The sequence below is a fragment of the Microbacterium sp. LWO12-1.2 genome (assembly GCF_040675875.1).
In the GTDB taxonomy this organism is placed as follows: domain Bacteria; phylum Actinomycetota; class Actinomycetes; order Actinomycetales; family Microbacteriaceae; genus Microbacterium.
Window position 1 is genome coordinate 3,264,678 of record NZ_JBEGII010000001.1, and the last position, 55,765, is coordinate 3,320,442.

55 protein-coding genes and 3 tRNA genes (2 of these 58 only partly in view) are annotated in these 55,765 nt (G+C 67.3%); 36 read left to right on the forward strand and 22 right to left on the reverse strand.

Going from position 1 to position 55,765, the window contains the following annotated elements; translation table 11 throughout:
- Together rnpA and rpmH are read right to left on the reverse strand one after the other, a co-directional pair.
- Positions 1-40, reverse strand: the 5' end (the start) of a protein-coding gene (gene rnpA, locus MRBLWO12_RS15615; RefSeq protein WP_363557080.1) for a ribonuclease P protein component. It extends 317 nt beyond the left edge of the window; the window shows 40 of its 357 coding nt (coding positions 1-40); the start codon lies at positions 38-40; its stop codon lies beyond the left edge, outside the window.
- A gap of 6 nt (positions 41-46) precedes the next feature.
- Entirely contained in the window at positions 47-184 is a 138-nt protein-coding gene (rpmH, locus tag MRBLWO12_RS15620; RefSeq protein ID WP_045278552.1) for a 50S ribosomal protein L34, read from the reverse strand.
- Positions 185-503: 319 nt separating this feature from the next.
- On the opposite strand from rpmH, the gene dnaA reads away from it, so the two are divergent.
- The 7 genes from dnaA (at position 504) to MRBLWO12_RS15655 (ending at position 10,624) form a co-directional block, all read left to right on the forward strand.
- Positions 504-1,916 (forward strand): chromosomal replication initiator protein DnaA, encoded by a 1,413-nt coding sequence (gene dnaA, locus MRBLWO12_RS15625; protein ID WP_363557082.1) that lies wholly within the window; start codon positions 504-506, stop codon positions 1,914-1,916.
- Between the two features lie 494 nt (positions 1,917-2,410).
- Positions 2,411-3,553 (forward strand): DNA polymerase III subunit beta, encoded by a 1,143-nt coding sequence (dnaN, locus tag MRBLWO12_RS15630; protein WP_363557084.1) that lies wholly within the window; start codon positions 2,411-2,413, stop codon positions 3,551-3,553.
- A 72-nt stretch (positions 3,554-3,625) separates the two neighbouring features.
- Positions 3,626-4,849 carry a DNA replication/repair protein RecF gene (recF, locus tag MRBLWO12_RS15635; protein WP_363557086.1) on the forward strand — a complete coding sequence of 408 codons (1,224 nt, stop codon included), beginning with the start codon at positions 3,626-3,628 and terminating at the stop codon, positions 4,847-4,849.
- Positions 4,842-5,354: a DUF721 domain-containing protein gene (locus MRBLWO12_RS15640; RefSeq protein ID WP_363557088.1), complete on the forward strand. Its 513-nt coding sequence runs from the start codon at positions 4,842-4,844 to the stop codon at positions 5,352-5,354. Before recF ends, MRBLWO12_RS15640 begins: the two co-directional genes overlap by 8 nt.
- A gap of 118 nt (positions 5,355-5,472) precedes the next feature.
- Positions 5,473-7,587, forward strand: a complete 2,115-nt coding sequence (gene gyrB, locus MRBLWO12_RS15645) for a DNA topoisomerase (ATP-hydrolyzing) subunit B (RefSeq protein WP_363557090.1) — start codon at positions 5,473-5,475, stop codon at positions 7,585-7,587.
- 74 nt (positions 7,588-7,661) lie between these two features.
- A complete protein-coding gene (gyrA, locus tag MRBLWO12_RS15650) occupies positions 7,662-10,223 on the forward strand; it encodes a DNA gyrase subunit A (RefSeq protein ID WP_363557092.1) in 2,562 nt (853 codons plus the stop codon).
- Complete coding sequence (locus MRBLWO12_RS15655) at positions 10,220-10,624, forward strand: DUF3566 domain-containing protein (RefSeq protein ID WP_247628477.1); 405 nt, start codon at positions 10,220-10,222, stop codon at positions 10,622-10,624. Before gyrA ends, MRBLWO12_RS15655 begins: the two co-directional genes overlap by 4 nt.
- Before the next feature lie 66 nt (positions 10,625-10,690).
- On the opposite strand, the gene MRBLWO12_RS15660 is transcribed toward MRBLWO12_RS15655, so the two are convergent.
- Positions 10,691-11,401 (reverse strand): VIT1/CCC1 transporter family protein, encoded by a 711-nt coding sequence (locus MRBLWO12_RS15660; RefSeq protein WP_363557095.1) that lies wholly within the window; start codon positions 11,399-11,401, stop codon positions 10,691-10,693.
- A 118-nt stretch (positions 11,402-11,519) separates the two neighbouring features.
- On the opposite strand from MRBLWO12_RS15660, the gene MRBLWO12_RS15665 reads away from it, so the two are divergent.
- The 5 genes from MRBLWO12_RS15665 (at position 11,520) to MRBLWO12_RS15685 (ending at position 14,652) form a co-directional block, all read left to right on the forward strand.
- Positions 11,520-12,788, forward strand: a complete 1,269-nt coding sequence (locus MRBLWO12_RS15665; protein WP_363557097.1) for a sensor histidine kinase — start codon at positions 11,520-11,522, stop codon at positions 12,786-12,788.
- The gene (locus MRBLWO12_RS15670; protein ID WP_363557099.1) at positions 12,776-13,465 is read left to right on the forward strand and encodes a response regulator transcription factor; all 690 of its coding nucleotides are present in this window, start codon (positions 12,776-12,778) and stop codon (positions 13,463-13,465) included. The genes MRBLWO12_RS15665 and MRBLWO12_RS15670 overlap by 13 nt, the downstream gene beginning before the upstream one ends.
- The gene (locus tag MRBLWO12_RS15675) at positions 13,462-14,394 is read left to right on the forward strand and encodes a hypothetical protein (protein ID WP_363557101.1); all 933 of its coding nucleotides are present in this window, start codon (positions 13,462-13,464) and stop codon (positions 14,392-14,394) included. Before MRBLWO12_RS15670 ends, MRBLWO12_RS15675 begins: the two co-directional genes overlap by 4 nt.
- Positions 14,395-14,480: 86 nt before the next feature.
- Positions 14,481-14,554 (forward strand) — tRNA-Ile (locus MRBLWO12_RS15680).
- 25 nt (positions 14,555-14,579) lie between these two features.
- Positions 14,580-14,652, forward strand: a tRNA-Ala gene (locus MRBLWO12_RS15685).
- 165 nt (positions 14,653-14,817) lie between these two features.
- On the opposite strand, the gene MRBLWO12_RS15690 is transcribed toward MRBLWO12_RS15685, so the two are convergent.
- Positions 14,818-15,114 carry a hypothetical protein gene (locus tag MRBLWO12_RS15690; RefSeq protein WP_363557103.1) on the reverse strand — a complete coding sequence of 99 codons (297 nt, stop codon included), beginning with the start codon at positions 15,112-15,114 and terminating at the stop codon, positions 14,818-14,820.
- A 62-nt stretch (positions 15,115-15,176) separates the two neighbouring features.
- Here MRBLWO12_RS15690 and MRBLWO12_RS15695 point away from each other — a divergent pair, with 62 nt between their 5' ends.
- Positions 15,177-15,782 carry a hypothetical protein gene (locus MRBLWO12_RS15695; RefSeq protein ID WP_363557105.1) on the forward strand — a complete coding sequence of 202 codons (606 nt, stop codon included), beginning with the start codon at positions 15,177-15,179 and terminating at the stop codon, positions 15,780-15,782.
- Here MRBLWO12_RS15695 and MRBLWO12_RS15700 read toward each other — a convergent pair.
- Positions 15,770-16,408, reverse strand: coding sequence for a hypothetical protein (locus MRBLWO12_RS15700; RefSeq protein WP_363557107.1), 639 nt, complete (start codon positions 16,406-16,408; stop codon positions 15,770-15,772). The two genes, MRBLWO12_RS15695 and MRBLWO12_RS15700, sit on opposite strands and share 13 nt — an antisense overlap.
- 38 nt (positions 16,409-16,446) lie before the next feature.
- Positions 16,447-17,274: a helix-turn-helix transcriptional regulator gene (locus tag MRBLWO12_RS15705; protein ID WP_363557109.1), complete on the reverse strand. Its 828-nt coding sequence runs from the start codon at positions 17,272-17,274 to the stop codon at positions 16,447-16,449.
- Between the two features lie 77 nt (positions 17,275-17,351).
- Between MRBLWO12_RS15705 and ilvD the strand changes: the two genes are divergently transcribed.
- Positions 17,352-19,256 (forward strand): dihydroxy-acid dehydratase, encoded by a 1,905-nt coding sequence (ilvD, locus tag MRBLWO12_RS15710; protein WP_363557111.1) that lies wholly within the window; start codon positions 17,352-17,354, stop codon positions 19,254-19,256.
- 79 nt (positions 19,257-19,335) lie between these two features.
- Here ilvD and MRBLWO12_RS15715 read toward each other — a convergent pair whose 3' ends face one another.
- Positions 19,336-19,923 carry a helix-turn-helix domain-containing protein gene (locus MRBLWO12_RS15715; protein ID WP_363557113.1) on the reverse strand — a complete coding sequence of 196 codons (588 nt, stop codon included), beginning with the start codon at positions 19,921-19,923 and terminating at the stop codon, positions 19,336-19,338.
- A 128-nt stretch (positions 19,924-20,051) separates the two neighbouring features.
- Between MRBLWO12_RS15715 and MRBLWO12_RS15720 the strand changes: the two genes are divergently transcribed.
- Positions 20,052-20,951 carry a hypothetical protein gene (locus MRBLWO12_RS15720; protein ID WP_363557115.1) on the forward strand — a complete coding sequence of 300 codons (900 nt, stop codon included), beginning with the start codon at positions 20,052-20,054 and terminating at the stop codon, positions 20,949-20,951.
- 87 nt (positions 20,952-21,038) lie between these two features.
- Here MRBLWO12_RS15720 and MRBLWO12_RS15725 read toward each other — a convergent pair whose 3' ends face one another.
- A complete protein-coding gene (locus MRBLWO12_RS15725) occupies positions 21,039-22,079 on the reverse strand; it encodes a LacI family DNA-binding transcriptional regulator (RefSeq protein WP_363557117.1) in 1,041 nt (346 codons plus the stop codon).
- Positions 22,080-22,270: 191 nt separating this feature from the next.
- On the opposite strand from MRBLWO12_RS15725, the gene MRBLWO12_RS15730 reads away from it, so the two are divergent.
- The gene (locus MRBLWO12_RS15730; RefSeq protein WP_363557120.1) at positions 22,271-28,294 is read left to right on the forward strand and encodes a GH92 family glycosyl hydrolase; all 6,024 of its coding nucleotides are present in this window, start codon (positions 22,271-22,273) and stop codon (positions 28,292-28,294) included.
- Between the two features lie 152 nt (positions 28,295-28,446).
- Here the strand turns inward: MRBLWO12_RS15730 and MRBLWO12_RS15735 are convergent, their stop codons facing one another.
- On the reverse strand, positions 28,447-29,562 hold the full coding sequence (locus MRBLWO12_RS15735; RefSeq protein ID WP_363557122.1) for a M24 family metallopeptidase: 1,116 nt from the start codon (positions 29,560-29,562) through the stop codon (positions 28,447-28,449).
- Positions 29,563-29,624: 62 nt separating this feature from the next.
- A complete protein-coding gene (locus MRBLWO12_RS15740; protein WP_363557124.1) occupies positions 29,625-30,074 on the reverse strand; it encodes a hypothetical protein in 450 nt (149 codons plus the stop codon).
- A 113-nt stretch (positions 30,075-30,187) separates the two neighbouring features.
- Between MRBLWO12_RS15740 and MRBLWO12_RS15745 the strand changes: the two genes are divergently transcribed.
- Both MRBLWO12_RS15745 and MRBLWO12_RS15750 read left to right on the forward strand, forming a co-directional pair.
- Entirely contained in the window at positions 30,188-31,780 is a 1,593-nt protein-coding gene (locus tag MRBLWO12_RS15745) for an amidohydrolase (protein ID WP_363557126.1), read from the forward strand.
- A 44-nt stretch (positions 31,781-31,824) separates the two neighbouring features.
- Complete coding sequence (locus MRBLWO12_RS15750) at positions 31,825-32,247, forward strand: NUDIX hydrolase (protein WP_141873616.1); 423 nt, start codon at positions 31,825-31,827, stop codon at positions 32,245-32,247.
- Between the two features lie 4 nt (positions 32,248-32,251).
- Here MRBLWO12_RS15750 and MRBLWO12_RS15755 read toward each other — a convergent pair whose 3' ends face one another.
- The gene (locus MRBLWO12_RS15755) at positions 32,252-32,773 is read right to left on the reverse strand and encodes an aminoacyl-tRNA deacylase (protein ID WP_414685488.1); all 522 of its coding nucleotides are present in this window, start codon (positions 32,771-32,773) and stop codon (positions 32,252-32,254) included.
- On the reverse strand, positions 32,770-33,270 hold the full coding sequence (locus tag MRBLWO12_RS15760; protein ID WP_363557128.1) for a DNA helicase: 501 nt from the start codon (positions 33,268-33,270) through the stop codon (positions 32,770-32,772). The genes MRBLWO12_RS15755 and MRBLWO12_RS15760 overlap by 4 nt, the downstream gene beginning before the upstream one ends.
- A gap of 173 nt (positions 33,271-33,443) precedes the next feature.
- Here MRBLWO12_RS15760 and MRBLWO12_RS15765 point away from each other — a divergent pair, with 173 nt between their 5' ends.
- Together MRBLWO12_RS15765 and MRBLWO12_RS15770 are read left to right on the forward strand one after the other, a co-directional pair.
- Positions 33,444-34,001: a peptidylprolyl isomerase gene (locus MRBLWO12_RS15765; RefSeq protein WP_141873620.1), complete on the forward strand. Its 558-nt coding sequence runs from the start codon at positions 33,444-33,446 to the stop codon at positions 33,999-34,001.
- A 21-nt stretch (positions 34,002-34,022) separates the two neighbouring features.
- Complete coding sequence (locus tag MRBLWO12_RS15770; protein ID WP_363557130.1) at positions 34,023-34,910, forward strand: rhomboid family intramembrane serine protease; 888 nt, start codon at positions 34,023-34,025, stop codon at positions 34,908-34,910.
- Between the two features lie 173 nt (positions 34,911-35,083).
- Here the strand turns inward: MRBLWO12_RS15770 and MRBLWO12_RS15775 are convergent, their stop codons facing one another.
- A complete protein-coding gene (locus MRBLWO12_RS15775) occupies positions 35,084-35,323 on the reverse strand; it encodes a cell division protein CrgA (RefSeq protein ID WP_363557132.1) in 240 nt (79 codons plus the stop codon).
- A 92-nt stretch (positions 35,324-35,415) separates the two neighbouring features.
- Here MRBLWO12_RS15775 and MRBLWO12_RS15780 point away from each other — a divergent pair, with 92 nt between their 5' ends.
- From MRBLWO12_RS15780 to MRBLWO12_RS15790, 3 genes are read left to right on the forward strand one after another with little or no spacing between them, the layout of a single operon-like run.
- On the forward strand, positions 35,416-36,210 hold the full coding sequence (locus tag MRBLWO12_RS15780) for a class E sortase (RefSeq protein ID WP_363557134.1): 795 nt from the start codon (positions 35,416-35,418) through the stop codon (positions 36,208-36,210).
- A gap of 29 nt (positions 36,211-36,239) precedes the next feature.
- Positions 36,240-36,395 (forward strand): hypothetical protein, encoded by a 156-nt coding sequence (locus MRBLWO12_RS15785; RefSeq protein ID WP_363557136.1) that lies wholly within the window; start codon positions 36,240-36,242, stop codon positions 36,393-36,395.
- Positions 36,392-37,024, forward strand: coding sequence for an anthranilate synthase component II (locus tag MRBLWO12_RS15790; RefSeq protein ID WP_363557138.1), 633 nt, complete (start codon positions 36,392-36,394; stop codon positions 37,022-37,024). The genes MRBLWO12_RS15785 and MRBLWO12_RS15790 overlap by 4 nt, the downstream gene beginning before the upstream one ends.
- Positions 37,025-37,027: 3 nt before the next feature.
- Here the strand turns inward: MRBLWO12_RS15790 and pknB are convergent, their stop codons facing one another.
- From pknB to MRBLWO12_RS15825, 7 genes are read right to left on the reverse strand one after another with little or no spacing between them, the layout of a single operon-like run.
- On the reverse strand, positions 37,028-38,719 hold the full coding sequence (gene pknB / locus MRBLWO12_RS15795) for a Stk1 family PASTA domain-containing Ser/Thr kinase (protein WP_363557140.1): 1,692 nt from the start codon (positions 38,717-38,719) through the stop codon (positions 37,028-37,030).
- Between the two features lie 41 nt (positions 38,720-38,760).
- Positions 38,761-40,506 carry a protein kinase domain-containing protein gene (locus tag MRBLWO12_RS15800; RefSeq protein WP_363557142.1) on the reverse strand — a complete coding sequence of 582 codons (1,746 nt, stop codon included), beginning with the start codon at positions 40,504-40,506 and terminating at the stop codon, positions 38,761-38,763.
- Positions 40,503-41,957: a peptidoglycan D,D-transpeptidase FtsI family protein gene (locus tag MRBLWO12_RS15805; RefSeq protein WP_363557144.1), complete on the reverse strand. Its 1,455-nt coding sequence runs from the start codon at positions 41,955-41,957 to the stop codon at positions 40,503-40,505. Before MRBLWO12_RS15805 ends, MRBLWO12_RS15800 begins: the two co-directional genes overlap by 4 nt.
- A complete protein-coding gene (locus MRBLWO12_RS15810; RefSeq protein WP_363557146.1) occupies positions 41,954-43,339 on the reverse strand; it encodes an FtsW/RodA/SpoVE family cell cycle protein in 1,386 nt (461 codons plus the stop codon). The genes MRBLWO12_RS15805 and MRBLWO12_RS15810 overlap by 4 nt, the downstream gene beginning before the upstream one ends.
- Positions 43,336-44,655 carry a PP2C family protein-serine/threonine phosphatase gene (locus tag MRBLWO12_RS15815; RefSeq protein WP_363557148.1) on the reverse strand — a complete coding sequence of 440 codons (1,320 nt, stop codon included), beginning with the start codon at positions 44,653-44,655 and terminating at the stop codon, positions 43,336-43,338. The genes MRBLWO12_RS15810 and MRBLWO12_RS15815 overlap by 4 nt, the downstream gene beginning before the upstream one ends.
- A gap of 7 nt (positions 44,656-44,662) precedes the next feature.
- Positions 44,663-45,187 (reverse strand): FHA domain-containing protein FhaB/FipA, encoded by a 525-nt coding sequence (locus MRBLWO12_RS15820; protein ID WP_363557150.1) that lies wholly within the window; start codon positions 45,185-45,187, stop codon positions 44,663-44,665.
- Positions 45,184-45,900 carry a DUF3662 and FHA domain-containing protein gene (locus MRBLWO12_RS15825; RefSeq protein WP_363557152.1) on the reverse strand — a complete coding sequence of 239 codons (717 nt, stop codon included), beginning with the start codon at positions 45,898-45,900 and terminating at the stop codon, positions 45,184-45,186. The genes MRBLWO12_RS15820 and MRBLWO12_RS15825 overlap by 4 nt, the downstream gene beginning before the upstream one ends.
- 190 nt (positions 45,901-46,090) lie before the next feature.
- On the opposite strand from MRBLWO12_RS15825, the gene MRBLWO12_RS15830 reads away from it, so the two are divergent.
- Positions 46,091-46,173 (forward strand) — tRNA-Leu (locus tag MRBLWO12_RS15830).
- 73 nt (positions 46,174-46,246) lie between these two features.
- On the opposite strand, the gene MRBLWO12_RS15835 is transcribed toward MRBLWO12_RS15830, so the two are convergent.
- Positions 46,247-46,894: a response regulator transcription factor gene (locus MRBLWO12_RS15835; RefSeq protein ID WP_363557154.1), complete on the reverse strand. Its 648-nt coding sequence runs from the start codon at positions 46,892-46,894 to the stop codon at positions 46,247-46,249.
- Positions 46,895-47,077: 183 nt separating this feature from the next.
- On the opposite strand from MRBLWO12_RS15835, the gene MRBLWO12_RS15840 reads away from it, so the two are divergent.
- The 7 genes from MRBLWO12_RS15840 (at position 47,078) to MRBLWO12_RS15870 (ending at position 51,101) form a co-directional block, all read left to right on the forward strand.
- Positions 47,078-48,238, forward strand: a complete 1,161-nt coding sequence (locus MRBLWO12_RS15840) for a sensor histidine kinase (RefSeq protein ID WP_363557156.1) — start codon at positions 47,078-47,080, stop codon at positions 48,236-48,238.
- A 135-nt stretch (positions 48,239-48,373) separates the two neighbouring features.
- On the forward strand, positions 48,374-48,658 hold the full coding sequence (locus MRBLWO12_RS15845) for a hypothetical protein (protein ID WP_363557158.1): 285 nt from the start codon (positions 48,374-48,376) through the stop codon (positions 48,656-48,658).
- Between the two features lie 160 nt (positions 48,659-48,818).
- Complete coding sequence (locus MRBLWO12_RS15850) at positions 48,819-49,127, forward strand: hypothetical protein (RefSeq protein WP_363557160.1); 309 nt, start codon at positions 48,819-48,821, stop codon at positions 49,125-49,127.
- Positions 49,128-49,329: 202 nt separating this feature from the next.
- Positions 49,330-49,920 (forward strand): hypothetical protein, encoded by a 591-nt coding sequence (locus tag MRBLWO12_RS15855; RefSeq protein WP_363557162.1) that lies wholly within the window; start codon positions 49,330-49,332, stop codon positions 49,918-49,920.
- Entirely contained in the window at positions 49,911-50,441 is a 531-nt protein-coding gene (locus MRBLWO12_RS15860) for an RNA polymerase sigma factor (protein ID WP_363557164.1), read from the forward strand. Before MRBLWO12_RS15855 ends, MRBLWO12_RS15860 begins: the two co-directional genes overlap by 10 nt.
- 17 nt (positions 50,442-50,458) lie before the next feature.
- Complete coding sequence (locus tag MRBLWO12_RS15865; RefSeq protein WP_363557166.1) at positions 50,459-50,581, forward strand: hypothetical protein; 123 nt, start codon at positions 50,459-50,461, stop codon at positions 50,579-50,581.
- A 127-nt stretch (positions 50,582-50,708) separates the two neighbouring features.
- Positions 50,709-51,101, forward strand: coding sequence for a GreA/GreB family elongation factor (locus MRBLWO12_RS15870; RefSeq protein ID WP_363557168.1), 393 nt, complete (start codon positions 50,709-50,711; stop codon positions 51,099-51,101).
- A 29-nt stretch (positions 51,102-51,130) separates the two neighbouring features.
- On the opposite strand, the gene MRBLWO12_RS15875 is transcribed toward MRBLWO12_RS15870, so the two are convergent.
- Positions 51,131-51,412: a DUF3892 domain-containing protein gene (locus tag MRBLWO12_RS15875; RefSeq protein WP_363557170.1), complete on the reverse strand. Its 282-nt coding sequence runs from the start codon at positions 51,410-51,412 to the stop codon at positions 51,131-51,133.
- Positions 51,413-51,633: 221 nt separating this feature from the next.
- Between MRBLWO12_RS15875 and MRBLWO12_RS15880 the strand changes: the two genes are divergently transcribed.
- From MRBLWO12_RS15880 to MRBLWO12_RS15900, 5 genes are all read left to right on the forward strand, one after another.
- Entirely contained in the window at positions 51,634-52,569 is a 936-nt protein-coding gene (locus MRBLWO12_RS15880) for an ABC transporter substrate-binding protein (RefSeq protein WP_363557172.1), read from the forward strand.
- A gap of 74 nt (positions 52,570-52,643) precedes the next feature.
- Positions 52,644-53,609 carry an iron chelate uptake ABC transporter family permease subunit gene (locus MRBLWO12_RS15885; protein ID WP_363557174.1) on the forward strand — a complete coding sequence of 322 codons (966 nt, stop codon included), beginning with the start codon at positions 52,644-52,646 and terminating at the stop codon, positions 53,607-53,609.
- The gene (locus MRBLWO12_RS15890) at positions 53,606-54,667 is read left to right on the forward strand and encodes a FecCD family ABC transporter permease (protein ID WP_363557176.1); all 1,062 of its coding nucleotides are present in this window, start codon (positions 53,606-53,608) and stop codon (positions 54,665-54,667) included. The genes MRBLWO12_RS15885 and MRBLWO12_RS15890 overlap by 4 nt, the downstream gene beginning before the upstream one ends.
- Positions 54,660-55,487: an ABC transporter ATP-binding protein gene (locus tag MRBLWO12_RS15895; protein WP_363557178.1), complete on the forward strand. Its 828-nt coding sequence runs from the start codon at positions 54,660-54,662 to the stop codon at positions 55,485-55,487. The genes MRBLWO12_RS15890 and MRBLWO12_RS15895 overlap by 8 nt, the downstream gene beginning before the upstream one ends.
- A protein-coding gene (locus MRBLWO12_RS15900; protein WP_363557180.1) for a siderophore-interacting protein crosses the window boundary here: on the forward strand, positions 55,484-55,765 show its beginning. 570 nt of this gene lie beyond the right edge of the window; only the first 282 of its 852 coding nucleotides appear in the window; it begins with the start codon at positions 55,484-55,486; its stop codon lies beyond the right edge, outside the window. The genes MRBLWO12_RS15895 and MRBLWO12_RS15900 overlap by 4 nt, the downstream gene beginning before the upstream one ends.

The following is a 55,765-nucleotide window of genomic DNA, read 5'->3' on the forward strand; positions in this document are numbered from 1 at the left end:
AGTCGCTCCCGCGGGTCAGCCGATACGGGCGGGCGAGCACAGCGGACTACGCGGAGAGCTCGGTGCGGCCCTTCGCGCGACGAGCGGCGAGGATGCCGCGGCCGGCGCGGGTGCGCATGCGAGCACGGAAGCCGTGCTTCTTGGCACGACGACGGTTGTTGGGCTGGAAGGTGCGCTTAGTCATGGAATCACTCCGGGAATGCTGCCACCGGGTTCACTGCGACCGGAGACATGGGGTACTGCCAAAAATGGCATAAGTCAACCAAGTAAGGGTACGTCTTGGCGGCGCGCAGAGCAAATCTGCGCGCTGAGGCATACGGCGTCCAGAGTGAACCGCACAGCCATTATCCACAACCCACGCTCTCTCCACGGGTACAACACGCTCGCGTGTTTCCAAGGGCAGGTTGCCGTTCACAGCCGGGATGACTACCGTGGCAGAGCAAGTTATCCACAGGGGACCGCGGCATCGGGGAACCCTCATCGAAACCCCCGCGCGGAGCGTCATGTCCACACCAGCCCAGCCCGACGTTCCGATCTGGACCACGGTGCAGGAGCTGCTGGAGTCCGACGATCGCGTCACTCCTCAGTTGCAGGGATTCCTCAGCCTCGCCGTCCCCGCCGGCGTCATGGCCGCGACGCTGTACCTCGAAGTGCCCAACGACCTCACCGCGGCGCAGATCAACAAGAGACTCCGTCTTCCGATCATGGAGGCACTGACGCACCTCGGCGACGAAGTCACCGCCTTCCGCGTCGTCGTGAACCATGAGCTCGCCGAGCAGCCGACCGCGCCGATCGCCGTGTCCGAGTTCGGACGACAGGACGGCGACTTCGCGCGGCAGGACCATGTGCGGGTCGAGTCCCCCATGGAACAGCCGACACCGATGCGGCACGAGTCCCGGCTCAACCCGAAGTACACCTTCGACAACTTCGTGATCGGTCAGTCCAACCGATTCGCCCACGCCGCAGCGGTCGCGGTCGCCGAGGCACCGGCCAAGGCGTACAACCCCCTCTTCATCTATGGAGACTCCGGACTCGGCAAGACGCACCTCCTTCACGCGATCGGCGACTACGCACAGTCGCTCTATCCGGGCGTCAAGGTGCGATACGTCTCAAGCGAGGAGTTCACGAACGACTTCATCAACTCGATCGCGAACAACCGGGGCGCGGCTTTCCAGGCGCGCTACCGCGAGGTCGACATCCTCCTGATCGATGACATCCAGTTCCTGCAGGGACGAGCGGAGACGCAGGAAGCGTTCTTCCATACCTTCAACACGCTGCACGATCACAACAAGCAGGTGGTCATCACCAGCGATGTCGCACCGAAGCACCTCACCGGCTTCGAGGATCGGATGCGCAGCCGGTTCGAGTGGGGTCTGATCACCGACGTGCAGGCCCCCGACCTCGAGACGCGTATCGCGATCCTCCGCAAGAAGGCCCAGAGCGAGGCGCTCCACATCCCCGACGAGGTGCTGGAGTACATCGCAACCGTGGTCTCGTCGAACATCCGAGAGCTCGAGGGTGCCTTGATCCGAGTCTCCGCGTTCGCGAGCCTCAACCGGTCGGCGCTCGACATCTCTCTCGCTCAGACCGTGCTGCGCGACATCATCGATACGGCCGAGGACAACATCATCTCGCCGACCGACATCATCACGGCGACAGCGCAGTACTTCAAGCTCACGGTCGACGACCTCTACGGATCGAGCAGATCACAGCAGATCGCGACCTCGCGCCAGATCGCGATGTATCTGTGCCGTGAGCGCACGAGTCTCTCTCTTCCGAAGATCGGACAGCTCTTCGGAAACCGCGACCACACGACCGTGATGTACGCCTATAAGAAGATCAGCGAGCTCATGAAGGAACGGCGCTCGATCTACAACCAGGTCACCGAGATCACCACGCAACTCGGTCGCCGCTGACCACGTAACGCCTGTGTGAAGGGGGACACCGCATCCGTTCTGGTGCCGTGTCCCCCTTTTCTGTTGATCTGACACGCCGTCCGCGCTACGGATAGATGCCTCTATGCACATGTGGATAACTTGTGGATGACTGTTGAACTGCGACGCATGAATGTGGGTCGATCAGTCAAACCTGTGGATAACTCCGGGGAAGCTCAGAACGACTCCCTGGCCCCACGCCCCCGGTTTCCTCAGGGATTCCACAAGTGACAACTGTGTAGTTCCTTACTCCCGACAGCTATCCACCGAGTTATCCACAGAATCCACAGCTGTTAACACTGTTAAGGAGTTAAACCAGTTAAGGCGCGATCCGATCACCAGAGAGTGTGAAAACCGGGATCCGAATGACAAATCCCTCGGGCGTAGGGATACGTGTGACTCTGGGGCTAGCATGGGAAGCCCTGCACAGGGAAAGACGACGACACGCGTCGCAGAACGACGACAAGGGAGCACCAGTGAGGTTTCAGGTCAACCGCGATGTCTTCAGCGAGGCAGTCTCGTTCGTCGTCAAACTTCTGCCGCAGCGCAATCCGCAGCCGATCCTCGCCGGAGTTCTGATCGAGGCGGATGGCTCCGGGCTCACGCTCTCGGCCTTCGACTACGAAGCATCCGCGCGCACGACGATCGAAGCAACGGTCGACACTCCTGGCACGATCCTCGTGCACGGTCGCCTGCTGTCGGACATCGCGAGCCGCCTTCCGAACGCGCCGATCGAGATCGCCGTCGAGGAGGACGGGGGAATCACCGTCACCTGCGGTTCCGCACGATTCACCCTCGCTGCCATGCCTGTCGAGGAATATCCCTCGATCCCTGAGGTCTCCGGCTCGTCCGGCGTCGTTCCCGCCGATGACTTCGCCACCGCGATCTCCCAGGTCGGTTTCGCTGCATCCCGCGATGACGTGACCCCGGTCCTCACCGGTGTGCAGCTCGAGGTGTCGGGTCACAACCTCAGCCTCGTCGCCACCGACCGTTACCGGGTCTCCCTGCGCGATGTGCCCTGGGACGGAGAGTCCGTCGAGACGACGGCACTCGTTCCGGCTCGCACCCTGCTCGAGGTCGGGAAGACCTTCGGCCACGCCGGCACGATCCAGATCGCCTTCTCGGGTGCCGGCGACCGCGAGATCATCGCGTTCACCTCGGGCAACAAGACAGTGACTTCTCTCCTGATCAAGGGCAATTTCCCGCCCGTGCGCCGACTGTTCCCCGAGCAGACGGAACACTACGCGGTCGTCAACACGGCGGATCTGGTCGAGGCCGTTCGTCGTGTCGCACTGGTGCTCGACCGCGCCGCTCCGTTGCGCTTCACGTTCTCGAGCGACAGCGTGACGATGGACGCATCCGGTAGCGAGCACGCACGAGCATCGGAGTCGGTCGATGCGATCCTCAACGGTGGTGACGAGGTGACCCTCGGACTGAACCCGCAGTACCTGATCGAAGCGCTCGGTGCTGTGAAGAGCGAGTTCGTCCGGGTGACGTTCACGTCGAGCGACAACGCCAACAAGCTGAGCCCGGTTCTCATCACGAGCCAGACCTCGGTCGACCAGGCCGGCCTGGATTCCTTCAAGTACCTGCTGCAGCCGAACCTGCTCCTGCGCTGATCCGGGTTCCCGTTCGGGGCGTCCTCGTCTCGTCGTGTGTCCAGTGTCAGACGCCGAAGGTAGTGTGAAGCCGTGATTGTGGAGCACCTGAGTCTGGTCGATTTCCGCAATTATGCGACCGCTGATCTCGCGCTGCATCCGGGGCCGAACGTCCTCGTCGGCCTCAACGGGCAGGGGAAGACGAATCTGGCAGAAGCGGTCGTGTTCCTTGCGACGCTCGGTTCCCACCGAGTGTCCTCCGACGCGCCGATGGTGCGTGACGGCCAGGATTTCGCGATCATCCGCGCTCGTCTCTCGCATGGTGAGCGCCGGGTGCTGGTCGAGGTGCAGCTGAACCGCCAGGGATCGAACAAGGCGCGCATCAACGGATCCCCGTCGAAGACGAACGAGCTCCCCCGGTACGCGCACGTGGTGCTGTTCGCGCCGGAGGATCTGCAGATCGTGCGGGGAGATCCGTCGTCGCGACGCCGCTTCGTCGATCAACTGCTCGTGCAGCGGACACCCCGTCTTTCCGCGGTTCTCGCCGACTACGACCGCGTACTCAAGCAACGCAACGCCCTGCTCAAGTCCGCGCGTGCCCGCGGGATCAAGGGGGAGGCGCTGAGCACCCTTGATGTCTGGGACGACAAGCTGGTGTCGCTCGGGTCCGAGATCATCGTCGCTCGACAGCGGCTGGCCGCGGATCTGCAGAAGCCGGTGGCCGATGCCTATGCCGCGATCGCCGGTGCTGATCATCAGCCACAACTCGAATGGGCGTTGTCGGTGCGGGGCGCCGATCCGGAAGAGGATGCCGGTCGGGCGGAGGCCGCGGGAGCTGCGGCGGTCGAGACCATGGCAGACATCGCCGAGCTGTTCCGCGCCTCGCTCCTCGCCAAGCGGTCGAGCGAGCTCGACCGCGGTCTGACGCTCACCGGGCCGCATCGCGACGATCTGATCCTGCGGGTGCGTTCCCTTCCGGTGAAGGGATATGCGTCGCACGGAGAATCGTGGTCGGTCGCCCTCGCGCTGCGCCTGGCCTCGGCTGAACTGCTGCGCAGCGAGTCGCCCGCTGGCGATCCGGTGCTGATCCTCGACGATGTGTTCGCCGAACTCGATGCCAACCGTCGCCAACGTCTGGCCGATCTCACCGCGGGGTACGAGCAGGTGGTGGTCACGGCGGCCGTGGAGGAGGATATTCCTGAGGTGCTGCACGCCCACGTGGTGCGGATCACTGCGGGAACCATCAGCGATGATCGTGAGGCTTCGGCCGGCGCGGCGACCGGGAACGACACGGATCAGGAGGCGACACATGACTGACATCTCCATGAACCTCGCCGCGGCGGCATCCGATGCTCCGGAGACGGTCTCGACCTACCTGCGCCTCCGCGGTCTCAAGCCGAGCCCGAACTCGTGGAAGCGGAAGCGTCGCATCCGCGACGACGACGACAATGCTCCGTTCACACCCGGTCGTGACCCGGGAACCTTGGGGGATGTGCTCGACAAGCTCAGTCGCGATTCCGGCTGGCAGACCACGCTCGCCCGTGAAGACCTGGTGCGTCAGTGGGCGGATCTCGCGGGCGCCGACACCGCGAAGCACTCCGAGCCGGTCTCGCTCGAGCGCGGTCTGCTCACCGTGAAGTGCGATTCGACAGCCTGGGCGAAGAACCTCCAGTACATGCGAGCGACCATCGTCACGGAGATCGGGCGACGCTATCCGGATGCCGGCGTGGAGAACCTCCGCTTCATCGGACCGGACGTTCCCTCCTGGAAATGGGGTCCCAGAGCCGTCCCAGGGCGGGGCCCACGCGATACCTACGGGTAGGACACCATCGGCAGGGTCCAGACGGCTCAGAGGGCCACACGCGGCCGTTGAGCGGGATTTCACGACAAAACCCGGCTAGAATGGGAGTTCGTGATATCGATGTGGAGAATGCCCTCTGATGACGCCTGAATCCCCTGCTGACGAGACGGAATCCAACACCGAAGGAACCTCGAACCCGTCTACGGGCTCAGAGACCCACACCCCGACGGACGAGGGGACCCGGTCCACATCGATCTCCCCCAAGGTGAAGCAGCCGGGTGAGTACGGTGCGGACTCGATCCAGATCCTGGAAGGCCTCGAGGCCGTTCGCAAACGTCCTGGCATGTACATCGGATCGACCGGTCCCCGAGGTCTTCACCACCTGGTCTACGAGATCGTCGACAACTCGGTCGATGAGGCGCTGGCCGGGTACGCCGACACCATCCTCGTCACGATGCTCGCCGACGGTGGCGTGCGTGTCGTCGACAACGGCCGCGGCATCCCGGTTGACCCGCACTCTTCGGATCCGACGAAGTCGACGGTCGAGGTCGTCCTCACGATCCTGCACGCGGGTGGGAAGTTCGGCGGCGGCGCCTATGCCGTCTCCGGTGGTCTGCACGGTGTGGGTTCGTCCGTCGTGAACGCGCTCTCGACGCGCTTCGACGTCGAGGTCAAGCAGAAGGGCTTCGTCTGGCGGCACAGCTTCGCCAACGGCGGCACCCCGCAGCAGCAGCTCGAGAAGGGCGAAGCCACCGACGAGACCGGAACGACCATCACGTTCTGGCCTGATGCCGAGATCTTCACCGAGACGATCGAGTTCGACTACGACACGCTGCGCACGCGTTTCCAGCAGATGGCGTTCCTGAACAAGGGACTGCGCATCGATCTGCGCGACGAGCGTCCGCAGTCCGCCTATGAGATCGAGGTCGACGGGCAGACTGTCACGAAGCAGCCGGGCGATGTCTTCTTCTACGAGCGCGGTCTGGTCGACTACGTCGAGTACCTGAACAAGGTGCGTCACGCAGAGGTCGTGAACGAGGAGATCATCGCGTTCGAGTCCGAGGATGTCGCGCGCAAGATCTCGCTCGAGGTCGCGATGCAGTGGACGACCTCGTACACCGAGAACGTCTTCACGTACGCGAACACCATCAACACTCACGAGGGGGGAACGCACGAGGAAGGCTTCCGCGCGGCGCTCACCACGCTCGTGAACAAGTACGCCCGTGCGAACAACATCCTCAAGGAGAAGGACGACAATCTCTCCGGCGACGATGTGCGCGAGGGACTCACCGCGGTGATCTCGATCAAGCTGGGCGAGCCGCAGTTCGAGGGTCAGACCAAGACCAAGCTCGGCAACACCGAGGCGAAGGCGTTCGTGCAGAAGGTCGTGGGCGATCAGCTCGGCGACTGGTTCGACCGCAACCCGACCCAGGCGAAGAACATCATCCGCAAGGCACTCGACGCCGCGACCGCGCGCCTCGCGGCTCGCAAAGCGCGCGAGACCGCCCGTCGCAAGAGCGTGTTCGAGTCGGCGGCGATGCCCGACAAGTTGAAGGACTGCACGAGCAAGGACCCCTCGATCAGCGAGATCTTCCTCGTCGAGGGTGACTCCGCAGGTGGGTCGGCGGTGCAGGGGCGCGACCCGCACACCCAGGCGATCCTGGCGCTGCGAGGCAAGATCCTCAACGTCGAGCGTGCGCGCCTCGACAAGGCGCTGGGCAACAAGGAAGTCCAGGCGATGATCCAGGCCTTCGGCACGGGCATCGGTGAAGAGTTCGACATCGAGAAGGCGCGATACCACAAGATCGTGCTGATGGCCGATGCCGACGTCGACGGTCAGCACATCACGACGCTGCTGCTCACGCTGCTGTTCCGTTACATGCGGGGACTCATCGAGGCGGGCTTCGTCTACCTCGCGATGCCGCCGTTGTACCGCCTGAAGTGGTCGAACTCCGCACACGAGTACGTGTTCAGCGACGCCGAGCGCGACGCCCTGCTCAAGCACGGTCTCGACAACGGCAAGCGCATTCCGAAGGATGCCGGCATCCAGCGCTACAAGGGTCTCGGTGAGATGAACCCGAAGGAGCTGTGGGAGACCACGATGGATCACTCCACTCGTACCCTCCAGCAGATCACGATCGAGGATGCCGCGGCCGCGGACGAGATCTTCAGCGTGCTGATGGGTGAGGACGTCGAGTCCCGACGCAGTTTCATCCAGCGCAACGCCAAGGACGTCCGCTTCCTCGATATCTAGTGGAGACATGGGTCCCTGAGCTCGTCGAGGGGACCCGGATGCTTCGACAAGCTCAGCAACCCAGGAAATGACAAATGACTGACGAAGAACGCACCGAGCCGGCGCACGACCACGGCAAGATCGATCAGGTCGACCTGCAGTCGGAGATGCAGCGCAGCTATCTCGACTACGCGATGGCCGTCATCGTCGGCCGCGCGCTGCCTGATGTCCGTGACGGACTCAAGCCGGTGCACCGCCGCGTGATCTACGGCATGTACGACGGTGGCTTCCGCCCCGACAAGTCGTTCTCGAAGTGCGCGCGTGTGGTCGGCGAGGTCATGGGCCAGTACCACCCGCACGGTGACTCGGCGATCTACGACGCCCTGGTCCGTCTGGTGCAACCATGGTCGCTCCGGTACCCGCTCGCTCAGGGACAGGGAAACTTCGGCTCCCCCGGAAACATGGGTGCTGCGGCCCCGCGTTACACCGAGACGAAGATGGCTCAGCTCGCGCTCGAGATGGTGCGCGACATCGAAGAGGAGACCGTCGACTTCACCGACAACTACGACGGTCAGACCCAGGAGCCGACTGTTCTGCCGGCGCGTTTCCCGAACCTGCTGGTCAATGGTTCGGTCGGCATCGCGGTCGGTATGGCGACCAACATCCCGCCGCACAACCTGCGTGAGGTTGCGGATGCCGCCCTGTGGGCACTCGACAACCCCGGCATCTCTCGTGAAGAGCTGCTCGACGGACTGATCCAGCGCGTACCAGGCCCGGACTTCCCGACCGGTGCACAGATCCTCGGCACCAAGGGCATCCACGAGGCGTATCGCACGGGTCGTGGTTCGATCACGATGCGCGCGGTCGTCAACGTCGAGGAGATCCAGGGACGCACGTGCCTCGTGATCACCGAGCTGCCGTACCAGGTGAACCCCGACAACGTGGCAGTGAAGATCGGTGATCTGGCCCGCGACGGCAAGATCACCGGCATCGCCGACATCCGCGACGAGTCCTCCGACCGTACGGGTCAGCGTCTGGTCGTCGTGCTCAAGCGCGATGCCGTCGCCAAGGTGGTGCTCAACAACCTGTACAAGCACACGCAGCTGCAGGAGAACTTCGGCGCGAACATGCTGGCGATCGTCGACGGCGTTCCGCGCACGCTCGCTATCGACGGCTTCATCACGCACTGGATCACCCACCAGATCGAAGTGATCGTGCGGCGCACGGGCTTCCGGCTGCGCAAGGCCGAGGCCCGCATGCACATCCTGCGCGCCTACCTGAAGGCGCTCGACGCGCTCGACGAGGTCATCGCGCTCATCCGCCGTTCTCCTACGGTCGACGATGCCCGCTCGGGTCTGAAGGCCCTGCTCGACATCGACGACGACCAGGCCGATGCGATTCTCGGAATGCAGCTGCGTCGTCTCGCCGCTCTCGAACGTCAGAAGATCCTCGACGAGGCGAGCGAGCTCGAGGGACAGATCGCCGACTTCAAGGCGATCCTCGCCGATGAGTCCCGTCAGCGCACCATCATCCGCGAAGAGCTCACGGCCATCGTGGAGCGCTTCGGCGACGATCGTCGCACGCACATCCTGCACGGCTTCGACGGCGACGTCTCGATGGAAGACCTCATCGCCGAAGAGGAGATGGTCGTCACCGTCACTCGTGAGGGCTACATCAAGCGCACGCGCAGTGACAACTACCGCTCGCAGCACCGCGGTGGCAAGGGCGTCAAGGGCGCACAGCTGCGTGCGGATGACATCGTCGAGCACTTCTTCGTGACGACGACCCACCACTGGCTGCTGTTCTTCACCGACAAGGGACGCGTCTACCGGGCGAAGACCTACGAGGTGCCCGAGGCTGGCCGCGACGCGAAGGGCACGCACGTCGCGAACCTGCTGGCGTTGCAGCCTGATGAGAGCATCGCGCAGGTGCTCGACATCCGCGACTACCAGGTCGCCGAGTACCTCGTGCTCGCAACGCGAGAGGGTCTGGTCAAGAAGACCCGCCTCGAGGCGTACGACACCAACCGCCAGGGCGGCGTCATCGCCATCCGTCTGAACGACGAGGATGAGCTGGTCAGCGCACTCATGGTGAACAAGGAGGACGACATCCTCCTGATCAGCCGTCGAGGCATGTCGGTCCGGTTCGAGGCGACCGATGAGGCGCTGCGTCCGATGGGTCGCGCGACCGCCGGTGTGCGGGGTATGAAGTTCAAGCTCGACGGCGACTGCCTGCTGTCGGCGTCGGTCGCCGCACTCGGGAAGTTCGTGTTCGTCGTCACCGACGGAGGGTTCGCGAAGCGCACCGCGGTCGAGGAATACCGCGTGCAGGGACGAGGCGGAACGGGCATCAAGGTCGCCAAACTCAACGATGATCGGGGCACTCTCGCGGGTGGTCTGATCGTCGCCGAGGACGACGAGGTCTTGGTGGTTCTGTCCAGCGGCAAGGTGGTACGCTCTGCCGTGGCCGAGGTGCCCGCCAAGGGCCGAGACACCATGGGAGTGGTGTTCGCACGGACGACGGAAGCCGACCGTATCCTCGCCATCGCCCGCAACAGTGAGCGGGGCCTCGCAAGCGACGAGGACGCCACAGAGGCGGAGGGGGAATCCGAAGCCCCTGAGACGACACAGAACCCTGAGGAAAGTACGGACGCATGAGCACAGTAGCCGACAAGCTGGCGAAGAAGTCCACACGAAAAACCAGTGGCAAGCAGGTTCGCCTGCGTCTCGTCTACGTCGACTTCTGGTCGGCAGTGAAGCTCTCGTTCCTCGGAGCGGTGGCCCTCGCGGTCGTCACGATGGTGTCGTTCTTCCTGATCTTCCTGGTACTTCAGGCAACCGGCATCATGGCGACCGCCGATGAGTTCATCAACAAGTTCTCGGATGGTGCGATCGCGCTGTCCACGCTCGTGGGACTGCCGCAGGTCATGGCCTTCGCCGCCGTCGTAGCGATCCTGAACCTGATCGTGTTCACGGTGCTCGGTGCCGTGATCGCGGGAATCTACAACCTCGCCGTGAAGGTGACGGGCGGACTGCTCGTCGGCTTCATGTCGAACTGACGTCGCCGAGGCCCACAGGCCTGACGATCGAAGGGCGGATGCTGCGGCATCCGCCCTTCGTCGTTCCTAGACGACACCCGTCGTTCCGAGGAGAGTACCGATCAGCCAGGTCGCGAGCAGCGCAAGCGCACCGCCTGCCACCAATCGCAGAGAGGCCCGGCCAGGAGACGACCCTCCGATCCGCGCCGCGACAGCACCGGTGAGTGCGAGGGCGAGAAGCACGGCGACGAAGGTCACCGGCACTCGCCATCCGGGTGGGGGGAGCAGTATCGCGAGGAGAGGGAGCAGTGCGCCCAGAGTGAAGGCCATCGCCGACGACAGAGCGGCATGCCAGGGGTTCACGAGGTCGTCCTGATCGATCCCCAACTCGACCTCGAGATGGGCCGAGAGAGCATCGTGCGCGGTGAGTTCCTCGGCGACACGACGCGCGGTCTCCACTGTGAGTCCGCGCTCGCGGTACAGCGCCGTGAGTTCGTCGAGCTCTTCCTGCGGCATGGTGCGCAGCTCCTCGCTCTCCTTGGCGATGAGGGCTCGTTCGCTGTCTCGCTGGCTGCTCACCGAGACGTACTCCCCCAACGCCATCGAGATCGCACCGCCGACCAGTCCGGCGATGCCGGCGGTGAGCAGGGCGGCGTTGTCGGTGGTGGCGCCTGCCACACCGACCAGCAGCGAGGCGACCGACACGATGCCGTCGTTGGCTCCGAGCACACCGGCTCGGAGCCAGTTCAGCCTCTGACCGAGGTTCGGCGTGTGCTGCTCTCCTTCATGCACTGTCATGGGCTCAGTGAATCAGATCGGCTCGACGGCGGACAGAGCCGCAGAGTAGGGAAAACCCGAACGCAGGAGTCCGGATGACTCGGTGTCGGCGCGAACGGGGCGCCCGTACCTTGGAAGCATGACCACTCAGACTGCGACTCCGCCGCCGGCGACGGCCGCGAAACCGCCGCTGCGCATCTTCACGACGATCCTGCATCTGGCAGGTGTGGGCGTGATCGGCGGCATCATGTTCTCCACTCTCGGCGGGCTGCTCGGCACCGGCCTCGGGTTGCTCTTCGTCGCCGGCATCGGTGCCGTTCTCCTCGTGGGGCTGGTCTACGCGCTGTTCGGGGTGGGCTGGTTCGAGGTCGCCCGTGTCGGTGCGCTCTACCGCACCCCGATCGCGCCGCTGGGTCTGCGGCGCCGTGACCGTCCCGGATTCGGCGGATGGCTCCGCTCGCTCGGCCGACAGGCCATCGACGGACGCATGTGGCGTGCGATCGCCAACTTCGCCATCGCGGCGATCCTCGGCTTCATCGTGCTCCGGCTCGCGTGGACGCTGGTGTGGTCGATCATCATCTCCTTCGCTCCGTTGACCTCGGCGGATTCTGTGATGGGCCCGTTCGGCGGCGGTGGCATTCCCGTGGCCTGGGCGCCGCTGGTCGGCATCCTGGGGATCGCCGCGTCCATCGTCGGCATGATCGGGCTCGCACTGCTGCACCGCACCTTGTCGCTCGCGATCGTGATCCGCAGCCGAGAGACCGAACTGACCGAGAAGGTGCGCACGTCGACGGCGCAGCGCGAGGGTGCCGTCCGTGCCGCCGACCTCGAGCGCACCCGCATCGAGCGGGATCTGCATGACGGCGTCCAGCCGCGACTGGTGTCGGTCGGCATGACGCTCGGTCTGGCACAGCAGAAGATCGACAACGACCCCGACACGGCGAAGGAGCTGATCGCCGAGGCGCACACCTCCACCAAGGCCGCGATCACCGAGCTGCGGCAGCTCGCCCGAGGCATCCATGCGTCGGTTCTCGACGATCGTGGTCTGGATGCGGCGCTGTCGGCGCTGGCCGGACGCTCGCACATCCCCGTGCATCTGGATGTGCGGATGGATGGGCGGTGCAGTCGGGATGCCGAGGCCGCCGTGTACTTCTCCATCGCCGAATCACTCACCAACGCCGCGAAGCACTCGCGGGCGAGTGAGGCACGCGTCACCGTGCGGATCCGCGAGGGCAACACGCTCTGGGCACGCGTCGAGGACAACGGCATGGGTGGCGCGCAGGTGCAGCCCGGTGGCGGACTCGACGGCATCGCCAACCGTGTGCTCGCCGCCGGCGGGACTTTCCGACTCGACAGCCCGCAGGGCGGCCCGACCAGCCTGGAGGTGAACGTGCCATGCGCATCCTGATCTGTGAGGACTCCGTCCTGCTGCGCGAAGGTCTCGTCCGTCTCCTCGAGGATGCCGGTCATGAGGTCGTCGCCGCTCTCCCCGACACCAGTGGTCTCGTCGAGACGGTCACCGGCACCGACCCGGAGCTCTGCATCCTGGATGTGCGGCTTCCCCCGACCTTCACCGACGAGGGCATCCGGGCGGCTCTGGGACTGCGGTCCACGCACCCTCAGCTGGCGATCCTGGTGCTCTCGCAGTACGTCGAAGAGCGGTACGCGTCGGATCTGATCGCGGCGCAGGGTGGGCCACTCGGCTACCTGCTCAAGGACAGGGTCGCTGACGTGTCGGAGTTCCTCGCCTCGGTGCAGCGCATCGCTGAAGGAGCGACCGTGCTCGACCCCGAGGTCGTCGCCCAGTTGCTCACCCGCCGCAATCGCGATGACCGGATGCTGCGCCTCACCGAGCGCGAGCGCACCGTGCTGGCGCTCATCGCCGAGGGCAAGTCCAACCAGGCGATCGCCGCACTGCTCTTCCTCTCGGAGGCGAGTGTCGAGAAGAACATCACCGCCATCTTCCAGAAGCTGGGCTTCGAGCAGGACGAGTCGGGAAACCGCCGCGTGCTCGCCGCCCTCGCTCACATCGAGAACACCGGAGGCCCGACGCCTCCGACCGGCCAGACAGGAGTGGCACGATGACCACTGAGCAGAACGACTTCCAGGGTGGTCACACGCCGCTCACTCCCCCGCCGGTATCCGGTCCGGCGCAGCCCGTTCCACCGGCACCCGTGCCGCAGACGCAGCCAGCACCTCCGGCAGGAGGGCGCTCCTCCGGTGCCACCGCGGTCATGGTCGTGACGGCTGTGGTCGGGGGCATCGCGCTGCTGGGCTCCGGTGGCGCCGCAGCGGCCGCTGCTGCCGGGAGCATCATGTCGTCGAGCGCTCCTGACTCCGTGCAGACCGTGTCGACCGACGGCATCACCGGTATCGACATCAGTGCGGATGCCAGCAGCATGCGCGTGGAGTATGGCAAGGTCGACGAGGCCGAGCTGGCGATCACGAACGGCCGCGGCGCGGCATGGACCTTCGAGCGCGATGGCGACGAGCTCGTCGTGCGCAGCCCTCAGGGTGTGTGGGGCTGGTGGTTCGGAAGCTGGTTCGGAGACGAGGAAGTGGCCGTTCTGACGCTGCCTGAGAGCCTGCAGGGCACGGAACTCGATGGAGACCTCACCCTCAACGCCGGAAGCCTCGACGTGATCGGTGACTTCGGAGCTCTCGACATCGACGTGAACGCCGGGGCGCTCGACGTGCAGGGTGCGGCGACCACCTTCGAGGTGAACATGAGCGCCGGGCGCGCCGACATCCTGCTCGATGGCGTGGACGAGGCCGACCTCGGCGTCTCGGCCGGAGATCTCACCGTCGAGTTGACGGGCACGGCACCCAGCCGGACCTCGGTCGAGGTGAGCGCAGGGTCCTTGGATCTGACGGTCCCCGATGTCGAGTACAACATCACGCAGGATGTGAGTGCCGGCTCGCTCGACGCGAAGGTCGAGCAGTCATCCAACGCCCGCCGCGCGATCGATGTCTCGCTCGAAGCGGGCAGGGTGACCATCCGTCCGGGCCGCTGATCTCCATCGAGGGCGAGGTCTCCGCAGGGGTCCTCGCCCTCGATTCGGATTTTCCGTGAAACTCGGGTAAAGTTTCGGAGGTTGACGGGGCTATAGCTCAGGTGGTTAGAGCGCTTCACTGATAATGAAGAGGTCCCAGGTTCAAGTCCTGGTAGCCCCACACTTTCAATTCAATATTCCCTCACGGGGCCTTAGCTCAGTTGGTAGAGCGCCTGCTTTGCAAGCAGGATGTCAGGAGTTCGAATCTCCTAGGCTCCACACTGTGTTGAGACAGTTTGATCAAGGCTCCGAGCATCGCTCGGGGCCTTTTTCTTCTGTCCAGTGCGCTTCAGGCTGTGGCGTCATCCACAGGTGTTAACAACTCTGTTAACAACTCCGAGGTCGGTGGAGAGGGCGAGAATCCTCACTCTCCGAGTCCGAGGATTAGCGCGCCGGCCGGCGGACTCTCGCGTTATGGAGCACGATCGCGACGATCGCGACAACCGGGCCCGCCAGCACGACGATGAGCGCCCACCAGCCGGCGCTCTGCGCGATGAGTGCGGCACCGAAGATCGTCAGACCCGCCCCGAGCGCGCGCATGGGCAGCGAGTGGCGACCCTCGCTCGCGGGACGCGTCCAGTACGGAATCGGCGCGTCGTGGTTCGCACGGATGGTGGCGAGCAGAGCTGCCAGGAACAGGATCACTCCGGCGAGAGCGATCGCGATGCCGAACATGTTCATGCGTTCGACCGTATCAACCCGCACTCTTGCGTGCCGCGAAGCGGGCGTGATCTGCTGGAGGAATGACGTTCTTCCCGCCGGACCCCGAGATCGCCGAACCCGAGGAGAGCGAGATCCCGCAACCGCGGTGGTGGAGCAGCCCTCAGGGCGAGCTGCCCGCGCTGCTGCCGATCTCGGAGATTCTGGCGGTGACCGACCATCTCGCGATCGCACTGGTCGCCGTGGCGGTGTACAGCGACGGCGTGGAGTTCCGGGTGGATCGCCGCCTTCGCCGTAACGGACTGCCGATGACGGAATGGAACGAGCTGTGCTCGACGTTCATGGAATACATGCCGTTCGGCGGCCCCTCGGGGCAGACCGGCCGACTCCGGTACGGCATGGTGCTCGGCAACGGCGAGAAGGTGTTGGCCGACTCGCCGTACTCCGGTGCGGGTGACCCGATGTCAGAGCCGCACGGGCACGTGCTGAGCAACCAGGGGCAGGGTGGCGGCGGCGGAGGCAGCACCTACTCCGGCGGGGACCAGCTCTGGCTCTGGCCCGCGCCCCCGGCGGGTCCGATCGAACTCGTGGTGCAGTGGCCGGCACTCGGCGTCGAGGAGACCCGTGTGGTGCTCGACGGTACGGCGATGCGCGAGCTCACCGACCGAGCGAAGCCCTACTGGCCGTGAGTGCGGCGGGGAGGCAGCGATGAAGGCTGCGCCGTAGCGTCGAGCTCCTTCGCATCGAAGTACCGGTCTCCGTCCACGCGGAACGGTTCGGCATCGATCCAGACCGCATCGCCGTCGACGCGGAGCACGCCGACGTACATGATCCGGTCCTCTTCCGATGCCCAGATCGTGAGGAGACGCTCATCAGCTCTGGCCTTCTGCATCGCCGAGAGGCCGGCGACGATCGTGTCGCCCTCACTCCGACCCGCGCGGATCGCATCCAGCACCGGCTCGAGCGGGAAGGCTGCGCTGACGCCGTGGATGACCGGATTCGTGAGCACCCCGCCGCCTTTGATCCGCCAGCGGCGGGCACCGACGAAGATCATCACGATGCTCACCACGAACACGACGGGCGGGAGAGCGAAAGCACCGCCGATCGCCAGGCCGCTCCTGACCCGGCCACCGAGGAGGTCGACGGTCGCTTCGGGGTTCAGATAGATCAGCAGCGCGAGCACCGCCATGAGCCCGGCGATGATTCCCCACGTGGTCGTCTTCTTGGGGGATCGCTCCGACTCGAAGAGGTCGCGACGCGTCGCGAACCACGGGTACAGACTGCGGGACTTGGATCGCAACGGTGTGAACGCCATCCGCTCATCCTTCCTCACCGCGCTGACACTCTCGAGTGTCAGCGCACGCGTCTCCCGAACCGCTCGCGCGTCGCCTCGTCGGGCGTGTACACGACGAGCTGGATCTCGGTCTGATCCGAGGGGCGCAGTTGGTGGTGCTCGAAGACCAGTCGGCCGAGCTCCGGATGCTGGAATACGCGCTCACGGGACTGGAACCCACGGATGTCGTGGCTCTCCCAGCGTTCGCGGAACTCCGGGCTCGCCTCCACCAGGCGCGAGACGAGGTCGCGGTAGCGGGGGTCGCCCAGGCGCGGGCCTGCTTCGGCGCGGAACTCGGCCAGGAACCGGCGGCTGGTGACATCCCAGTCGTCGAGCAGCGAGCGCACATACGGGTCGGTGAAGATCAGCCACAGCAGGTTGCGCTGTTCCGGTGGCGTCTGTGCCACGTTCGGGTACAGGGCCTCGTAGGCCGCATTCCACCCGGCGACGCCCCAGTCGGGTGCCAGCGCATACGCCGGATGCTCCTCAAGCGCATCGAGGAACCGCTGTACATGGGCGGGGGCGGTCTCGACCGCGGCGCCGCCGCTCGGTCGCGCCGGAGCGAAGCCGGCGAGTGTCAGCACGTAGTCGTGCTCGGTCACCGTGAGGTGCAGCGTGGTGGCGATCGCATCCAGCACCTGGCGGGACGGGTTGATGTCGCGCCCCTGTTCGAGCCAGGTGTACCACGTGACACTCACGCCGGAGAGGTACGAGATCTCCTCACGACGGAGGCCGACCGTCCGGCCGCGTCCGGCCGGCGGGAGTCCGAAGGCGGCTCGGTCGAGGTGCTCGCGGCGGGCGCGTAGGAAAGCGCCGAGTTCTCTCCGCTGCTGCTCGTCGCTGGCCATGGGTACAAACCTAGTGCTCTCACTACTAGTGTCAGCGCCGTCTTCCTGCCGGTGTCGGCAGACGCCAGGGTGGAAGAATGCCCACCCCCCTTCGTTCCCGTACCGTCACGCACGGCCGCAACGCCGCAGGAGCCCGTGCTCTGTTCCGCGCCGCCGGCGTCAACCCCGCCGACTTCGGCAAGCCGATGATCGCCGTCGCGAACAGCTTCACCGAGTTCGTCCCCGGTCACACCCACCTGCAGCCCGTCGGGCGTATCGTCTCCGACGCGATCTCCGCCGCCGGCGGCATTCCTCGCGAGTTCAACACGATCGCGGTCGACGACGGTATCGCGATGGGCCACGGCGGGATGTTGTACTCCCTCCCCTCGCGCGACCTGATCGCGGACTCCGTCGAGTACATGGTCAATGCGCACCAGGCCGACGCCCTGGTCTGCATCTCGAACTGCGACAAGATCACCCCCGGCATGCTCATGGCCGCGCTGCGCCTGAACATCCCGACCGTCTTCGTCTCGGGCGGCCCGATGGAGGCCGGACGGGCCACCCTCGTCGACGGCTCCGTGCGCACGCTCGACCTGGTCGATGCGATCTCCGAGGCCGCGAACGACACGGTGTCGGATGCCGACATGAAGCGCATCGAGGAGAACGCCTGCCCGACCTGCGGCTCGTGCTCCGGAATGTTCACCGCGAACTCGATGAACTGCCTCGTCGAGGCGCTCGGCCTCGCGCTGCCCGGCAATGGCTCAGTGCTCGCCACCCACACCGCCCGCCGTGCGCTGTACGAGAAGGCCGGTGAGGTCGCGGTCGAGATCACCCGCCGCTTCTACGAAGAGGATGACACCTCGGTGCTGCCGCGTGAGGTCGCGAGCTTCGCGGCCTTCGAGAACGCCATGGCGCTCGACATCGCGATGGGCGGCTCGACCAACACGATCCTGCACCTGCTCGCCGCCGCGCACGAGGCGGGCATCAGCTTCGGCCTCGACGAGATCGACGCGGTCTCGCGCCGAGTGCCGTGCCTCGCGAAGATCGCGCCGAACCCGGCATACGGCCGCATGTACTACATGGAGGACGTGCACCGCGCCGGCGGCATCCCCGCGGTGCTCGGCGAGTTGCGCCGCGGCAACCTGCTCGACGAGAACGTCAGCACCATCCACTCCACGTCGTTCGCTGCCTGGCTGGATGACTGGGACATCCGCGGCGGCAAGGCGACGGATGCCGCGAAGGACCTCTGGTACGCGGCCCCCGGCGGGGTGCGCTCGTCGAGTGCGTTCTCGCAGTCGGAGCGGTGGGCGGCCCTGGACGAGGATGCCGCGACCGGATGCATCCGCGATGTGGAGCACGCCTACTCGGTCGATGGCGGTCTCGCCGTGCTCCGCGGCAACCTGGCAGTCGACGGCGCCGTGGTGAAGACCGCCGGCGTGGACCCCTCGATCCTGGTGTTCTCCGGCCCGGCCGTGGTGTGCGAGTCGCAGGAGGAGGCGGTCGCGAAGATCCTCGGCAAGAAGGTCCAACCGGGCGACGTGGTCGTCATCCGTTACGAGGGCCCCAAGGGCGGCCCAGGGATGCAGGAGATGCTGCACCCGACGTCGTTCCTCAAGGGCCGCGGCCTCGGCAAGGTATGTGCGCTCATCACGGACGGCCGCTTCTCGGGCGGCACGTCGGGGCTGTCGATCGGCCATGTCTCCCCCGAAGCGGCCGCCGGTGGCGTGATCGCCCTGGTGCAGGACGGCGACATCATCGACATCGACATCCCTTCACGCTCCATGTCGCTGCAGGTGAGCGAGGCCGAGCTCGAGGAGCGGCGTGCACGGCTGCTTGAGGGCCCGGGCTACCAGCCGGTCGATCGTGCCCGGCCGGTGTCGCTGGCGCTGCGCGCGTATGCGGCGATGGCGACCTCCGCCGACCGCGGTGCCGTGCGCGACGTCGAGAAGGTCGAGCGTGCCCTGCGGGCACAGGAGCTGCAGGCCGCCGCCGCCCTCGTCTGACGGGCGAGCGGCTTCACTCACCGGTGAGGGGTCAGAACACGCCGCGAGTGCGCGCGGGCGCACGGCGTGTCTTGACCCCTCACGCGGGTGGGGTCGGGAGCGCGCGGGTGATCGGCCGCTCGCCGTCGGGGACGAAGAGGTGCAGGATCTCGACCGCCAGCTGATCGGCCGGACCGAACCAGTGCGGGGTCGAGGAGTCGAACTCCACCTGCTCCCCTGGTTCGAGCTGGTGCTCCTGACTTCCGAGGATCAGCCGCAGGCGTCCGGCGAGCACGTGGATCCATGCGTGACCGCGGTGGCTCACCAGCACCGGCTCGCGCGGCCCGAGCACGTGCTTGAACGCCTGCACGCGCCCGGGGTACTGCGTGAGCGGCACGGCCACTCCCCCCGTGCTGAGTCGTTGCGGCTCGAGGTTCACCCGCGGATCCCCGGTCTCGGGTGCGGCGATGAGCCGGTCCAGCGAGACGCCGTACGCGCGGGCGAGCGGGATCAGCGCGTCGAGCGTCGGCTGCCGGTGCCCGGTCTCGATGCGCGACAGCGCGCTCACGGACAGGCCGGAGAGAGCGGCGACCTCGGAAAGCGTCAGGGTGCGTGACGCGCGCAGACGTCGCAGTCGCGGGCCGATGGCCTCCAGCACGGCGGCGGTGTCGGCATCCATGCGTGCCATCTTTGCAGAATCTGCAAACACAATGGATGCCGGTGGCCTCGCGGTCCGACGATGGAGTCCGCTCGAGACTCACGCCGGGCGAGAAGGAGCAGCACCATGACCGAACGACCTCCCTCCGTGAACATCCGATGAGGGCGCTGCTGCTGGGTGCCCGCGGCGCCGTCGGCACCGTGATCCGCCGCGAACTCGAACGACTCGATCACACCGTGACCGCGGCCAGTCGGGCCGAGGCGGGTGGGGTCCGCATCGACCTGCGTGGAGACCTCGCGTCCCTGGCCGTCCTCGCCGCGGACCACGACGTCGTGATCAACGCCTCCGGCATCGAGCGCCCTGAGCTCGCAACCGCGGCGGCGGACACGCCGCTGGTCGACATCTCGGCCACGGGGAGCTACCTCGCCGCGCTCCGGGATGCCGCACGTGGACCCGTCGTGCTCGGCGCCGGGCTCGCCCCGGGCCTGACGACGGTGCTCGCCGCCGCACTCGACACGCGTCCGCACGACCAGATCGACGTGCTGGTGATGCTCGGCAGCGGAGAGAAGCACGGACCGGCCGCAGTCGCCTGGACGGCAGGACTCGTCGGCACCGATGTGCACCTGCCGCCCGAGGCCGGGAGGGTGCGCAACTTCCGCACGAGCCTGCGTGTCGAGGGGCCGGACGGTCGCACCCGCCGCTACCTCCGTGCGGACTTCCCCGACCACATCCTGTTGGCGCCGACCGGGGCACCCGCCATCCGCTCGTACCTCACGCTCGGCTCGGCGGCGATGACGGCATCCCTCGATCTGGTGGGACGCCTGCCCGCACTGCGCGGGGTGCTCTCGATCGCCCCGCACGTGGGCAGCGACGACTGGCATGTCGTCGCCCGCAACCGGCGCACGGGCGAGCGTCGGCAGGCCGCCGGCTCCGGTCAGTCCGAGGCGACCGGCAGGCTCACCGCCCTCGCCGCGGCCCGAATCGCCGGCTCGACCCACGGTGCCGTGACGATGGCCGACCTGGTCACGGTCGACGAGGTCAGTGTCCTCCTGGCGTGAGGGGTCAAGACACGCCGCGCCCCGGCATCCGTCCACGGCGTGTCTTGACCCCTCGGGGGCTGGCTCGGGCGAGCGCGGCCGGAAGGCTCAGTCGGTCGAGCCCAGGGACGCGACCGTCGATCGCCGTGCGATGAGCTGCATCGGGATCACGACGCTCTCGTAGGCGCGGGTGCGGTCGCTCAGGCGCGCGACGGCGAGGCGTGCGGCCTGACGCCCCAGTGCCTCGACGTCGCCGGTGACGACGCTGATGCCGAGCACCTGCGCCCACTCCGGTTCGTCGAAGCCGATCACCGCGGGAGACGCCTGCGGGTGATCGGCGATCTCCTCCATCACACCGAGGAGGATGCGGTTGTTCCCCGCGACCACCGCGGTCGGCGGGTTCTCGAGGGCGAGCAGCCCGCGCATGCACTCGCGCGAGGAGGCGACGTCGTGGGCGTCGGTGCGCAGCAGTTCGCGCCAGTCCGCGCCTTCGCCGCGAGGGAGATCGTCGAGCACGTCGCCCATGCCGGCGAGGCGCTGGCGATACGTGGGCAGCCAGGCGTAGTCGCCGATGAAGGCGATGCGGTGGTGGCCGGCGTCGATCAGGTGCCGGGCGGCCAGCCGCCCGCCCTCGCGGTTGTCGAAGACGATCGAGTCCGCGTCGAGGTTCTCGGCGGGGCGGTCCACGAAGACGACGGGGATGCCGCGGGCCTGGAGCTGGGCGTACTCGGAGTGGTCGGTCATGGCGGAGACCGTGATCACGGCCTTGGTCTGTCGGTCGGCGAGGTCGTGGGCCACGCGCTGCTCCTGCTCGGCAGACTCGCGGGAGTTCGCGACCGAGAGGTGCATGCCGCGGGGGCGGATCTCATCTTCGATGGCCTGCGCGAGCGCGGAATAGAAGGGGTTGGTGAAGTCGCCCGTGATGAGTCCGATCGACTCGGCCAGCCGTCCGCTGGCGAGCAGGCTCGCGGCGGCGTTGCGTTGATAGTCGAGCTCGGCGGCTGCGGCCAGCACGCTCGCCAGCGTCTTCGCACTCACATAGGACTCGCCGCCGAGAGCTCGGGACGCCGTCTTCAGACTGACGCCCGCACGGGCGGCGACCTGCGCGAGGGTCGGTCGCGGCGTCGCCTCATCGTCTGTTCGTGTCATGCGTCCCCCTCGTCCGCCGGGGGCGGATAGCTCATTATCGCGGTCGGTCGCTGCGAGATGCACCTTCCCTGCACGGCGAACGCTGTGGTAGCGTCCTCATCATATGACAGCGATGTCATATCGTCACGCGGTCTCATCGGAAGGCCCGCGGCAGACGGACGACACACAGCAGTGGAGTTTGAGGAGCAACCATGAGGGTCCCCAGCCCGAGGAATGCACGACCCGCCCGCCGATCATGGGCGGCGGCCGGCGTCGCGGTGACGGTGAGCCTGGCCATGCTGACGCCGGTTCAGGCGTCCGCTGCGGCCGGTTCGACGTTCGCGTCATCGTTCGAGTCGACTGATGCCGCGCCCGCGCTGACCGGCACCGGCAACGCGATCAACGTCACCGGCAGCCAGTTCGCCCCCGGCAGCGTGCTCGGCGGCGTCACTGCCGTGACGGCATCCGCCCAGAACACTCCGAACGAAGGTGCAGCCTTCCTCGCCGACGGCAACGCCTCCTCGAAGTGGCTCGCCTTCACGAACAAGGCGTGGGTGCAGTATCAGCTCGCGCAGCCGCAGCCCATGGTGCGCTACACCCTCACCTCCGGCAACGACGAGCCCGACCGCGACCCGAAGGACTTCCGGGTGCAGGGCTCGAACAACGGCACCGACTGGGTCACCGTCGACGAGCGCAGCGGCGAGCTGTTCAGCGGCCGCGGCGAGACACGCACCTTCACTCTCGCGGCACCGAGCGCCGAGTACACGTACTACCGGCTCGACGTGCTCGCCACCAAGACCCCCAGCAAGAACATCGTGCAGTTGGCCGGATGGGAGCCCATCGCCGTCGACGGCGCATCGCCAGAGCCCGCCGACCTCAAGCTGCAGATCGGCAACGGCCCCACCAGCTCCGATACGGCGAAGACCGGTGTCGGGTTCACCGGCACGAAGGCGCTGCAGTACACCGGACGCCACCTCGCCGCCGGCCCCGCCTCGTCGACGAGCGTCCTGTACGACGACGTCGACCTCGCGGTCGCGGATGACAGCGAGCTGTCGTACCTCGTCTTCCCCGTGCTCGACGGCGAGCAGACCTACGCCGCCACGTTCGTCGCGGTCGACCTGACCTTCGATGACGGCACCTCGCTCTCCACCAGTGGCGCCGTGGACTCCTACGGCTACGGTGCGAACGCGCGGCAGCAGGGGCAGTCCAACGTGCTGTGGCCCAACCAGTGGAACAAGGTGACGGTCGACCTCGGCCAGTTCGCCGGACGCACGGTCGACGACATCCTCTTCACGTATGACCACCCAGGGACCGACGTCAAGGGCGTCGAGGTGCCCACCGGCGAGACCGCCTTCAGCGGCTGGCTGGACGACGTCGCGATCGGTGCGGCCGAAGAGCTCGACACCACCGACGGACTCGTCTCTTACGTCGACACCCGCCGCGGCACGAACTCGACCGGTGGATTCTCGCGCGGCAACAACCTGCCGGCGACCGCGTGGCCGAACGGCTTCAACTTCATCACGCCGATGACCAACGCCGACAACGTCGGCACGCTCTACCAGTACCAGCGCGCCAACAACGCGCAGAACCTGCCGGCTCTGAACGGCATCGGCTTCTCGCACCAGCCGAGCATCTGGATGGGCGATCGCAACCAGATCGCCGTGCTGCCCGCCGCGAACGCGAACCCCACATCGTCGCTGAACGACCGCAAGCTCACGTTCCGTCACGAGAACGAGACCGCCCGGCCCGACATCTACGGCGTCGAGTTCGACAACGGCATCAACACCGAGGTCACCGCGACCGACCACGGCGCGATCTACCGCTTCGAGTTCACCGGTGACGCCAGCTCCGTGCTGATCGACCAGCTCGTGAACAGCTCGAAGCTCACGATCTCCGGCGACACAGTGAGTGGATGGGTCGATGGCGGATCCGGCTACCCCGGGCGCACCCGCATGTTCGTCTACGGCACGTTCGACCGCGAGCCCACGGCATCCGGCGCGACGACACGTGGCGACCGCAACGGCACGGCGCGCTACGCGGCCTTCGACACCACCACCGACCGCACGGTCGAGCTGCGTCTGTCGTCGTCGTTCATCTCGCAGGACCAGGCGAAGGCCAACCACGGCTTCGAGCTCGAGGGCGTCTCGTTCGACCGCGCTCACAAGGCGGTCCGCGATGCATGGAACGAGCGACTCAGCGTCGTGCACGACGTCAAGGGCGCGAGCGACACCCAGCTGGTGACGCTGTACTCGAGCCTGTACCGCCTGAACCTGTACCCGAACTCGCAGTTCGAGAACACGGGTACGGCCACCAAGCCGGTCTACAAGTACGCCAGCCCGGTCTCCGCGACCAGCGGATCGGCGAGCGACACGCAGACCAACGCCGAGATCGTCGACGGCAAGATCTACGTCAACAATGGATTCTGGGACACGTATCGCACGGCCTGGCCGCTGTACTCGCTGCTCTACCCCGACGTGACCGAAGAACTCGTCGACGGCTTCGTGCAGCAGTACCGCGACGGTGGATGGGTCGCGCGGTGGTCGTCCCCCGGCTACGCCGACCTCATGACCGGGACGAGCTCCGACGTCGCTTTCGCAGATGCCTATCTCGCTGGTGCCCTCAGCACCGACACCGCGCTCGAGGCATACGACGCGGCCGTCAAGAACGCCACCGTGCTCCCGGAATCCAACGCCGTCGGGCGCAAGGGTCTCGGGCAGTCGATCTTCCTCGGCTACACCGAGGCGAGCACCCACGAGAGCGCGTCGTGGGGGCTCGAGGGCTACATCAACGACTTCGGCATCGCCGAGATGGCGAAGGCCCTCTCGGAAGACCCGAAGACGCCGACCGACCGCGTCGCACAGCTGAAGGAGGAGGCGACGTACTTCGAAGCACGGGCCGAGCACTACGTCGAGATGTACAACCCCGAAGCGGGCACGTTCACCTCGCGCAACGCGGACGGCAGCTGGACCTCCGGCGCCGACTTCGACAAGAAGGCCTGGGGTGGCGCGTTCACCGAGGCCAGCGCCTGGACCTTCGGATTCCACGCCCCCCACGACGTCGACGGTCTCGCCGCGCTGTACGGCGGACGACAGGAACTCGTCGACGTCATGCACGACTTCCTCACCACGCGGGAGAAGGCGGACTACTCCGGCATCCACGAGGCACGCGAGGCACGCGATGTGCGCCTGGGCATGCTCGGGATGTCGAACCAGATCGCGCACCACATCCCCTACGTGCTCGCCGAGGCGGGCGACCCCTCAGGGGCGCAGGAGCTGATCCGCGACATCCAGGACCGCCTCTTCGTGGGTTCCGACATCGGCCAGGGCTACGCGGGCGATGAGGACAACGGCGAGTTCTCGGCCTGGTACGTCTTCTCGGCCCTCGGCTTCTACCCGCTCGAGGTGGGATCGGGGAACTACACGATCGGTACGCCGCTGTTCGACAGCGCGACGCTCTCGATCGGCGGCACCGACCTGGTCATCAACGCACCGGGAGCGTCGGCGGGCAAGGACTACGTCGCGGGTGTCAGCATCAACGGCACGGCCGTCGAAGAGACCACGTTCGACGGCGATCTGGTGCGCGAGGGAGGAACGCTCGACTTCACGATGAGCGCTGAGCCCTCGGCCTGGGGCAGCAAGGACCTGGGTGAGGAGCTCGAGGTGCCCACCACCCTGGTGGATGCCACGAAGGTCGGCCGCGGCACGCTCACGGCCACCGACGGGACTCCCGTCGGCTCGCTGATCGACGACAACATGAACTCGAAGGTCACCTTCGCAGGCGATTCGACCGAACTGGTGTGGACCTCGCAGTCCGGACCGGTCTCGATCGGTCAGTACACGCTGACGAGCGCCGCGAAGGCGGATGCTCCGTCGAGCTGGACGCTGCAGGGATCGGTCGACGGCAAGACGTGGACCGAGATCGACAGCCGCGAGGGCGAGACATTCATGTGGGACACCCAGACCCGGCCGTTCACGGCTCAGAACGCGGATGGCTTCACGAGCGTGAAGCTCACGCTGACGTCGAAGAGCGAGACGCTGTCGCTGTCGGAGGTCGAGCTGTTCGCCTCGTCATCCGCCGCCGACGGACTCCAGATCTCGGCCGGCGCCCCGCAGCGGGTGAAGGTCGACACCGAGTTCACCGGTTCGCTCGCGACGATCGTCGGCACCGAGACGGAGGCCTCCGGCTACACCGTCACGGTCGACTACGGTGACGGCGCCGAGATGACCGATGTGAAGCTGGTGCGCGATGATCTGGGTGGCTGGAAGGTGAGCGCACCGCACACCTTCACCGCTCCTGGCACGTACTCGGCTGCCGTCACGGTGCGCGACTCGAGCGGCGCAGTGGCCCAGACCACGGCGACCGTCACGGTCTACCGCGACGAGACGCTGGTCGGCGCGTTCAACAACGTCTGCATCGGCGACCTGGGAGTCACCGCGGCCAACTGCGATTCGCAGGGTCACGGCTACTACCGCGACAAGCTCGTCGCCGACGGGTTCGTGCAGGGCGAGACGCTGACCATCCCCGGCACCGAGTTGACGTACGACCTCCCGGCGATCCCGGCAGGTGCACCCGACAACATCACCGGCGAGGGCCAGACCGTGCGCCTGTCGCTCGGCTCCGGCGCCACGCAGCTCTCGTTTATCGGAACGGCGACCGAGAGCAACCGCGACTCGGAGGCCGTGCTGCACTTCACCGACGGCAGCACGCAGACGGTGACGATCAGCCTCGGCGACTGGGTCGGAGCATCCGGCAACCCCTACAAGCAGAACACCGTGTTGACGATCTCGGAGGGTCGTCTCTCCGGGACGGGTGCGGAATCGGGAGGCGCCAAGAACACGGCGATCTTCGCGACCGCGCCGATCACGCTCGATGTCGATGACAAGGGTGCCCCGAAGGTCGTCGAGTCGCTGACGATGCCGAAGGAGCCGGGTTCGTTGAACGACGGACGCGTGCACATCTTCGCCATCGGTTCCGACGGCGACCGCTCGGCCGCTGCACCGCTGAACGTCGAGGCCGGCACGGTGTCGGGTCAGATCGCCGGTGAGGCATTCGACGCGACGCTCGCCACGGTCACCGGCGGTGCCGGAGACAGCACCGCGATCGTCAACTGGGGTGACGGTTCTCCCGTCGCCGCGGTCGATGTCGAGGACGGCGCCGTCGCCGCCGGTCACACCTACGCCACGGCGGGCACCTTCACGGTGACCGTCACGGCGGACGACGGTGTGCAGTCGGCGGATGCGACGCTGGAGATCGCGGTCGAGGAGCCGGAGCCCGAGTACGCTCCGGAGATCGCGGCACCCGAAGAAGCCCACCCCGGCGACTCGGTCGAGATCACCGGCACCGGCTTCGCCCCCGGCGAGAACGTGTCGATCCGCATCGACGACGAGGAGGCGGTGGTCGTGAAGGCTGATGACGACGGCGCGATCCGCGGCGACATCATCGTGCCGGAGGATGCGGTGGATGGCGATCACCCCGTGGTGGCGCTGGGCGACGTCTCGAACGTCGAAGCCCGGACGTCACTCCGGGTCACCGCCGAGACCTCGGCGCCGCAGAGCACCTCGGTCACCCTGACCGCGGGCACAGACGACGCCGTCGCCGGCGAGTCGGTCGAGCTCACCGCGACGGTCACCCCGGCCGGCGCGGCGGGCAAGGTCGACTTCATCGAGGGTGACACCGTGGTCGGCTCGGCCACCGTCACCGCAGGCACTGCGACGGCCGATGTGCTGATCGCGACCTCGGGTACGCACACCTTCGTGGCGCGGTTCGTGCCGTCGGACCCGGAGGCCTACCGCGGCTCCGAGTCTGCGCCGCTCACGCTCGAGGTCCGAGGCACCCCGGTGCTGGAGGCCGAGCTCGTGATCGGTCAGAAGAGCGTGATGCAGGGCGGCAGCGTCGAGGTGATCGGCCGCGGCTTCGCCTCGGGTGAGAAGGTCACCCTCACACTGCACTCCGACCCGATCCGCCTCGGTGAGGTCACGGCAGACGGCACCGGAGCGTTCCGCGTGCAGCTGACGGTGCCGGCATCCGCTCCGGTGGGCGCCCACACGCTCATCGCGGAAGGCGTCGACTCCGGTCTGAGTGCCGAGGGCGCCCTGCGGGTGACCGCTGCGGCCGGTGGCGGCGACGGACTGGCAGGAACGGGTGGAGCGATCCCTCTGACGCTCATCAGCCTGTTGCTGGTGCTGCTCGCCGCCGGTGGCGTGCTCGTCGTCCGCCGGCGTCGCGTGGAGTCCTGACCCCCAGGGGCTCCGCATACCGAAGCCGCCCATCCCGTTCCCCGGGGTGGGCGGCTTCGTCGTCGTCCCTGCGGCGCTGAGGGGTCAAGACACGCTGCGCCTTCGCATCCGCACACGGCGTGTCTTGACCCCTCACCGGCGGGATGCGGCGGTCAGACCGAGGTGAGTCCGTGCGGCGCGACGTTCAGGCGCTCGCACCCCTCGGCTGTCACCACCACGATGTCTTCGATACGCGCGCCCCACTCGCCGGCGAAGTAGATGCCGGGCTCGATGCTGAACGCCATGCCTTCGCGCAACACGAGGTCGTTGCCGGGTGCGATGTACGGCTCTTCGTGTACCGAGACGCCGATGCCATGGCCGGTGCGGTGCAGGAACGCCTCTCCGAGTCCCGCGGCGGTGAGCACGTCGCGGGCGGCAGCATCGACCTCTTCAGCGGTGGCCCCTGGACGAGCAGCATCGACAGCGGCCTGCTGTGCGCGCACGAGCACGGAGATGCGCTCGGCGGCGGCGGGGTCGGGCTGTCCGACGACATAGGTGCGGGTGCTGTCGGAGTTGTAGCCGCTGGGCACGGCACCGCCGATGTCGACCACCACGATGTCGCCCTCCTGGATCACGCGATCCGAGACCTCGTGATGCGGATCCGCACCGTTCGGCCCCGAGCCCACGATCACGAACTCGACCGTGCGATGTCCCTCCGCCACGATCGCCTCGGCGATGTCCGCCGCGACCTCGCGTTCGGTGCGACCGGCACGCAGCCACTCCGGCACGCGGCGGTGCACGGCGTCGATGGCGTCACCGGCACGGCGCAGTTCCGTGATCTCGGCGTCGTCCTTGACCATGCGGCTTTCGCGCAGCACCGGGGTCGCGAGTTCGAGGGTCACCCCCAGCCGCTCTCCGATCGGAATCACGTGCAGCGCCGGCAGGGCATCCGAGACGCCGACGCGGGTCACGGTGCCCAGCGCCTCGGCGACGAGGTCGTACGGGTTCTCGCCGTCGACCCAGTCCGCCAGGCGCAGGCCGAGCGCACCGACCGCTGTCGAGCGCACCTTCGCCAACTCCATCCGCGGCACCACGACGGTGGGGGCGATATCGGGGCCGAGGACGAGGGCGGTCAGACGCTCGATCGTGTCGCCTTCGACGCCCACCAGATACTGCAGATCCGGACCCGGGCCGACGATGATCGCGTCGAGTCCGGCGTCGGCCGCGAGGGCGGCGGCACGGTCGAGGCGGCTGGCGTAAACAGACGAGGAGAAGGGCAGAGTGCTCACGGCGTCCACGCTACTGCGCGCGATCGCCGGTGTCTCCGCCCTTCTCGCGCAGACCGCTGTCGTCAGCTGATGGCGAGACGAATGCGCTCAGCGAGCAGCTTTCTGTTCGCAGATGTCAACTCGAGCAGGGCGTACGCGGTCGGCCACATGGTGCCGTCGTCGAGGTTCGAGATGGGCTCGAAGCCGAAGGTGCCGTAGCGCACCTTGAACTTGCTGGCCGGCTGGAAGAAGCAGAGAACCTTGCCGTCCTTGCCCCATCCCGGCATCCCGTAATAGGTGCGCGGCATGAGGTCGGGGGCGACCTCGGTCACCAGCTCGTGCAGCGCGGTGGCGAGCTTCTTGTCGCCCTCGTCGGGCAGCTTCTCGATGGCGGCCCTGAGGTCGGCTTCGCCCTCGGCTCGCTGCTCCTCGGGAGTCTTCTTCGCGCGGGACCGCCGAGCCTTGGCCTCCTTGGCAGCTGCCTGCATGGCCTCGCGCTCTTCGGCACTGAAGTTCTTCTCGTTGTCGGCCACGGCCGTTCCTTTCGCGATGCGATCAGTGATGACTTCAGAGTAGGGATGCCGTCGCTCACTGTGCTTCTCGATTCGTGATCGATCGAGAACGGCATCGCTGCCAGACTGGCGCCATGACGACTGTCTTCACCGGCCGCATCCGTCCGCTCTCCCCCACGATCGAGGCGGAGGCGGAGGCGATGGCTGTGGAGGACGGGCGGATCGTGCAGGTCGGGACTGCCGCCGAGCTGGCCGAGCGGTTCCCGGACGCCGACACCATCGCCCTTGACGGATGGGTCATGCCGGGCTTGATCGAACCGCACGGGCATCCCTCGTTCTCGGCGATCGTTTTGTCAGACCTGGTCGTCGACATCCGCCCGGTGATCGTCCCGGATGCCGATGGTGCGCTCGAGACGATCCGGCGGGCCGTGGCGGATGCCGAGGGTGCCGTGTTCGTGAACGGATGGGATGCGCTGCTGCAGCGCGGGCTCCCCGACCCGGACATGCGCTACCTCGACGAGCTCGCCGGATCGGTGCCGCTGGTCGTGATCCACAACTCGGGTCACTCGGCGTACTTCAACGCGGCCGCCGCGAAGACCGCGGGCATCGACGAATCCACGACGGACCCGGTCGGCGCCTCGTTCGGTCGTGCCGACGACGGCGCGCTCACCGGCGTCGCGCTCGAGGCCGCCGCGGTGGAGATGGTCCTCGCTCCCCTGCTCGCCACCGCGCAGCGGCACATGCCGGCGTTGCTCGCCGGTCACCTGCGCGATCTCGCCGCGCGCGGGGTCACCACGGTCTCGGACCTGTCGTGGAACTCCGAGCTCAACCCCCTGATTGCGGCGCTGCGGTCGAGGGGCCAGCTGCCGGTGCGACTGCGCTGGTACGAGATGTCGCGTCCCGGCGGAGTCGCAGCCCCGCGCGGCGACGCCGATCCGGTGTTCCGGCAGACCGGGGTGAAGACCTGGTCGGACGGCTCTCCGTGGATCGGCAACATCGCCACGTCGTTCCCCTACCTCGACACGCAGGCCACGCGGGATCTGGGACTCGAGCCGCACCACATCGGTCACGCGAACTACACGCCCGATGAACTCCGGGCGATCGCCGAGCCCTATGCGGCCGGTGGATGGCAGCTCGCCTGCCACGCGCACGGCGACCGCGCGGTAGACGCGACCCTCGACGTGTACGAGCAGATCATCTCTCGCCACGACCTGCACGACCATCGATTCCGGCTGGAGCACTGCGGGGCCATGACGCCGGCACAGTTCGCACGCGCAGCCGAGCTCGGCGTCACGGTCAGCCTCTTCGTCGACCACATCACCTATTGGGGCGAAGTGCTGGTCGACGACCTGTTCGGCCCGGAGCACGGCGGCGCCTGGGCGGATGCCGGAGCGGCATTCGCTGCGGGGCACCGTGCGACCTTCCACAACGACGGCTGGGTGACCCCGAACGAGCCGTTCCGCAACATGGCCGTCGCCGAGACCCGCACCACCCGCAACGGCTTTCGGATGCCGGGGGGCACGCCGGTCTCGCGCGAGCAGGCGCTCCTCGCGCACACGGCGAACGCGGCATGGCAGCTGTTCAGTGAGCATGAGGTCGGATCGCTGGCCGCGGGTTTGTTCGCCGACTTCCTGGTGGTCGACCGTGATCCCGTCACAGTTCCGGCAGAAGAACTCGCGCAGACCGTCGTGCTGTCGACCTATCTCGCCGGCGAGCGGGTGGTCTGACTCACGGACGGCGAGGGTCCGCGTGCGGGGCTAGGGTGAAAGTCATGGACCTGCGTGTCGCGGCGTACGCGGTCGTCACAGACGACGACGGCCGGCTGCTGCTCGCGCGCTGGACCGAAGGTCGCCGTGTGGCGTGGACCATGCCCGGCGGTGGGCTCGAGCCGGGCGAACCACCGGAAGACGCCGTGCGCCGTGAACTCCGCGAGGAGACGGGCTACAGCGTCAAGGTCGGAGAACTGCTGGGTGTCCACTCCCGCGTGATCCCGGCGACACAGCGGGTACAGAAGGCGGCGGAGCCCTTGCACACCCTGCGCATCGTCTACCGTGCGCAGGTCACGGGCGGCAAGCTGCGGTTCGAGACCGACGGCTCGACCGACATGGCGGAGTGGTTCTCCCGCCGCGCGGTCGCCGATCTGCAGAGGGTCAAGCTGGTCGACATCGCGATGCGGATGGCCGGCATCTACTGACCGGTCAGTCCCGACGTTCCTCCGGAACGGAGATGTCGGCCACTGTCGCGCCGTAGGCGGCGATCAGATCATCCGCGTCGACGAACAGGCTGTAGCCGTGGGCCCCCGCGCCCATGGCTATGCGCTGCCCGACGATCGACTCGTCGGCGTAGATCGGCCAGTCCGTCGTGCTGCCGATGGGGACGATGGTTCCGCGCTCGTATCCGGTGGCCGCCAGGGCGAGCTCCGGTTCGGGCAGCCGCAGCTTGTTGACGCCCACGAGGGCGCGCAGCTTCGGCCACGAGATCGAGCGTCCACCGGGCACCAGGGCGAACAGGTAGGTGTCGTCGGCGCGCTTGACCACGAGGGTCTTCACGATTCCGGATGCCGGAATGCCGAGCAGCTCAGCCGCCTCGAACAGGCTGTTCGCCTGCGGCCGCTCCCTGATGTCGATCGCCAGTCCTCGTGCCGCGGCGGCATCGCGGACCCGGGCATGCTGATCGCCTCCGTCACCCGAAGGTGCGGAGGCGGGATCAGTGGAAGTCACGCGTCGGGAGCAGACAGCGGGTCATCGGCGACCCAGAGCTCGTCGTCGGCACGAAGCGCCTGCCATGCCGCGTACAGCACGCCGACGGCGGCTGCGGCACCCAGGATGATCGCGATGACCGAGCCGAGACCAGGGCCGCTCTTCTGGGGCTTGGTGGCCTTGCGGACCTGCTTCTCGATGCCCAGACGCTTCGCGTTCGCGACATCCCATGCGGTCAGTGCACTGCCGACGACTCCGCCGACGATCGGGACGACCCTGTCGTCGACGACGTGCTTGCCGAAACTGACACCACGGTCCACTACCGGGGCGACCCGGCGGTTGTAGGTGTCCTGGACCACGGGCAGCACCTGCTCGCGACCGAGGCTGCCGAGCTGACGGCTGGCCTCGCGGGCGACATCGGCGGCGTGGCCGACCAGAACCTGCTGCGACTCCCAGAGCTGGGTCGCGTCGTTCTGCAGTCGGCGCAGTTCCTTCTTCCGCTTGCGGCTGAGGCTCACGATGTTCTCCTGTCGATTGGAGGTGCGGGTTCCCCATCTTGCCAGAAGAGGCTGGACGCGAGGCGGGAAAACACCTACCCCTTGCCAACTCGGAGGCCACGATGTACCTTCTCTGCCTCTCTTCGGGCGCGGGAACAAAGCCAACTCATGGGAAGCTCTGCGAGAATGAAGCCATGCCTCACGCCTCTCACGTCGCAACCCTGCACACCAACCACGGTGACATCGTCATCAACCTCTTCGGTGACCACGCCCCGAAGACGGTCAAGAACTTCGTCGGCCTCGCCGACGGTACCCAGGAGTGGACGCACCCCGCCACCGGCAAGCCGGGCGAGGGTCCCCTCTACAAGGACGTCGTCTTCCACCGCATCATCCCGAACTTCATGATCCAGGGCGGAGACCCGCTCGGACAGGGCGTCGGCGGCCCCGGCTACAACTTCGACGACGAGATCAATAACGAGCTGAACTTCAACGCTCCCTACATCCTCGCGATGGCCAACGCCGGCCTGCGTCGCAACGCCATCACGGGCAAGCCCGAGGGCACGAACGGCTCGCAGTTCTTCATCACCACCGACCCGACGCCGTGGCTGCAGGGCAAGCACACGATCTTCGGCGAGGTCGCCGATGACGCCTCCAAGGCTGTCGTCGACGCGATCGGCGCCGTCGCCACCGGTGCGGGCGACCGCCCCATCGAGCCGGTCGTGCTGCAGTCGATCGACATCGTCGCGGCCTGACGACAGCTGCGGCCGATCCGGATGTCGACGCCTGAGTTCACGAGCAATCGCGACAACTTCTGCTACCGGCATCCGGATCGGCAGAGCTTCGTGCTCTGCCAGCGCTGCCTGCGCACCATCTGCCCGGAGTGCCAGACCCCGGCACCCGTCGGGGTGATCTGCCCCGAGTGCATGCAGGAGCAGCGCAAGAATCGCACCCCCGCGCAGAAGCGCGCCGAGCGTCGCTGGGGAGGTCGCGGATCCGTCACCGCTGTACGCAGCGGCAAGCCGATCGTCACCTATGCGCTGCTCGCGATCACTTCTTTCATCGGACTGCTGCAGCTGATCCCGGGGCTCGGCCCTCAGATCACCGATGCGCTGCTCTTCGCAGCGCCCTATCTCTACCCGAGCATCTCGCCCTACCCCTTCGAGCCGTGGCGCCTGCTCACTGCCGTCTTCGTGCACGGCGGGTTCGTGCACCTGGCCCTGAACATGCTCGCGCTGTGGATGCTTGGGCAGAGCCTCGAGCCGATGCTCGGCCGCGCCCGCTACCTCTCGCTGTATCTGATCAGCGGCCTGGGCGGATCCGTGATGGTCGCGGTCCTCGCCCCCACCACCGCAACGGTGGGTGCGTCCGGTGCCGTCTTCGGCCTGATGGCCGCGCTGTTGATCATCGGTCGGCACATCGGGGCGAACGTCACCGGGATCCTCGTGATCCTCGGCATCAACTTCGCCTTCGGGTTCTTCGTCGGCGGCATCGCCTGGCAGGCGCACCTGGGTGGCGCCATCGTCGGCGCCCTGATCGCCTTCATCTACACCCGCACGAAGCGGCGTGAACAGCGCATCTGGCAGATCGTCCTGCTCGCAGTGACCGTCGTCGCGCTGCTCGTCGTCGTGTTCGTCGTTCCCCCGCTGATTCTCTTGTCCTGATCCCGAGTTGTTAACAGGGTTGTTAACCCCTGTGAATAACACCGGTGTAATTCTCCCCAGGCTGTGGAGAGATCTGTGGATAACTTGTTGAGGGCTTGTGGGGTCCTGGGGAGTGGGGAAAGCGAAGGGCCCCTCGCTCTGCGAGAGGCCCTTCGGGAAGTGTGTGGTGCGGGTCAGCGCCAGCGGGTGGTCATCAGGAAGCCGATCAGGGCGATGCCAAGGCCGATCGCCAGGTTCCAGTTGTCGAGCCCCGGAATCGGGAACTGCATCCCAGAGATGTAGAACACGAGGATCCACACCAGACCCAGCAGCATGAAGCCGATCATCACCGGCTTGAACCAGACGGCGTTCGGAGCTGCCTCGCCCTCGGCGCGCTCGACGACGGGTTCTTCACTCTTGCGCTCTCGTGCCATTCCGTCATTGTACCCAAGAGTGCTGTCTCGAATCGATGCGGGTTCTCGGCCTCTTCGGCATCCATTCAGCACCGGGCGATAGCATCGCATCCATGACTGCATCCGTCGCGCCTGGGGGACGACGTTCGCATCGCTCCCGGCCACGATCCAGGGCGACCTTCGCGAGCGTCCTCGGGGAGCTCCTGCTCACCGCCGGTGTTCTCGTGCTGCTGTTCGTCGCCTGGCAGATGTGGATCGGCGACATCATCATCAGCGCCCAGAAGAACGAAGAGGGCGCCGCGGTCTCCGCCCAGCTCGCCCAGGCAGAGGCGCCTGAGCTTCCTCCTCTGGTCGCGGCCGACGACGGCACGACGACCTACGAGCCGGTCATCCCCGCCGCCCCTGCCGACACCGAATGGCTCGGACAGATGCACGTGCCGCGGTTCGGCGCCGACTACAACTTCGGCATCTACGGTGGCACCAGCCGCGCCCGCACGCTCGACGACCTCGGTATCGGCGTCTACACGAACTCGAAGATGCCCGGCGAGGTCGGCAACTTCGCGATGGCCGGACACCGCACCACGTGGGGCAAGCCCTTCAACCAGCTCGACAAGCTGCAGTTGAACGACGCGATCGTGGTCGAGACTCCCGACGGCTGGTTCACCTATCGCTTCCGCACGCTGGAGTACGTCAAGCCGACGCAGACGGATGTGCTCGCCGACGTGCCGCAGATGCCCGAGGTGCAGACAGGTGAGCGGTACATCACCCTCACCGCGTGCTCGCCGCTGTACTCGCTCGCCGAGCGCATCGTCGCCTATGGGGTGTTCGAGAGCTTCCAGCCCCGGGCCGAGGGGCCGCCGAAGGCGTTGACCGATCCGCCGCCGCCCCCGGCCGCACCGTCGGTGTAGGTTGTGGAAAGCGACGAGGGAGAAGACTGATGTACGCCGGAATCTGGCGCCTGCTGCCCGGCCCCTGGTGGGTGCGACTGCTGATCGTGCTGGTCGTGGTGTCCGCTGTCATCTACGCCCTGTTCTACTACGTGTTCCCCTGGGTGAGCCCGATCATCTCCCCTGGTGAGATCGACCTCGAATGACCCGCGTGCTCGTGGTCGACAACCACGACAGCTTCGTCCACACTCTCGTCGGCTACCTGCAGGAGCTTGGAGCCGAGACCACGCTGATCGAGTCGGATGCCATCGATGTCGACGGACTCGTGCAGTTGCTGCCCGAGGTCGACGCCCTGATGCTCTCGCCGGGCCCGGGTTCCCCGGCTGATGCCGGTGTCTCGCTCGAGGCCGTTCGGGTCGCGGCGCGCATGCACATGCCGCTGCTCGGGGTGTGCCTGGGGCACCAGGTGATCGGCGCGGCATTCGGCTCCCCGGTGACCGAGGCCCCGGAACTCATGCACGGGATGGTGTCGCCGATGCACCACGACGGTTCCCTGCTGTTCGCCGGACTGCCGTCTCCCCTCGATGTCGGGCGCTACCACTCGCTCGCCATCGCCGCCGCGGATCTGCCGCCGGAGCTGAGAGTGACGGCACGCACGGACAGCGGAACGGTCATGGGGATATCCCACACCGACCTGCCCATCCACGGCGTGCAGTTCCACCCGGAGAGCGTCCTCACCGACGGAGGGTACCGGCTGCTGGCCAACTGGCTCGAATCGATCGGCGACCCGTCCGCCGTCGAGCGGGCGGAAGCACTGCACCCGCTGTCGCGCTGAGCCCTACTCCCCCGTGCAGTAGCGCAGTTCGACCGGCGATCCGATCGGAACGTCGCCCGGTGCCACCGACATCGACACGACGGTGGGTGGGGTCGTCGCCGGGCAGTCAGCCGACTCGACGGGAGTGGCGGTGAGCCCGAGAGACTCCAGGTTCGTGGTCGCCGCGGCGAGCGTCCAACCGGCGAGGTCGGTCAGAGTGACCTTGCCGCTGGCCACGACCAGGTTGACCACGGTGCCGGGTGCGACTTCGGCGGCTTCCTTCTCGCTCGCGGAGATCACGGTGTCCGCCGCGATCGATTTGTCGTTGCGTTGGATGACCGTGCCGAGTTCTAGTCCGGCGGCGGTCAGCGCCTTCTTGGCATCGGTGAGAGACATCCCCTCGAGCTGGGGCACTGTCGAGGTCTCGACCCCTGACGACACGTAGAGCGTGACGGTGTCGCCCTCGCTGACGGTCTCCCCGGCCTCGGGATCGGTGCGGATCACGTTGCCTTCGGTGATGTCGGTACTCGTTTCGACCACCAGTTTCGTCGTGAGGTCCAGATCCGACAGGTCGGACTGAGCCCGCTCGGAGGAGACATTCACGAGATCAGGGACGACGCGCGACGTGGCGGGAACCTCGGGAGGACGCATGCTGATGGTCCAGACCCAGAACAGCACCGAGGCGAGGAGCACGGCGAGAAGAGCGACGCCGGCCCAGATCCAGGCGACGGGCGGGCCCGACTGCGTACGCGCCATCGTCGTATCCGTGCTGAGCTGGCGCAGGGAGCGTGCGGTCTCCTGCGCCTGGCGGGGACTCGGACCGTACAGTTCGCTGGTGAGTGCGCCCAGCTCCTTGCGGCTCGGCGCGTGGCCGCTGACCGCGCTGTCGAGAGCGGCGCGGAAGTGCGCCGCATCCGGGTAGCGCTGGTACGGATCTTTCGCGAGAGCGCGCAGCACCACCGGGTCGAGGGCGCCGGGGGCGTCTTCGTTGACCTCGGTCGGAGGGATCGGCGTCTCACTCACGTGCTGGTAGGCGACGGCGACCGGCGACTCACCACGGAAGGGCTGGCGTCCGGTGAGCAGCTCGTAGAGCACCACTCCGGTGGAGTACAGGTCGGCGCGCGCATCGACCGGCTCGCCCTTCGCCTGCTCCGGCGAGAAATAGGCGGCGGTACCGATGATCTGCGTGGTCTCGGCCACGGTGGAGGACGAGTCGGACACCGCGCGGGCGATGCCGAAGTCCATGACCTTGACCTGGCCCTTCTCGGTGACCATGACGTTGCCCGGCTTGATGTCGCGGTGCACGACGCCGGCGCGGTGCGAGTAGTCGAGCGCCTCGAGGATGCCGTCTGTGTAGCGGACAGCATCCTCCACCGGCACGGGTCCGGACGCGATGATGTCCTTCAGCAGCGTGCCGCTGATCAGCTCCATCACGATGTAGGGAGGGTCGTCCGAGGAACTGTCGGTGTTCGAGGGGTCGCCGGCGTCGTAGACACGCACGATCGACGGGTGCGACATCCGCGACGCGGCCTGGGCCTCGAGGCGGAACCGCGTGCGGAACGCTGTGTCTTTGGCGAGTTCGGGGTCGAGGATCTTGATCGCGACCTCGCGGCCGAGCGTCAGATCCTGGCCGCGGTAGACCTTGGCCATGCCCCCGCGCCCGATGAGCTCGCCGACGCGGTACCTACCCGCGAGAACGCGTGGCTCTGTGGACACGTACTACCCCCTGGCAAAACTGATACTGAGCTGGAATAAGGCTACCCTTGGCCGTCGTCGCCGCCGTCACCCTCGCCGGGGTCCACTGCGGGAGCGGTGATCGTGACCGACAGCGGCGGCGATGCGTCCGACGTGCGCTGGTCGCCGCCGGAGCAGAGACCCTGGTAGCTGGCGATCAGCTGCTTGCCCACGGCATCGCCGACGACGACCTGCGCATTGCGCTGGCTGGCCGGGAAGTTCGGACCGCCGGCGGCGAAGGTGCCGTTGGTGAGCGAGACCACGTAGCCCGAGAGCGAGGTTCCGCTCGGGCAGGTGAATCCGGTACCCCAGGAGATCGTCACGGTGCTGCCGGCAACAGGGGCACCGGTGATCGTGGGGGCGTCGCTCGGCACAGGGAGAGCTGTGCGAGCGGCATACACGGTCAGCGAGATCGCGCGGGTGACATCGACGTTGCCCGAGGGCTCGACGTTGTAGACGCGACCGACCTCGGCGTCAGTGGGTGCCGGGTCGCCGTTCACGCAGGTGATCTCGCTGTTGAAGCCGTTGTCCTTGAGCGTCGCCGTCGCCGTCGCGCAGTCCATGCCGTTGAGGTTGAGTGCGCTCACGTCGACACGGGTCGGCTCCGGGTCCGGTGTGTCGGACGGAGTCGCCGGAGGCGTGCTCTGCGAGGTCGTCGGCGTATCGGAGGGCTTGTCGTCGCCATCGCCCTGGTTCATCAGAGCGAAGACGGTGCCGCCGAGAACGATGACGAGCAGCGTGATCAGGGCGACGAGCGGCCAAGTCCACGGGCTGCGCTTCTTCTTCTCGGTCTCCTCCTCGGTGCCGTCGCCCGTGGGCAGCTGCGCCGTCGTCGGAAGGATGCGGGTGGCGCCCTCGTCACCGGTGGCGGTGAGGAGGCGCGTCGCGTCGTCGTTCGCCGCGATACCGCCGGTGGCGATCGCAGGCACGGCGATGGCCGCCGAGTTGAGGTCACCACGACGCAGAGCCTGCGCGGCACGTGCGACGGTCGCCGAAGACGAAGGACGGTCGCTCGGCTTCTTGGCGATCATCGCCATCACGAGGTTCTGCACCGGGATCGGCACGGTCGGCGGAAGCGGCGGCGGCTGCTCGTTGATCTGCGCCATCGCGATCGCGACCTGCGATTCGCCGGTGAACGGACGCTTGCCCGCCAGGCATTCGTAGGCAACGATGCCGAGCGAATACGTGTCTGTCGCGGGGGAGGCCGGGTGACCCGACGCCTGCTCCGGCGACAGGTACTGCACGGTTCCCATGACCTGACCGGTGGCCGTCAGCGGCACCTGGTCGGCGATACGGGCGATGCCGAAATCGGTGATCTTGACGCGGCCGTCCGGCGTGATCAGCAGGTTTCCCGGCTTGATGTCGCGGTGCACGAGGCCGGCGGCATGCGCCGCCTGCAGTGCGGATGCCGTCTGGGCGACGATGTCGAGCGTCTTGTCGGCGCTCAGCGCACCGTCGCGCTCGAGCACGGTCGACAGAGCTTCGCCTGGCACGAGCTCCATGACGAGGTACGCGCTGCCGTTCTCCTCGCCGTAGTCGAAGACACTCGCGATGCCCTCATGGTTCACGAGTGCGGCGTGACGTGCTTCCGCACGGAAACGCTCGAGGAACCCGGGGTCCCCCATGTACTCGTCCTTGAGGATCTTGATCGCGACGGTACGTCCGATGACGTGATCCGTCGCTTCCCACACCTCGCCCATGCCGCCGATCGCGATTCGCGACAGCAACTCGTAGCGACCACCGAACGACACACCCTGCGTCGGCCTCATCTGCCCAGCACCGCCTCTATGACCTTCTTCGCAATCGGAGCCGCGATGGTGTCGCCGGATCCTGATTGTCCCTGACCGCCGCCGTCTTCGACGACGACTGCTACTGCGACCGCCGGGTCGTCCGCCGGGGCGAACCCCGTGAACCACAACGTATGCGGCTTGTTTCCGTTCTCGGCTGTACCGGTTTTACCCGCCACGTTGACCCCGTCTATTCTTGCACCCTGCGCTGCGCCCGTTGCGACGCTCGCGACCATGGCGGCAGTGACCTCGTCGGCCGTATCCGCGTCCATCGCGCGGCCGAATTCGCTGTTGTCGAACGCGCGGATGACCGAGAGGTCGTCTCCGATCACCGCGTCGACCATGTGCGGGTTCATGACGACCCCGTCGTTGGCGAGCCCCGCGGCCACCATCGCGATCTGCAGGGGGGTCGCGGTGACCTGCCCCTGTCCGAAACCGGTCAGCGCGGTCTGCGCGTCATCGAGCGCACGCGGGTAGCTGGACGGCGTCGAGGTGAGCGGCGTGTCGAAGCTCTGGTTGAAGCCGAACTTCTCGGCCATCTCGCGGATCGCGTCGTCGCCGAGTTCCACGGCCAGCTCCGCCATCGGGATGTTGCAGCTCAGGCGGATAGCCTCGGCGATCGTCACCGTGTCGCCGGGCCCGCAGGCGCTGCCCCAGGCGTTGGAAACCTTGTTGGACGAACCGGGGAGCGTGTAGCTGGCCGGGTTCGGCAGCGTGGACTCGGGGGTCCAGTCACCGCTCGCGAACGCGGCAGCGGCGACCACGATCTTGAACGTGGACCCAGGGGGGTTCAGGTCACCGGCGATGGCACGATTGGACAGCGGCTTCGATGGGTCTGCGGCGAGCTGCTCATAGGCCGAGTTCGCGGCATCCGCATCGTGGGTCGCGAGCAGGTTCGTATCGAAGCCGGGCGTGGAGACCATGGCCAGGATGCGTCCGGTCTTCGGTTCGATCGCGACGACAGCACCCGAGAGGCCGTCGAGTGCCTCGTAGGCCGCACGCTGCGCCGCCGTGTCGAGAGACAGCTCGACACTGAAGCCACGCTGCGGCTGGCCCGAGATGATGCGCTCGATCTCCGCGAAGAACGCGTTGGAGCCGGTGCCCGACAGGTCGGTGTTCATGGCCTGCTCGATGCCGGTGCTCGAGCCGAGCGCCGCGTTGAAGTAGCCGGTCACCGGCTCCCACATCGCGGCATCCGCATACACGCGCTGGAACTGATACTGGTCGTCGCTCGGCACCGAGGTCGCGATGGCGGTGCCGTCTACGATGATCGACCCGCGCTGGATCTCGTAGCTGTCCAGTCGTGTGCGCTTGTTGTTCGGGTTCTGGGCCAGTGCGTCGGCCTCGACGACCTGGATCCAGCTGGTCGCGGCGAACAGTGCGATGAACATGAACAGCATCACGATGCTGAGCCGGCGGAGTTCACGGGTCATCCGATCACCACCCGGGGCTGGCGGCGGACGCCGTCGGAGATGCGCAGCAGCAGCGCCACGATGAGCCAGTTCGCCACGAGTGAGGAGCCTCCGGCGGCGAGGAACGGCGTGGTCAGGCCGGTCAGCGGGATGACCCGCGTGACACCACCGACCATGATGAACACCTGCAGCGCGATCGTGAACGACAGTCCCGTCGCCAGCAGCTTGCCGAAGTCATCCTGGCCGGCGAGCCCGATGCGCACGCCGCGGCTCACGAACACCATGTAGAGGCACAGGATCGCGAAAAGCCCGATCAGGCCGAGTTCTTCGCCGAGGCTGGTGATGATGTAGTCGCTGTGGGCGAGGGGAGTGACCTCTGGACGTCCCTGACCCCACCCGGTGCCGATCAGGCCGCCGCGCGCCAGGCCGAACAGGCCCTGCATCGGTTGGTAGCCCGCGCCATCAGGGTCGACCTGGTTCGGATCGAACAGGAACAGCCAGTTGATGAAGCGCCCACGCACATAACTGAGGATCTGCGTGGCCACGGCGACGCCGGCGACGACGAGGGTGAGGCCGATCACGACCCAGCTGGTCTTGCCCGTCGCGACGTAGAGCATCGCGACGAACATCCCGAAGATGAGAGTTCCGGTGCCGAGGTCGCGCTGCAGCACGATGATGCCGAGCGAGATGACCCACACCACGAGTACCGGGCCGAGTTCGCGCATGCGCGGCCAGGTCATGCCGAGGAAGCGGGTGCCGACCGAGGTCAGGCTCTCGCGCGTGCGCACCAGGTAGCCGGCGAAGAAGATGGCCAGGCAGATCTTCGCGAGCTCACCGGGCTGGAAGGCGAAGACGCCGCCGAGCGACACCCACACCGCGGCGTTCGCGTCGGGGATGCGCAGGCCCGGCACGAACGGAAGAAGCAGCAGCAGGATGCCGGCGAGGCCGAAGATGTACGTGTAGCGGAAGAGGATGCGGTAGTTGCGGAGCGCGATCACGACCGCGATGGCACCGGCGAGCGAGATCGCCGTCCAGGCGAGCTGCTTGGTGGAGTACGCATTCCACCCGGTGTTCTTGAATGCGATGTCGATGCGATAGATCATCGCGATGCCGAGGCCGGTGAGCAGCGTCGCGATCGGCAGCACGAACGGGTCGGCGTCGGAGGCCACGGCGCGCAGCACGAAATGCAGCGCGAACGCGAGCACCGCCAGACCGCCGCCGATGCCGAGCACCACGGGGTCGATCACGCCGAGGGCGCCGAGCTGCACCAGGGTCAGTGAGGCACCGGCGATGGCGCACGCGAACAGCAGCAGCCAGAACTCGCGGTTGCGCTGCGTCTGGGGCAGGCGGAGGCGCTTGAGGGCCGTGATGACACTGGTGTCGGCCGAGACATCGGTACTCATCCGTCACCCCCGGTGGGGGTCTCGGTCGGCATCGGCATGGGTGTCGGCATGGGTGTCGCCGTCGGAGTGGGCGTCGGAAGGGCGTTCGCGTCGGCACCGGCGCGCAGCCGATCGACGATGGCCATCGCATCCGACAGGGAGCGGGCCGAGATCGTGCGCTCCACGGAGGCGCGCTGGTACTCGGGCAGGTTCGCGAGCAGGATGTCGGTGTCTTCCACGGGTGTGGACAGGGTGATCGGGCCGATGTTCTGCTGCACGCCCTGGAAGATCACGACGCTGTCCTCGTCTGCGCCGATGAAGTAGCGCGTCTGCGTCCAGCTGTAGGCGGCGAAGGCTGCGAAGCCGAGCATCGCGATGACCACGAGCACCCCCGCGATCCAGCCGAGGCGGCGACGCTTCGCGCGGCGACGGTCCTCTTCGATGAGCTCCTCGAGATACTCCGCCGCGGGCTCGAAGTGGCTCGGCTCGTTCGCCGCCTGGCGCACCGGGTGCAGCCAGTTCGAGCGGGCGGGGCGGGCGGAGGGAACCAGCAGGCCGGAGGGGTTCGATGCCGCGCCGACGATCGTCGGGGTGCCGGAGGAGAGCGGATGCTGTCCTCCTACGTCGACCAGCACGATCGTGACGTTGTCGGGCGCTCCGCCGTCGAGCGCCTGCTTGAGCAGGTTGTCGGCCGTGCGGCCGGGGGCGAGGCCGAGGCGCATGGCCTTGAGCACGCGGGTCTCGTCGACCACGCCCGAAAGCCCGTCGGAGCACAGCAGCCAGCGGTCGCCGGGCTGGGTGTGCATCACGAACAGGTCGAGCTCCGGGTCGGAGTCCATGTCGCTGAGCACGCGCATCAGCACCGAGCGACGAGGGTGGTAGCGCGCCTCTTCTGGGGTGATGCGACCTGAGTCGACCAGGCGCTGCACGAACGTGTGGTCGGCCGTGATCTGGGTCAGCGCGTCATCGCGGTAGAGGTAGATGCGGGAGTCGCCGATGTGGCCGATGACGGCGTAGTCGTCGACCATGATGATCGCGCTGACGGTCGTGCCGAGTCCCGCGAGCTCTGGACGCTCCTTGGCGGCGCGGATGAGGTCTCCGGCGGCCGTGGTGACCGCGGCCTGCAGCGATGCCTGCGCGTCTTCGGTGGAGGCGTAGCCCTGGTCGAGCGGCTCGAGCCGCTGGATCGCGATGCTCGAGGCGACGTCACCGCCGGCGTGGCCGCCCATGCCGTCGGCGACGGCGAACAGGTTCGCCCCGGAGTATCCGGAGTCCTGGTTGTTGGAGCGGACCTTCCCGGTATGGGAGATCGCAGAGCTCGAGCCTTCGAAGACCATGCCGGGGTCAGGCTCGCAGCTCGAAGGTCGTGGCGCCCACCTTGATGGGCGTGCCGAGCGAGAGGTTGACGGGGGATCCCGAGACCCGCTGGCCGGCGACGAAGGTGCCGTTGGTGGAGTCGAGGTCCTGGATCGCCCAGCTGTCGCCACGCAGCATGAGGCGGGCGTGGTGGCTGGAGGTGTAGTCGTCGCGGATCACGAGCGCCGACTCGCTGGAGCGGCCGATCGTGAGGGAGTCGGCGCCGAGCGGAAGCTCCAGTCCCGCCTTGGGGCCCGATGTGATGACCAGGCGCTTCGCCGTCGCGACCGTCGCAGGGCCGGTCGACGGCTTCGCGGATGCCGGCCTCGAAGCCGCCACGGGAGCCGGGGTCGCGCTCGCCGCAGGAGCACCGCCCGCCGTCGCCTCGACGGGGAGCTTGCGCACCTTCACGCCGAACAGGTCGGCGCGCAGGGAGTAGATGACACCGAACACGAAGAACCACAGCACGACCAGGAAGCCGATGCGCAGCAGGAGCAGGACGAGTTCACTCATGACAGGGCTCCGAACGCCCGGGTGGAGTCATCCGTCGGACGTGAGGGCGTCGCGACCGGGACGATCTTGAAGACCAGGTCGGTGCGACCGATCGTGATCGTGGTGTCGGTGGGGAGGGCGGCTTCGCGCAGCTTCTGCCCGTTGACCTTGGTGCCGTTGGTGGAGCCGAGGTCGCGCATCATGGCGCGTTCTCCGTCCCACAGGATCTCGGCGTGCTTACGGCTGGATCCGGCATCCGCGATCGTGATGTCGGCATCCGTTCCCCGGCCGATGACCGTGCGGGCACGGGTGATCGAGTGACGGCGACCGTCGACGTCGACCACGGCCTGCCAGCTGACGCGGCCTTCGACCGTGCCGGAGCTGACGCGCACGGTGCCGGTGGCGACCTTGTCATCCGCTTCGATCGCGATCGCGAGCGGACCGGCGAAGCTGTACCCCTGCGCCTTCGAGTGCTTGGTGAGGAGGGCATGCAGCTCGTCGGTCAGAGCGCCGCCGAGGCCGCGCATGCGCTCGGCGTCATCGGGGCTGAGACGCACGACATAGCTGTTGGGCGCGATGATGCGGTCGCGGCTCACGACCGCGGCTTTCGTATCGGCTTCACGCCGGAGCGCCGAAGCGATCTCCACCGGCTGGATGCCGCTGCGGAAGGTCTTCGCGAAGGCGCCGTTCACGGCGCGCTCGAGACCCTTCTCAAAGCTGTCAAGTAGTCCCACTGGGCTCCTCTGGCATGCCAACTGGTAGGGACATCGTAGCCAGGTGACCTGGAAGTGCGCCCCGCAGCGGCGCTGTGGGGCGAAATCCGGGCGCGTCCACGGCCCCGAACCGCCGGATGCCGTGCTGATTTCTCGGCGGTCCAGACGCGTGATATCCTCGCAAAGTTGAGTTCTTCGGAACGAGACGCTCGCGCGAGTGGCGGAATGGTAGACGCGCTGGCTTCAGGTGCCAGTGTCCTTATGGACGTGGGGGTTCAAGTCCCCCCTCGCGCACAGCGAGATGAAGGGCCCGGTCCGGTTGGATCGGGCCCTTCATCGTGTCCGGCGACGTCCGTCGCCCGTCTTCTCACAGCTCCACGAGGCCGGCTTTGACGGCGATGATCAGCACCTGCACCCGGTCTCGTGCATTCCACTTCTTCATGACGGCGCCCAGATGCGTCTTGACCGTGCTCTCGGCCTGGTGGAGAGCCTCGGCGATCTCCTGGTTCGACTTCCCGCGGGCCAGTTCGCGCAGAATCGCCGATTCGCGTTCGTTCAGTTCCCTCACCGAGACCGCCGGTGTGGTCGCATCCGACGTGACATCGAGGATCAGCCTCCTGGTCACTTCGGGAGACAGCGCGCCCGACCCGGAGTGAACCGCCGCGACGGCCGCGACCACCGCTTCGGGGGGTGAATCCTTGAGCAGGTAGCCGGCGAATCCGCCTCTGAGCGCGCGGACTATCGCGTCCGTCGTCCCCAGCGTCGTGATGGCGAGGATGCGCGCGCCGTTGCCCGCGTCCTGCAGACGCTGCGCTGCCTCGAAGCCATCGACTCCGGGCATGTTCAGATCCATCAGCACGACGTCGGGTCGCAGCCTCTCGGCCAGCTCCACCGCCGTGGCGCCATTCTCCGCCGTCCCCACCACCTGCATGGTTGATGAGCGCTCGACGAAGATCGCGAGAGCGCTGCGCATCAGCTGCTCGTCGTCGGCGATCAACACCCGGATCTCACTCACGCGATCGACAGTATCCGAGGGGCGCGACGCGTGTGTGCTGTGAGGAGAGGCGCTAGTCATGGTTCTCGATTCGCGCGCAGGTGCATTCGGGATGGACCTCTGCAAGATGCTCGGACTGCGCCACTCATGGCAGTGTCCGTTCACAGTTGACTCGCGGGGCGATCTGCAGCGCACAATGGTCGTGTGGATGGGGGCACGGCGGATGACGAACGCGGCCTCGACCGCGGGTTCGGCCAGGTCTCGCCCCTGAGTAGAGCGGAGCGGGTCACGCTTCTGACCCTGACGGCCGGGCTGCTCCTGGCCGGAGCCGTGATGCACGTGGTCGCCGGCGATCCACTGCCGGCCGTCGTGTACGAGTCGTCCTTCACCGTCACACTGGCCGGGTTCGCGTTCGCGCCGCGGCTATCGGCGCTCGTGTGCGTCATTCTCCTCTTCGGCGCGTTCTTCAGTGACGCCCAGGCGCTCGCTCTCGTGGTCGGCGCTGTGGCGTTCGCTCTCGTCGTCAGAACCTGCGGTCTCGGCATCGTGGTGCTCTTCGCCGTGCTCTGGTCGAGCGGACTGGTGTGGAGTGCGATAGAGAACGGCACCCCTATCGGCGAGACGGTCGTGCTCATCGTCGTCGGTGTGGTGTCGGCATCGAGCGGTCTCGTCTTGCGGCGGCTCGAAGCGGGATCCCGTCGGCTGAAGGAGCAGCTGGAAGTCCGCGCTCGAGCAGAGCACGAGTCCATCGTGTCGGAGCGCCTGCGGATCGCCGATGAGCTGCACGACGTCGTCGCCCACGACCTGACGATCATCGCGATGCACGTGAACCTGCTGGGCGAGTGCGAAGCGCACGACGCGTCGCTCGAGGCGATCCGCTCTTCCTCCCGAAGGGCTCTCGATGATCTTCGACGTGTGGTCGGTGAGTCTCATCTCCGCGCTGCGGACGGGGCGGCGACATGCAGGTCCGAGCTTCAAGAGGCAGTCGCGGACGGGTGTCGGACCATGGAGCGCGCCGGGATGAGGGTGCGCACCGCACTCGGGGAGATCGGTGATCTTCCTCTGCCGAGAATCGTCGACCTCACCCTCTCCCGGCTGGTGCGCGAGGCGACGACGAACGTGCTGAAGCACTCGTCGGGGACGGACATCGTCGTGCGACTGCGCACGACTCCGGGGTTGATCGCGTTCGAGATCAGCAACCCGGTCGACACGGTTCGTCGCGCCCCGCGCGTGCCCTCAGGCGGGTTCGGACTGGTGCGGATGCGCGAGCGGGTCTCGAGGATCGGCGGGACCCTCGTATCCGGATCCGCGGCCGGCATCTGGACGCTGTCCGTGAGCGTGCCCGTCGACTGTCGCGGGGAGTGAATCGACACAAGTCGCGTATCTCCGACGAAAGTACTTTCGTACCGCGTACTCGGCACTTCTGGATACCGGCTTTTCGCGCAAGATGATCGTGTGGTCGATCGGAGTGTGGGCTCCGCTCAGAGGGGACGAAGCATCATGGCGACAGAAGAGTTGGCCGATCGATGGCGCGGCCTGCGACGCTTCACGATCGTCGTCGCGGCGCTCGGAGTGGCGAGTGCGGTGGCGGCCTCCGTGCTGCACTTCGGCTCCCCCGATCCGAGTGCGATCCGCACGTTCGCCACCCTCGGCCTGATCGGAGCCGTCGCCGCGGGCGCAGCGGCCGTCATGAGCAGGACGACCGGGTGGAAGGCGATCTTCGCGATGCTCGCGGTGTCGTCCTTCATCGCGTCGTCATCCGTGTTCGGGATGACCTTCTCGTGAAGCTCGACAGAACGGGGCAGAAGTGCCGGAGGTTCGCGGCGGGGTCTGACGGGCCACATACGGTGGAGTGATGAGGCGTTCTGTGTGTTCGGGCAGCGTGCTCGCTGTATTGATCCTTGTGGGTTGCTCTTCGTCGCCTGACTTGATGCAATGCCAGACCGTGGCCGAGCTGGATTCGCAGCTGGAATCGTTCTTCGAGCAAAGGAACGCCGGTGAGGGCTCGGCGGAAGCCCTCAACGCGCACCTGGACGAGATCGCCGACGCCTACGCCGAGGTAGACGTCACTGGCGACCTCAAGTCCGCCGTTTCTGCTCTCAGCCACGACCTCAGGGCGCTCCATGACCATCGTGTCGACGATGCGCAGGGAGACATGCCTGTCGCCAGCGAGGAAGAAGAGCTCATTCACGCGGCCGCAGTCAGCCTCACCGAGGTGCAAACGGTTTGCACGCCGAGTCAGTTCCCGGGGTGAGGAAGCCACACGTTCTCGGTCGTGGGGCTGCGTAACCGATTCCGGCTGCACGCGAAGAGCACGTTCATCCCGCAGGCTATGGCGCGCCCTCGGCAGTGCAGCGAACCTGCTCGCTCTCATCCGATCTCCCGCCGCCGTGGACAATCCTCCGCGCTCGCGACATGTACAGGGTGTAGGTGTTGACGAGCGAAGGGCATGAGCCATGGACGAGAACGACCTGGAAACGCGACTGCGGGCCACGGCCCCCACGGTGACCGGCCCGCTGGGGCTGTCAGAGCATCGGCAACGCATCCTGACCGACATCCGTGCACGACGGCGCCGGGCGACGAGGCTGTGGACCGGTGCCGCCGTCGCCACGGTGGTGATGGTCGGCGCAGGATCCGTCGCCGTTGCGGGCAACGGCATGGAGACCCCGTGGGGCTGGACCGCTGACAACGTGTTCTCGATTCCCGGACCCGACGGCAAGACCTGCTTCGCCGGCATCCAGGTGAAGGCCGATGGCGTGCCGGATGACGCCGAGATCGTCCTGGCGGCTCGTGACATCGTCGCGTCGGTCGACATCGCCGACCTCGACACGTCGGCCCGTGAAGCGGAGCTCGCCGCTGACATCGGCAAGCCCTTCGACGACGGTTCGCCCGGCACGGTGTTCTACACGCCCGAAGAGATGAAGCAGTCGGCGGTCCACGAGGCGGTCGCCGAGATCCTGTGGGCGGAGCTCGACGCCAGAGGATTCACCAGCCCTGATGTGAACACCCCCGTGAGCCTGTACTCCGAGAACAGGGGATGCAACTGATGCCGAGCAGGGCGGAGCGGACGGATCTCTTCGACGAAAAGATCCGCGCCAACGAAGCCGATCTGCTGGCCTACTTCCAACGAAGAACACCCAACGGAGCGGACGCCGCGGATGCCTTCGGGGAACTGCTGCTGATCGCCTGGAAGCAGCGTGCGAAGATCCCCTCCGAGGGGGTAGCGGCACGCATGTGGCTGTTCGGCGCCGCACGGAACGTGCTCCAGAATCAGCGGCGCTCCGCCCAGCGCGCATCCGAGGCGGTGCAGCGTCTCGCCGACACGATGCGCGTGCTCGTGCCCGAGTTCTCGAGCGATGAAGACAGCGTGATGCTGCGCGCCGCGATCCAGGACCTGCCCCCGGAGGATGCCGAGCTGATGAAGCTCGTCTACTGGGATGGCTTCCGCTCGCACGAGGCGGCGGCGATCCTCGGGCTCAATCCCTCGACGGCACGCTCCCGGATCGCCAAGTCTCTGGGCGAGCTTCGACAGGTGCTGGCCGTTGACGTCGTCGGGCCGGCTCAGTGAGCACCGGCAGGAGACCCGTGCCACAGCGCGACATCGACCCCGCAGACCTCTTCCTTCCCCCGACCGAGCCCATCGACATCACCTGGATGCAGGCGGCACTCGCCGGAACGCTCCCCGAGGATGTTGACTTCCCGCGGTGACTCGATATGGTCGGTGGTTACGCCTGCTGGCCTCCAGCAGGGAAACCGACGCAGGTCTTGTGAGAGACCGGGGCCCGACTTCGCCCCGTGCATCATGCCTGCGTCGCTGCCTATCGAAGGATCTGCCATGACTTCACCCGCCGTGTGGATGCCGCCTGCCACCCTTGCCGCCCTCCAGGCCGAGCTCGCGACTCTGGAAGCCAAGGGGAGTGAGGAGACTCTCGCCGACAAGGCGCGAGCGGTCGAGCTGCGCGCGCTCGTGCGGAACGCGGATGTCGCTGTGAAGCCCAACGATGGTCTGGTGGAGCCGGGAATGCTCGTCACCGTCGGGTTCGCGGATGGCAGCACCGACACGTTCCTCCTCGGTGACCGCACCGTGCTGGCCGACGACCGCGCGCTCTCACCGCGCTCGCCGCTGGGCGCGGCCGTGAACGGCAGATATGTGGGCGACCACGTCACCTACACGGCGCCCAACGGGCCAGCGACGGTGTCTGTGGTTGCAGCGGAGCCCGCCGCCTGACGACGAGCACCCCTTACACCCGCTGACGATTAGAACGTGCCGAGATTCACGAGGTTGTTGGCGCTCTGACCATCCGCATGGGTGCGGAGGTAGGGACTTCCGCGACCCGGCCTGACCACCGCGACCCGCACGCGATCCGCACCTGAGCCCACGAAGGCCTCGCCGCCCTTGACCTCGACCCAGGCGACGAGCGACGGCTTGTCGATATCGCCGACCTTGCCGGATTCCGGGTTCACCCACCGGTACCGGATGATCTCGTCTGCCGTGCGGACTGTGCCGCCGAACCGAACATGCGTGATCTCGATCGCCATCCCTGCCACCTCGTCGCATCGCCGCGGATGTCGCGGACGATCTCCAGTCTTCGTGGGGGCGAGTCCTCGACGTGCGGGCGAGTTGCGGCCCTTTCGTCACTCCTGCGGAGTCCTTACCGATTCCCACAGGCAGGGTCGTCCAGCACGAGGTCCAAGTTTGTTAGGCTTACCTAAGTAGACACTCGCTCTGCGCATCCCCCGCCCCGAGAAAGGCTCCCGACGTGCCCGCACGCCTCCGACGCCCCGCGACCACCCTCCTCGCCCTCGCCGCCTCTGCCGCGCTCCTGCTCACCGGATGCGCCGCCGCACAGCCCGCCGATGCGGAGCCCACCACCGCGCCGTCCGGCGTCCGCGAGGTGGAGCACGCGCGCGGCACGACCGAGGTGCCCGAAGACGTGCAGCGTGTGGTGACGCTCGAGCCTCTCGAGCTCGACACCGCGGTCGCCGTGGGCATCACGCCGGTCGGTGCGGCCGTCGCGTCGAATGTCGCCGGTACCCCGGCCTACCTCGACGTCACCGGTGTCGAGGGCGTCGGCACGGTCCCCGAGCCCGACCTCGAAGCCATCGCCGCTCTCAAGCCCGACCTGATCCTCGGCACCGAGGCTCGTCACTCCGCGCTGTACGAGCAGCTGTCGGCGATCGCCCCCACGGTCTTCATCGAGACGCAGGCCGACCCGTGGCGCGACAATGCGCTGCTCATCGGCGAGGCGCTGAACCGCGAAGACGAGGTGGCCGACCTTCTCGACTCGGTCGACGAGCGGTGCACGAGCCTCAAGGACGAGTACGCGGTCGACGGCGAGACCGCTCAGCTGCTCCGCCCGCGCGACGAGACCACGCTGAGCCTCTACGGTCCGGTGTCGTTCGCAGGAAGCCTTCTCGAGTGCGTCGGGTACACGATCCCCGAACAGGACTGGGCAGACGGCCTGCAGGCCGACATCTCGCCGGAGAACATCCTCGACGCGCAGGCCGACCACGTGTTCGTCACGGCGGCCGACGTGGATGACGAATCGGCTGTTCCTGCCGCCATCACCCAGAACGCCGCGGCATTCCCGTCGGTGACCCTCGTCGACACCAGTTACTGGGTCTCCGGCGTCGGACCGAAGGGCGCCCACGCCGTGCTCGACGACATCGAGAAGTACCTCGAAGCGAACCGTTGACATCTCCCGCCCGAGCCGGCGCGGAGACTGTTCCGCGCCGGCGACGCGCGAGGCGAGCAGCGACCGGAGCCGTCGTGCTCCTCGTCGCTCTCGCGCTCGCCGTCGTGCTGTCGCTGATGATCGGCGCCAATCCGATCCCTCCGTCAGCGCTGTGGGATGCGCTGAACGGGCGCGGCGACGCGGAGACGAGCTTCGTGCTGTTCGAGCTGCGGATTCCGCGCACGGCGGTCGGCCTCGTCGCCGGTGCTGCTCTGGGCGTCGCGGGCGCGCTGATCCAGGCGTTCACACGCAATCCCCTCGCCGACCCCGGCATCCTCGGAGTCAACGCCGGGGCAGCGCTGGCCGTCGCGCTCGGTGTGGCCTTCTTCGGCCTGCGTGACGCGTCGGAGTTCATCTGGCTCGCCTTCCTCGGTGCCCTGGTGGTCACCGTGGCCGTCTACCTCGTCGGCTCCTCGGGTCGCGGTGCGGCGGATCCGCTCCGGCTCACGCTCGCCGGTGTCGCGCTCGGGGCCGTGCTGTCCGGCATCACCACGGGTCTCACCCTGAGCGACCCTGAGGCGTTCGATTCCATGCGCAGCTGGAATGCCGGGTCCCTGCTCGGCCGCGGCTTCGACGTGCTGCTGCCGATCCTGCCCTTCCTGCTGTTCGGGCTGGTGATCGCGCTCGGTCTGACCGCCGGCCTCAACGCCGTCGGTCTGGGCGACGACATCGCTCGCGCGCAGGGGGCGAACGTCCTCGGCATCCGGATCGGCGTGATCGTCGCCGTCACCCTGTTGGCGGGCGGCGCGACCGCCCTGGCCGGTCCGATCTCCTTCGTCGGACTCATGGTGCCGCACGTGATCCGCTGGACCTTCGGGGTCGACCAGCGCCTCATCATCCCGCTCTCCGCCGTTCTGGCCCCCGTCGTCGTCCTTCTCTCCGACGTGCTGGGGCGCGTCATCATCGCGCCCGCCGAGGTGCCGGTGGGGATCGTGACCGCTCTGGTCGGAGCGCCCGTTCTCATCGCCCTGGCCCGACGACGCAAGGCGAGCAGCCTGTGACCTCCACCCGTTTCCCCTCGCTCACGGTCAGCCCGCGGCGTGTGCTCCTGAGGCTCGGACCCGTGCAGCTGCCCCTTCGGGTGCGCAGCATCCTGGTCGCTGCCGCCTGTGTCGCCGCGACGCTGATCCTCCTGATCCTGTCTCTCGGTCTCGGCTCCTTCCCGCTCTCTCCCGGCGAGGTCGTCAGCGTGCTCTTCGGGGGCGGCGAGGGCATCGAGCGCACGGTCGTGATCGATTGGCGGCTGCCCAGAGCGCTCGCGGCTGTCACGCTGGGCGCGCTCCTCGCGATCGCGGGAGCGTTGTTCCAGACGGTCACCCGCAACCCGCTCGCCAGTCCCGACATCCTCGGGCTCTCGAACGGCGCGTTCACCGGGATGCTCCTCGCGCTCGTGTTCTTCTCGGCCGGAGTCTCCGCCCGCACGGTCGGCGCGCTGGCCGGCGGTCTCGCGACCGCCGCCGTGATCTGGTTCCTCGCAGCGCGCGGAGGCATCCAGGGGTTCCGCCTCATCATCGTCGGGATCGGCGTCTCGGCGATCCTGGCCTCGCTCAACACCTGGATGCTGTTGCAGATCGAACTCGAGACGGCGATGTTCGCGTCGGCGTGGGGTGCAGGCTCGCTGAACGGTGTGACAGCCGAAGGACTGGGAGTCGCGTTGCTGTGCGCGGCGCCGTTCGTGGTCGCCGCCGGTCTGCTCGGTCCGCGGCTGCGTCAGCTCGACCTCGGTGACGACGTCGCGGCGGCCACGGGCTCCCGGCCGGCCGTGGTGCGCACGATCGCGCTTCTTATCGGCGTGGTGCTGGTGGCGGCCGCGACGACCGTCGCCGGACCCGTCGCATTCGTGGCGCTCGCGGCACCGCAGATCGCCCGCCTGCTCGCGCGCACGCCCTCGCTGTCTGTATCTCTCTCCGCGCTGGTCGGAGGGATGCTGCTGCTGGCCTCCGATCTGGTCGCCCAGCACCTGCTGCCTGTCACGCTCCCCGTCGGCGTCGTCACCGTATCGGTGGGTGGCGCCTACCTCGTCCTCATGATCATCCTGGAGATCCGTCGCCGTGCCTGACCACGATTCCGCCGCCGCATCCGCCCGCCTGAGAGCCGAGGGGATCAGCCTGTCGTACGACCGCACCGAGATCGTGCACGAGCTGACCACCGACATCCCTCCCGGCTCGTTCACGGTGATCATCGGCGCCAACGCCTGCGGCAAGTCCACCCTGCTGCGCGGATTCTCCCGCCTGCTCTCGCCCTCGCGCGGCGAGGTGGTGCTCGATGGCAGGTCGATTGCGACCTACCCCGCGAAGGAGGTCGCTCGCCGACTCGGCCTGCTCCCGCAGAGTGCCGTCGCGCCGGACGGGATCACTGTGACCGACCTCGTCGCCCGCGGCCGCTATCCGCATCAGAGCCTGCTGCGGCAATGGTCCGATGATGACGAGGCCGCCGTGCGTGAGGCGCTGGAGGCGACAGGGACCGGCGATCTGGCCGGCCGCACCGTCGACGAGCTGTCAGGGGGCCAACGCCAGCGGGTCTGGGTGGCGATGGTGCTCGCCCAGCAGACGGATCTGCTGCTGCTCGACGAACCCACGACGTATCTCGACGTTGCGCACCAGGTGGAGCTCATGGAGCTCTTCGCGGAGCTGAACGCCCGCGGCAGGACGATCGTCGCCGTGCTCCACGATCTGAACCACGCCGCGCGCTACGCCTCGCACGTCATCGCGATGCGCCAGGGCCGTATCGTCGCGGAGGGCACTCCGGAGCAGGTGATCACGAGCGAACGCGTGCTGGAGGTCTTCGGGCTGGCGAACGTCGTGATCGCCGACCCGGTGACCGGCGGTCCGCTGGTCGTGCCCTTGCGTGGCACCCCGAAGAAGGAGGACGCATCATGAGCGCCGAACGCCCCTGGGCCTATAGCGCCTTCCCGGTGCGCGTCGTCTCGCGGCGGGTGCTGAGTCCCGGCTTCGTGCGGCTGACGTTCGCCGGTGACGCCCTCGAGAACTTCGCCACCTGGGGGACCGACCAGCGGATCAAGCTCGTCCTGCCGCTGCCCGACGGATCGCTCGCCGACTTCGGTCTGCTCGAGGAACCGACACCCCATCCCTCGGACTGGTACACCCGTTGGAAGGCGCTGCCGGAGGGCGAGCGCAACATCCTGCGCACCTACACA

Coding starts and splice junctions, on each gene's coding strand:
- rpmH (WP_045278552.1), bottom strand. CDS start 184: ATGACTAAGCGCACCTTCCAGCCCAACAACCGTCGTCGTGCCAAGAAG.
- dnaA (WP_363557082.1), top strand. CDS start 504: ATGTCCACACCAGCCCAGCCCGACGTTCCGATCTGGACCACGGTGCAG.
- MRBLWO12_RS15640 (WP_363557088.1), top strand. CDS start 4,842: ATGACTGACATCTCCATGAACCTCGCCGCGGCGGCATCCGATGCTCCG.
- gyrB (WP_363557090.1), top strand. CDS start 5,473: ATGACGCCTGAATCCCCTGCTGACGAGACGGAATCCAACACCGAAGGA.
- gyrA (WP_363557092.1), top strand. CDS start 7,662: ATGACTGACGAAGAACGCACCGAGCCGGCGCACGACCACGGCAAGATC.
- MRBLWO12_RS15655 (WP_247628477.1), top strand. CDS start 10,220: ATGAGCACAGTAGCCGACAAGCTGGCGAAGAAGTCCACACGAAAAACC.
- MRBLWO12_RS15660 (WP_363557095.1), bottom strand. CDS start 11,401: ATGACAGTGCATGAAGGAGAGCAGCACACGCCGAACCTCGGTCAGAGG.
- MRBLWO12_RS15665 (WP_363557097.1), top strand. CDS start 11,520: ATGACCACTCAGACTGCGACTCCGCCGCCGGCGACGGCCGCGAAACCG.
- MRBLWO12_RS15670 (WP_363557099.1), top strand. CDS start 12,776: ATGCGCATCCTGATCTGTGAGGACTCCGTCCTGCTGCGCGAAGGTCTC.
- MRBLWO12_RS15675 (WP_363557101.1), top strand. CDS start 13,462: ATGACCACTGAGCAGAACGACTTCCAGGGTGGTCACACGCCGCTCACT.
- MRBLWO12_RS15690 (WP_363557103.1), bottom strand. CDS start 15,114: ATGAACATGTTCGGCATCGCGATCGCTCTCGCCGGAGTGATCCTGTTC.
- MRBLWO12_RS15695 (WP_363557105.1), top strand. CDS start 15,177: ATGACGTTCTTCCCGCCGGACCCCGAGATCGCCGAACCCGAGGAGAGC.
- MRBLWO12_RS15700 (WP_363557107.1), bottom strand. CDS start 16,408: ATGGCGTTCACACCGTTGCGATCCAAGTCCCGCAGTCTGTACCCGTGG.
- MRBLWO12_RS15705 (WP_363557109.1), bottom strand. CDS start 17,274: ATGGCCAGCGACGAGCAGCAGCGGAGAGAACTCGGCGCTTTCCTACGC.
- ilvD (WP_363557111.1), top strand. CDS start 17,352: ATGCCCACCCCCCTTCGTTCCCGTACCGTCACGCACGGCCGCAACGCC.
- MRBLWO12_RS15715 (WP_363557113.1), bottom strand. CDS start 19,923: ATGGCACGCATGGATGCCGACACCGCCGCCGTGCTGGAGGCCATCGGC.
- MRBLWO12_RS15720 (WP_363557115.1), top strand. CDS start 20,052: ATGAGGGCGCTGCTGCTGGGTGCCCGCGGCGCCGTCGGCACCGTGATC.
- MRBLWO12_RS15725 (WP_363557117.1), bottom strand. CDS start 22,079: ATGACACGAACAGACGATGAGGCGACGCCGCGACCGACCCTCGCGCAG.
- MRBLWO12_RS15730 (WP_363557120.1), top strand. CDS start 22,271: ATGAGGGTCCCCAGCCCGAGGAATGCACGACCCGCCCGCCGATCATGG.
- MRBLWO12_RS15745 (WP_363557126.1), top strand. CDS start 30,188: ATGACGACTGTCTTCACCGGCCGCATCCGTCCGCTCTCCCCCACGATC.
- MRBLWO12_RS15750 (WP_141873616.1), top strand. CDS start 31,825: ATGGACCTGCGTGTCGCGGCGTACGCGGTCGTCACAGACGACGACGGC.
- MRBLWO12_RS15765 (WP_141873620.1), top strand. CDS start 33,444: ATGCCTCACGCCTCTCACGTCGCAACCCTGCACACCAACCACGGTGAC.
- MRBLWO12_RS15770 (WP_363557130.1), top strand. CDS start 34,023: ATGTCGACGCCTGAGTTCACGAGCAATCGCGACAACTTCTGCTACCGG.
- MRBLWO12_RS15775 (WP_363557132.1), bottom strand. CDS start 35,323: ATGGCACGAGAGCGCAAGAGTGAAGAACCCGTCGTCGAGCGCGCCGAG.
- MRBLWO12_RS15780 (WP_363557134.1), top strand. CDS start 35,416: ATGACTGCATCCGTCGCGCCTGGGGGACGACGTTCGCATCGCTCCCGG.
- MRBLWO12_RS15785 (WP_363557136.1), top strand. CDS start 36,240: ATGTACGCCGGAATCTGGCGCCTGCTGCCCGGCCCCTGGTGGGTGCGA.
- MRBLWO12_RS15790 (WP_363557138.1), top strand. CDS start 36,392: ATGACCCGCGTGCTCGTGGTCGACAACCACGACAGCTTCGTCCACACT.
- MRBLWO12_RS15800 (WP_363557142.1), bottom strand. CDS start 40,506: ATGAGGCCGACGCAGGGTGTGTCGTTCGGTGGTCGCTACGAGTTGCTG.
- MRBLWO12_RS15805 (WP_363557144.1), bottom strand. CDS start 41,957: ATGACCCGTGAACTCCGCCGGCTCAGCATCGTGATGCTGTTCATGTTC.
- MRBLWO12_RS15810 (WP_363557146.1), bottom strand. CDS start 43,339: ATGAGTACCGATGTCTCGGCCGACACCAGTGTCATCACGGCCCTCAAG.
- MRBLWO12_RS15815 (WP_363557148.1), bottom strand. CDS start 44,655: ATGGTCTTCGAAGGCTCGAGCTCTGCGATCTCCCATACCGGGAAGGTC.
- MRBLWO12_RS15820 (WP_363557150.1), bottom strand. CDS start 45,187: ATGAGTGAACTCGTCCTGCTCCTGCTGCGCATCGGCTTCCTGGTCGTG.
- MRBLWO12_RS15845 (WP_363557158.1), top strand. CDS start 48,374: ATGGCGACAGAAGAGTTGGCCGATCGATGGCGCGGCCTGCGACGCTTC.
- MRBLWO12_RS15855 (WP_363557162.1), top strand. CDS start 49,330: ATGGACGAGAACGACCTGGAAACGCGACTGCGGGCCACGGCCCCCACG.
- MRBLWO12_RS15860 (WP_363557164.1), top strand. CDS start 49,911: ATGCAACTGATGCCGAGCAGGGCGGAGCGGACGGATCTCTTCGACGAA.
- MRBLWO12_RS15870 (WP_363557168.1), top strand. CDS start 50,709: ATGACTTCACCCGCCGTGTGGATGCCGCCTGCCACCCTTGCCGCCCTC.
- MRBLWO12_RS15875 (WP_363557170.1), bottom strand. CDS start 51,412: ATGGCGATCGAGATCACGCATGTTCGGTTCGGCGGCACAGTCCGCACG.